This is a genomic window from Streptomyces sp. DH12, assembly GCF_020873895.1.
Lineage (GTDB): Bacteria > Actinomycetota > Actinomycetes > Streptomycetales > Streptomycetaceae > Streptomyces.
This window is the reverse complement of record NZ_JAHWGT010000020.1, coordinates 111,974-154,166: the sequence shown is the minus strand read 5'-3', so window position 1 is coordinate 154,166 and position 42,193 is coordinate 111,974. Positions and strand designations below refer to the sequence as shown.

Genomic DNA, 42,193 nt, shown 5'->3' with positions numbered 1-42,193 from the left:
GGGGCAGACGCTCCCCACCCCCCTGGGCAACCCGCTCCGCCGCCACACCCACGCCGGATGGCCCGTACCGCGGCCGGGCCCGGCCGGCGCGGTGCCGTCAGTCGCGCTGGTGGCGCAGCCGCGCGGAGACCCAGCGGGCCCGGCGGCGCAGGATGTGCGGGATGCCGAGACGGTCGTCCAGCTCCACGTCCCGGGGGCCGCCGGCCCTCTCGGGAGGCGGCGCGGTGGCCGAGCGGCGGTTGCGTGCGGCGTCAACATGGTCGTGCGTCCAGCCCATACCCCGACGTGTGCCCGGGCCCCATGGTCGGTAACCGCCTGGCGGACGGCCAATTGGCCTATGCGGCGGGCATTTGGCCGATCGTAGGACGACTGTTTCCGGGCACTCCCGTGGCTTCCGACGGGCGGACCGGCCCCCCGGCCCCCGGGCCTGCGGAGGTCAGCGGTCCGGTTCGGGGTCCTTCAGCCAGTTGACGAGTTCCGAGGAGAAGGCCAACGGGTCCTCCTCGTGCGGGAAATGGCCGAGACCGTCGAACAGCCGCCAGCGGTACGGGGCCTCGACGTACTCGCCCGACCCCGCCGCGCTGCGGGTGCGCATCACCGGGTCGGCGGAGCCGTGCAGGTGCAGCGTCGGCACCCGGACCGGGCGCTTCATGCGCCGGTTGAACTGCAGGCCGTCGGGGCGCGCCAGCGAGCGGACCATCCAGCGGTACGGCTCGATCGAGCAGTGCGCCGTCGACGGGATCGTCATCGCCCGCCGGTACACGTCGACCGCCTCGTCGTCCGGCAGCCGGGCGCCGGACCAGTCCCGGATCAGCTGCCCGACGAGCGCCGCGTCGTCCGCGACGAGCCGCCGCTCGGGCAGCCACGGCCGCTGGAAGCCCCACACGTACGAACCGGCGCGGGTCTGGGCGGGGTCGGCGAGCATCGCGGAGCGCCACCGCCGCGGGTGCGGCATCGACGAGACCACCAGGCGGCGTACCAGCTTGGGGCGCATCACCGCCGCTGTCCACGCCAGGTAGCCGCCCAGGTCGTGGCCGACCAGCGCCGCGTCGGGCTCGCCCAGGGACCGCACCACGCCCGTGATGTCGAGGGCGAGGTTCGCCGGATCGTAGCCGCGGGGCGTGCGGTCGCTGCCGCCGACGCCCCGCAGGTCCATGGCCACGGCCCGGAACCCGGCGTCGGCGAGCGCGGTCAGCTGGTGCCGCCACGTCCACCAGAACTGCGGGAAACCGTGCAGGAGCAGGACGAGCGGGCCGTCGCCCAGCTCCGCGATGTGGAAGCGAGCCCCGTTGGCGGCGACGTGACGGTGCGTCCAGGGGCCGTCGATCCGTACGGGACTGCCGGGGGTGCCGGGGGTGGCGCCGGCGGGGGTACCGCTGCTCTCGGGAACCGTCATGCGGACGAGCGTGCCACAGCCGCCGCCTTCTCCTGGACCGGCGGGAGGCCGGTCCGCGGGTGCGGCTTGACGTTCTGGAGCACGGCGGCGGTCCGCTTCACGGACGCGGCGGTCTTCTGCGGTCCCTTGCCGCGCTTGGCCTTCTTCGCGAACGTGGCGCCGACGAGCGCCAGCAGGCCGGCCACCACCACGTTCACGCCGAAGGACAGCAGGAAGCAGAGGGACAGGTGCCAGTCCGTCCAGGCGTGGAAGCCGTAGGCCAGCGCGAAGCTCAGCATCGGCAGCGAGAAGATCAGTACCAGCCCGGCCGCCGAGAAACCCAGGCCGCTGACGGCGCCCCGCTTGACGTCCTGCCGCAGCTGCGCCTTGGCCAGGGCGATCTCGTCGTGCACGAGCGCCGACATCTCGGCGGTCGCGGAGGCGACCAGCTGGCCGAGGCTGTGCTCTGCGCCGTTCCCGGCGATACCGGTCCTCCCGGCGGGGTCGCTCATCGTGTCGCTCCCTCTCTCCTGTACGGTCCGACCTCAGATCATGCCGGACGGTCGCCGTTCCCGCGCGCTGCCCCCGCTTCTTCGGCCCGGCGGCGGTGCTCGGCGGCCTTCCGCTCGTAGATGGCCGCGAGGCGCAGGTGGTGCTCCGGGTCGTCCACCTCGTACACGTCGGGAATGCCGTCGAGGTCCTCGTCGCGCTCCTCCTCCTCGACCAGGGCCCGGTAGCGGCGCACGCGGAGCTTCAGCAGGACGGTCGCGAGCACCGCGGCGATCAGGGAGCCGATGAGGACGGCGGCCTTCACCTCGTCGGTGAGCACGGCGTCGCCCTCGAACGCCAGCTCGCCGATGAGCAGCGACACGGTGAAGCCGATGCCGGCGAGGGCGGCGACGGCGAAGACATCGGCCCAGGCGAGGTCCTCGTTCAGCTCGGCGCGGGTGAAGCGGGCGGTCAGCCAGGTGCCGCCGAAGATACCGACCGTCTTGCCCACCACCAGGCCGAGGACGACGCCCAGCGTCTCGGGCCGGGTGAACACGTCGCCCAGGGCGCCGCCGGTGACCGCCACGCCGGCGGAGAACAGCGCGAACATCGGCACCGCGAAACCGGCCGACAGCGGACGCACCAGGTGCTCGATGTGCTCGCCGGGGGAGTGGTCCTCGCCCTCGCGGCGCGTGCAGCGCAGCATCAGGCCCATGGCGACGCCGGCGATGGTGGCGTGGACGCCGCTGTTGTACATGAGGGCCCAGATCACCAGGGCCAGCGGCACGTACACGTACCAGCCGCGGACGCCCGAGCGCAGCAGGAACCAGAAGAGGACGAGCCCGGCGACGGCGCCGCCCAGCGCCGCGAAGTCCAGGTCACTGGTGAAGAACACCGCGATGATCAGGATGGCGAAGAGGTCGTCGACGACGGCGAGGGTGAGGAGGAAGGCGCGCAGCGCGGACGGCAGCGAGGTGCCGATGACGGCCAGTACGGCGAGCGCGAAGGCGATGTCGGTGGCGGTGGGGACGGCCCAGCCGCCGAGCGAGCCGTCGCCCAGGACGTTGACCAGGACGTAGACGAGGGCCGGCGCGATCATGCCGCAGAGCGCGGCGACGACGGGGAGCGCCGCGGCCCGCGGGTCGCGCAGCTCGCCGGCGACGAGTTCGCGCTTGAGCTCGATGCCGGCGACGAAGAAGAAGATCGCCAGCAGTCCGTCGGCGGCCCAGTGCTGGAGGGAGAGGTCCAGCCCCAGCGAGCCGGGCCCTATGTGGAAGTCGCGGACGGCGTCGTAGCCGGCGCTGAGGGGGGAGTTCGCCCAGACGAGGGCGGCGATGGCGGCCACCAGGAGGAGGACGCCGCCGACGGTCTCGGCGCGCAGGGTGTCCGCGACGAACGTCCGCTCCGGGAGCGGCAGCCGGCCGAGGAACCGGCGGGTGGCGGCAGCGGTGGGGCTGCTGGTGTCGGTGGTGCCCTTGGGGTTGGGCTTCTCAGGCGCGGTCACGGTGCGGGGACCTCCGGGTGTAGGCGGACATGGCAAGCACGTGCCGACCAGACTTCCCGGCGCCCCATTCGATTCTTGTCGCATCTCTGATGCGACGGCCACCCTACAGGGAGGCTGCCAGGACTTATCCGATGATCCTCACTTTAAGCACAAAAAGGACACCCGGCGACGGTGTGCCGGGTGTCCTTCGGTGCCTTCGCTGCCCTCCGGTGTTCTCCCGGGGGACCCTCGCTCCCGTCCGGGTCAGTCCTCGCTCGGAGCGGCGGGCAGCTTCGCCTGGATCAGGTCCATGACGGACGAGTCGGTGAGCGTCGTGACGTCACCCAGTTGGCGGTTCTCCGCGACGTCACGCAGCAGCCGGCGCATGATCTTGCCGGAGCGGGTCTTGGGCAGCTCCGCCACCGGCAGGACGCGCTGGGGCTTGGCGATCGGGCCGAGCGTGGCGCCCACGTGGTTCCGCAGCTCCGCGACGAGGGCGTCGCCGCCCGTCTCCGCCTCGGCGGCCGCCGAGCCCCGCAGGATGACGAACGCGACGATGGCCTGCCCCGTCGTCTCGTCGGCCGCCCCGACGACGGCCGCCTCGGCGACCTTCGGGTGCGAGACGAGCGCCGACTCCACTTCGGTGGTGGAGATGTTGTGGCCGGACACCAGCATCACGTCGTCGACGCGGCCGAGCAGCCAGATGTCGCCGTCGTCGTCCTTCTTGGCGCCGTCCCCCGCGAAGTACCGTCCCTCGAAACGCGACCAGTACGTGTCGACGAACCGCTGGTCGTCGCCCCAGATGGTGCGCAGCATGGACGGCCACGGCTCGGTGAGGACCAGGTAGCCGCCACCGCCGTCCGGGACCTCGTTCGCCTCGTCGTCGACGACGGTCGCCGCGATGCCGGGCAGCGCGCGCTGCGCGGAGCCGGGCTTCGTCTCCGTCACGCCGGGGAGCGGGGAGATCATCATCGCGCCGGTCTCGGTCTGCCACCAGGTGTCGACGATCGGGCAGCGCCCGCCGCCGATGTGCTCCCGGTACCACATCCACGCCTCGGGGTTGATCGGCTCGCCGACCGAGCCCAGGATGCGCAGGCTGGACAGGTCGAACTTGGCGGGGATGTCGTCGCCCCACTTCATGAACGTGCGGATCGCGGTCGGCGCCGTGTAGAGGATCGTGACGCCGTACTTCTGCACGATCTCCCAGAAGCGCCCCTGGTGCGGGGTGTCCGGGGTGCCCTCGTACATGACCTGCGTCGCCCCGTTGGCGAGCGGGCCGTAGATGATGTAGGAGTGCCCGGTGACCCAGCCGATGTCGGCCGTGCACCAGTAGACGTCCGTCTCCGGCTTCAGGTCGAAGACCGCGTGGTGCGTGTAGGCCGCCTGGGTGAGGTAGCCGCCCGAGGTGTGCAGGATGCCCTTCGGCTTCCCCGTCGTGCCGGAGGTGTAGAGGATGAACAGCGGGTGCTCGGCCTCGAACGCCTCGGGGGTGTGCTCCGCGCTCTGCCGCGGGACGATCTCGTCCCACCAGACGTCACGCCCCTCCGTCCAGGCCACGTCCTGCCCGGTGCGGCGCACCACGAGGACGCGCTCGACGCCCTCGACCCGGCTCAGCGCCTCGTCGACGGCCGGCTTGAGCGCGGACGGCTTGCCACGCCGGTACCCGCCGTCGGCGGTGATGACCAGCTTGGCGTCCGCGTCCTGGATGCGGGCGGCGATGGCGTCCGCCGAGAACCCGCCGAACACCACGGAGTGCGCCGCCCCGATCCGGGCGCACGCCAGCATCGCGACGGCCGCCTCGGGGATCATCGGCATGTAGACGGCGACGCGGTCGCCCTTGCGGACGCCCAGCTCCGTCAGCGCGTGGGCGGCGCGGCTGACCTCGTCCTTGAGCTCCGCGTACGTGATCGCCCGGCTGTCCCCCGGCTCACCCTCGAAGTGCAGGGCGACACGGTCGCCGAGGCCCGCCTCCACATGGCGGTCGACGCAGTTGTACGCGACGTTGAGCGTGCCGTCGGCGAACCACTTGGCGAAGGGCGGGTTCGACCAGTCGAGCGTCTCGGTGGGCTCGGTGGCCCAGCTGAGCCGGCGCGCCTGCTCGGCCCAGAAGCCGAGCCGGTCGTCCGCCGCCCGCTCGTACGCCGCCGCCGTCACGTTGGCCTGCGCGGCCAGCTCGGCGGGCGGGGCGAACCTCCGCTCCTCCTTCAACAGGTTGGCCAGGCTCTCGTTGCTCACGACATCTCCCATTCCCAGGGCGTCCGATGTGTCCCGGCCCATAGCTCACCAGTCGGATGCCCGGGTGACAAGGGTTTCCCGGCGATTGGTTTAGACCTCTGCGTCGACGGGTGGGCAGGGGGCGGACGGACGGACTGTGCGGTCTTGTGACCCCTTCCCCGGAGGTCCCCGGACGCACCGGGAACGGGCACCGGGCGACGGGGCCACCCACCACCACGGCGCCGCACGCCGACCGGTTCACCGGCACAGGCGCCCGGGCCGGCGCACGGCGCCGTGCCACCGGTCGGATGCCCGCCCCTTCACCAGAGCCCGCTCCACCGCCGGGGTGCCCGCTCCACCGCCGAGGGCCCGCCCCATCGCCGGGCGTGCGGCCCCTGCGCCGGGCGCCGGCCACTCCGCCGGGCGCCGGCCGGCTCCTTCGCCGGAGCCGGCCCTCTCGCCGGGCGCCCCACCCCCCTTCCCCGGGAGCCCCGCGCTACGGTCGCGCTCTGACCTGTGTGCGCGTGGACCGCACGCCGCCGGGCGCTTCGCCGACCGGCCCGCTCCCGACCGGCTCCCTCCCATCGGGCCCTCTGCCGTCCGGCTCCCGCCGGTCGGCCTCCCGCCCCTCCGGCTCCCGCCCCTCCGGCTCCCGCCCGTCGGGCTGGCTCCCATCGAGCTCTCCGCCGTCGGGTGTCCTGCCGTCCAGGGGCGACACGGGGTGGAAGACGTCCTCCGCCCCCTCCCGCCTGAGCAGGTACGCCTGTGCTTCCCCGACGTGGAAGTACATGCCCTGGAGCTGCAACGACCCGTCGGCGAGACGCCGGGCCACCGCGTCGTGCCGCTTCAGGTGCTCCAGCTGCTGCACCACGTTCGTCAGGCACAGCTGCTCCACCGCGTCGGCCGGCGACCGCCCCGACAAGCGAGGCCGCGCCCGCCCCCCGCGCCGCCCCCGCTCCAGGCTCGGCTGCCCGTGGCGGAGCCACCGCCCCAGCGGCGTCTGTGGTACCCGGGTACCCGACGGGGTACTGGCCGTGGCGTCCGGGACACCGCTCAGCAGGGCCTGCATGGCGCCGCAGCCCGAGTGCCCGCACACGGTGACCGACCGCACCCGCAGCACGTCCACGGCGTACTCGATCGCGGCGGCGACCGAGTCGTCGCCGCTGCCCTTGCCGGGCAGCGGGACGAGGTTGCCGACGTTGCGCACGGTGAAGAGGTCGCCCGGGCCGCTCGCGGTGATCATGCTGGTCACCAGGCGCGAGTCCGCGCAGGTGAGGAAGAGCTGGGAGGGGCTCTGCCCCTCGCGGGCCAGTCGCGCGAGTTCGTCCCGTACGTGGGGCGCGGTGTCGCGCTGGAACGAGCTGAGTCCGCGCGCCAACTGGTGCCGCGTCGTCCGGCCGCGCTCCGCCGGGTGCCGGCCGCAGTGGTGGTTGCGCCAGGCGGTCCACGGTCGGCAGCACGTGTGCGTCCCCGCCGCCGGCTCCGCGATGCGTGCGCCCGAGCGGCCCGTCACCTCCACCTCCCCGCCGTGCGAGAGGTGCGACATCTGCCAGTCGTGGAGCGTCTCGTAGGCGGCGTGGTCCATGAACGACCCGTCCAGCTCGATGACGACCCGGGCATCACCCGGGATCTGGTGCAGCGTGCGGCTCAGCCGGGGCACCGCCAGGAAGGTCAGCTGCCCGCGTACCCGGACGTGCTCGGTACCGTCCCGCTGCTCGCGGGTGATCCGCGTCCTCGCCAGCCGGTGGAGGGCCACCCCGGTCGCCACGAGGATGCCGAGGGCGACGCCCTGGAGGATCCCGATGAGGACCACTCCGGTCACGGTCACCGCGTACACCAGGACCTCACGGTGCCGGGTGACGCTGCGGATGTGGGTGATGCTGACCATCTGGATGCCGACCACCATGACCAGCGCGGCCAGCGCCGGAAGGGGGATCAGGTCGAGGACCGGTACGAGCAGGAACGCGGCGAGCAGCACCCACACGCCGTGCATCACCGTGGAGTTGCGGCTGACGGCGCCCGCCGTCACGTTCGCCACACTCCGTACCGCCACGCCCGCCACGGGCAGACCGCCCAGGGCGCCGGAGACGATGTTGGCCGCGCCCTGTCCCGCCAGTTCGCGGTCGAGGTCCGAGCGGGGGACCCGGGCCGTGGGGTTCTTGCGGGCCGCGACCAGCTTGTCGATCGCCACGGCCGACAGCAGCGACTGCACGCTCGTCACCAGGGTGATCGTCAGCACGCCTGCCAGGACACCGAGGACGGGGCCCTCCGGGAGGCCCGGAAGGGCGTGGCTGCTCCACGACGGCAGGTCCACCCGGGGCACGCCGAGCCCGGCGACCAGGGCCAGCACGGTGGCCGCGGCGACCGAGGCCAGCGCGGCGGGCACCTTGCGGGCGATCCGGCCGCCCCGCCCGGGCAGTCGTGGCCACAGCAGCAGGATGACGATCGTGAGGGCGCTCACCGACAGGGCGGCGAGGTGCGGGTCGGCGAGCTGCCCCGGCAACCCGAGGACGTTGTCCACGGCTGAACTCTGCGGTGTGCCCCCGAGGACGATGTGCAGTTGGGCCAGGGCGATCGTCACGCCGATGCCGGCGAGCATCCCGTGCACGATGGCGGGGGAGACGGCGAGCGCCGACCGCGCCACGCGCAGGGTGGACAGGGCGAGTTGGGTGAGGCCCGCGAGGGCGGTGATGGCGCAGGTGGTCCGCCACCCGTAACGCTGGATCAGCTCGGCCGTCACCACGGTCAGTCCGGCGGCGGGCCCGCTCACCTGCAAGGGAGCGCCGCCGAAGAGCCCGACGACGATGCCGCCGACGGCTGCCGCCACCAGGCCCGCCTGCAGGGGCGCGCCCGTGGCCAGGGCGATGCCGAGCGAGAGCGGCAGCGCGATCAGGAAGACGGCGATCGAGGCGGACAGGTCGCAGCCCGCGACCCGGAACCGCGGCCGGCCCGGTGGGGGGCTGTGCTCCCGGGGGAAGCGTCGGGTCCCGTCGGCGGGGCCGGGGTCGTCCGTGCGCTGGGGCGTGCAAGAGCTCAAGATCCCGCCTCCTCAGAAGTGTGCGGTCGCTGGGTCACAGTGGGTGACGGCGGCTTCGCCCGGGCACCGGGGACGGTGGCGGTCCGACCGTCGGGAGTGCCGACAAGCGAGGGCCGAATCGAGAGAGTGCCAACTCTCAGTAAACGGATCGTAATGCAGGGTAAAGATTGAGGCATTACTTTCCGGGCAAATGGGGCAGGTAATCACCCGTAGAGGTGATTAGTCGTTCTATCGCGGCTCGTCGTGCCGCCCGCTTACCGACGGTGATGCGACCTTGACGGCGCTCGCACACAACCCGGAAGCACAGAAGGGTGGGCCGATGACGGCTGTCAGGAAGAGGATCACCGTCGGTGCCGTCGCGGCGGCGCTGGTCGCCGGGCTGGCGGGATGCGGGGGCTCCGGAGAACCCGCCCCCGGCTCCGGAGCCGGGGGGCCCGAGAAGGCCGGCGGCCCCCCGAAGAGCACCGTCCGGCTGATCGGCGACGGTTCCACGGCGTACACCGGCGCCCAGCCCGGGCTCGCCAAGCCGCAGCGGCTCCAGCCCGGCAGCCGGCCCCCGCAGTTCGTCGTGTTCTCCTGGGACGGCGCCGGCGAGGACAGCCAGAAGCTGTTCTCCCACTTCCGCCGCGTCGGCAAGGAGCACGGCGCGACGATGACCTACTTCCTCAGCGGGGTCTACCTGCTGCCGGAGCAGAAGTCGGCGCTCTACAACCCGCCGGGCCACGCCCCCGGCCGCTCGGACATCGGCTTCAACGACACCGAGGGCATCCGCGACACCGTCCGCGAGCTGCGCGCCGCCTGGCTGGAGGGCAACGAGGTCGGCACCCACTTCAACGGCCACTTCTGCGGCCCCGAGAGCGGCGTCGGCACCTGGTCCGTGGCGGACTGGAAGAGCGAGATCCAGCAGGCCAAGTCCTTCGTGAAGAACTGGCGCACCAACGCCGGACTGGCCGGCGAGAAGCCGCTGCCCTTCGACTACGACAAGGAACTCATCGGCGCCCGCACCCCCTGCCTCGAAGGCCGGGAGAACTTCAGGAAGGCGGCGAGCGAACTCGGCTGGCGCTACGACACCAGCGGCGTCAACGACCAGGTGTGGCCCGGGAAGACCGGGAAGCTGTGGGACCTGTCGCTGCAGCTCGTGCCCGTCCCCGGGCGGGACTTCGAGACGCTCTCCATGGACTACAACTTCATGGTCAACCAGTCCGGGACCAGCAAGGGCGACCCCTCCATGCACCGCTACTGGGGCAACCAGATGCGGGACGGGCTGATCCAGGCCTTCAACCGCTCGTACCAGGGCAACCGGGCGCCGCTGATCATCGGCAACCACTTCGAGTCCTGGAACGGCGGCACCTACATGCGCGCCATTGAAGAAACGATTGCTCACGTCTGCACGAAGCCCGAGGTGCGCTGTGTGTCGTTCCGTCAGCTCGCCGACTGGCTGGACGTCCAGGACCCGGCCGTGCTCGCCAAGCTGCGGACGCTCAAGGTCGGGCAGGCCCCGGCCGGAGGCTGGGCCCGCTTCCTGACCGCCCGCCCCGCGAGCGCGTCCCCGACACCGGCGCCCGCCCGCGCCGGATCCGTGGCCGGCGCGGCGGCCGGTTCCTCGTCGGCGTCCGGAACGCGTCGCGACGGCTAGGCCCGCCTCTCGGATCCCTGCCGGGTCGGGCCCCGAACGTCCCCATCGGGTCGGGCTTCAGACGGACTGGGGCAGCGCCACACGGCGGAACGCCGCCTCCGACAGGACGAAGTCCGGGTCGACCTGCGCCGCGAGGTCGGCTCCGGTCCTGGCGTTGCCCCAGCTCTCCGCGTTCCTGAGGTGGAAGTGCACCATCTGGCGGGTGTACCGGTCCCAGTCGCGGCGGGCGTACGTGGCGTCGGCGGCCTCCCGCAGGGCGCGCAGGGCGGCCCGGTTCTCCGGCTCCAACTCCCGGAAGGGCCCGGTCCGCCCCTTCTCCATGGCGCGCACCCAGTCGGAGTGCCCCACCGTCACCAGCAGGTCGTCACCGACCTCGTCGCGCAGGAAGTCGACGTCGTCCCTGCCCTGCACCTTGTTGCCGACGACCCGCAATGTGACCCCGAAGTCCCGGGCGTACTCCTTGTACTGGCGGTAGACGGAGACACCCCGGCGGGTCGGCTCGGCCACCAGGAACGTCATGTCGAAGCGGGTGAACAGGCCCGAGGCGAACGAGTCGGACCCCGCCGTCATGTCGACCACCACGTACTCGTCCGGCCCGTCGACGAGGTGGTTGAGGTACAGCTCCACCGCCCCGACCTTCGAGTGGTAGCAGGCCACCCCGAGGTCGGTCTCGGTGAACGCCCCCGTCACCATGAGCCGCACCTCGCCGCCGTCCAGCCGCAGTGGACGCGCGCACGTCGTGTGGACGGGATCGTCGTCGCGGAGGCGTAGCAGCCGGGAGCCCTCCCCGGGCGGAGTCGTTTTGATCATCGCGTCGACGGAGGTGATCCGCGGGTTGGCGCCGCGCAGGTACTGCTTGATCAGCGGCAGGTGCGCCCCCATCGAGGGGAGGGCGGCGGCAGCGTCCTCGTCGAGGCCGAGCGCGGCGCCCAAGTGCTGGTTGATGTCGGCGTCCACGGCCACCACGGGGGCCGCGGCGTTCGCCAGGTAGCGGATGAACAGGGAGGACAGCGTCGTCTTGCCACTGCCGCCCTTGCCAACGAAAGCGATCTTCATGTTCACCTAGGGTAGTGGGTCGATCGCATCACGTGGGTGATCCGTATGAGTAACGCCACTTCGAGTGGGGCGGTGGCGCGGGTGCGCGTTAGCCTCGCTGCTTATGAGTACGCATGCCGCCGACCCCCTGGCCGCCCTCGCCGCCCTGCCGGGCGTCCCGGAGGCGGTGGACTCCGTGCGCCAGGCCGTCGACCGGGTCTACGGGCACCGTGTGATGCGGCGCCGCAGCAACGAGATCTCCTCCGAGGCGGCGCTGCGCGGCGCGCGCGGTTCGGCGGCGCTCGCGGGCGCCGACTGGGCACTGGAGGAGGTCCGCAGGCGCAGCGACTTCAGCGCGGACCCCGAGGCCCGGACGGTCGGGGCGGCCCTGCGGCTCGGTGTCGAAGTCGGGCAGCTGCTCTCCATCTGGCGGCAGTCACCCCTGCGCGTGCTGGCGCGGCTGCACCTGGTGGCGGCGGGCGAGTCCGCCGACTCCGTGGGGCGCCCCAGGCAGCGGGGCGAGGCGGTGGACGAGCCGCTGATCGAGGCGCCGCTGCCGGACGCGGACGAGGTCGCCGCCCGGCTGGAGGGCCTCTCCGACCTGGTCGTCGCCGGCAGTGCCGCGCCCGCCCTGGTCACGGCGTCGGTCGTGCACGGGGAGCTGTTGGCCCTGCGGCCCTTCACCACCCACAGCGGCCTGGTGGCCCGGGCGGCCGAGCGCCTCGTGCTCGTCGGCAGCGGCCTCGACCCGAAGGCGATCTGCCCGGCCGAGGTGGGCCACGCCGAGCAGGGGCGCGCCGCGTACGTCGCCGCCTTCGAGGGCTACCTGTCCGGGACGCCGGAGGGCATGGGGCGCTGGATCTCCCACTGCGGGCGGGCGGTCGAACTCGGCGTCCGCGAGTCGACGGCGGTCTGCGAGGCCCTCCAGCGCGGCGCCGCCTGATCCGCGTCTTCTGCCCGGTCGCGTACGGAAGCCGCGTCAGCTGACGAGCCGCCGGACATCGGGTCCTGGCCGAGGCTGCGGCCGGGCCCGGTGTCGGGCCGGGTGCGGTCCTGGCGCCAGGTGTGATCCGCAGCCCGGGCGAGTTCTTGATCCGGGTCCCCATGAGGCCGTTTGGGGCCCCCGTACAGGGTTGCGGCGGTACCGGATCCGGTACCGCCGCTGGCACTTCCGCCGAGTTACCAAGCGTCCTCGAAATGTGCCCATCAGGCGGGGAACTCTGCCCTGCGCCTGGTGCGGCTGGCCCGTAATCGACGGGTCGACGTCGCGTGGGTGCTCGACTTCGGTGCGTTCGGTCCGTGGGGCCTTCTTGCTCAACAGGTGATCCTCTCGGATGCCTTGGTCTCGCGGGCCGTAACTCCTTTGTACTCCCGGGGAGTGAGATGCGAAAGCCCCGGCCGGCATTCTTTACTTTTGCCCTCAAATACGGGCAAGCCCGGTCGGTGTGGCCGTGATGGCCGCCGCTCTCGCCGACGCCGCCGAGGCCGGCCGCGGGATCGCCACCTGACGGCGCCGGCTCGCGTACCAGACGAGCCCGGCCGTCGCCGCGGCCGCGCCGATCGCCGCGGCCGCCACGAGAGCGGGGCGCGGCGGCATCCGGAAGGTCGGCAGCCGCTGCTTCAGGCGCACCGGACGGTTGAAGACGAGAACCGGCCATTCCCGCGCCACGGCCTCCCGGCGCAGCGCCCGGTCCGGGTTGACCGCGTGGGGGTGCCCCACGGCCTCCAGCATCGGCAAATCCGTCGCCGAGTCGCTGTACGCGTAGCACCGGGACAGGTCGTACCCCTCCGAGGCGGCCAGGTCCCGGACGGCCTCGGCCTTGGTGGGCCCGTACGCGTAGTACTCCACCTCTCCGGTGAAGCAGCCGTCCTCGCCGACGACCATCCGCGTGGCGACGACGCGGTCCGCGCCGAGCATCTCGCCGATCGGCTCCACCACCTCGGCGCCGGAGGTCGAGACGATCACCACGTCCCGGCCGGCGGCATGGTGCTCCTCGATGAGGGAAGCGGCCTCGTCGTAGATGATCGGGTCGATCAGCTCGTGCAGCGTCTCCGCCACCAGCTCCTTGACCTGCTGGACGTTCCATCCCTTGCAGAGCCTGGAGAGGTAGGAGCGCATGCGCTCCATCTGGTCGTGGTCGGCGCCGCCCGCGAGGAAGACGAACTGCGTGTACGCGGTGCGCAGCGCGGCACGGCGGTTGATCAGTCCGCCTTGGTAGAAGGACCTGCTGAAGGTCAGCGTCGACGACTTGGCAATGACCGTCTTGTCCAGGTCGAAGAAGGCTGCGGTGCGGGGCAAGGAGTGGTTTTCCACGAGCCCGAGCATAGGTGCCCGCCATTCGGCGTACGCTCGGGCGTGTGGGTTTGCCTGAGAAGGCTCTCGGGTACACCATGGAAGTCACGGATCGTTCGCGACCGTGCTACCCCGGTCCGGCTCCTCCCCCCCCGAGTCGGCCGGAGAAGACGACCCCCGCTCTCCCCCCCGGCGGGGGTCGTCGCATGTCCGGAGGGGTTTTCGCGCGTCGTCCCCTCGCGCCTGCGTCCATCTTCGCTCCCTTCGCCGTGCGGCACCGCCGCACCGAGCCGAGCCCTGTCCGTCACTCAGAGTAGTCGAATCGCTGCTCAGGGGAAGTCGCTGGTATGGGCTACCGGGATATTCACAAGCGGGGGCTTGTCCACAGTTTTCGAGCAAGATCCACATTATTTCCCGAAGCGCGCCACGGTGAATCCGACCGCGAAGCCGTGCCGGGTAATCAGCGATCTCCCGGCACGTTGGGCGCGGCATGCGAGCCGGCGCCGACGCGCGCCGGCCGACACCGCGGGCGAACGCGTGCGGGGCACGCCGGGACGCGGCGAGGACACGGCGCCGGACCGGCGCGGGCGAGAAACAGGGGGCGAAGAACATGACGGGACCCACGACACCCGATCAGGCGGCGACCGCCGCGGGGCGCCGGGCAGAGCCGCTGATCGTGACCGAGGACGCCGAACTCCTCGACGACCTGCTGAGACTGTGCGCCGCGGCCGGCGCCCAGGCGGAGGTGCACCACGGGCCGCCGGAACACAGAGCGGCGTGGGACGCCGCGCCCCTGGTCCTCGTCGGCGACGACGCGGCGGCACGCTGCCGGGGCACCGCTCGCCGGCGGGGAGTGCTCCTCGTCGGCCGGGACCAGGACGACCCGGACGTGTGGCGGAGGGCCGTGGAGATCGGGGCCGACTGCGTCCTGCGGCTGCCGGACGCGGAGGGCTGGCTCGTCGACCGGATCGCCGACGTCGTCGAGGGTGTCGGACGGCAGGCCCTGACCGTCGGAGTCATCGGCGGCCGGGGCGGCGCGGGGGCCTCCACACTGGCGTGCGCGCTGGCCGTCGCGGCGGCCCGGGGCGGGCACCGGACGATGCTCGTCGACGGCGACCCACTCGGCGGTGGGCTCGACGTCCTCCTCGGCGGCGAGCGCGAGGGCGGACTGCGATGGCCTGATTTCGCCGCCTCTCAAGGACGGGTCGCCGGAGCCGCGCTGGAGGAGTCGCTGCCGTCGCTGCACGGTCTGAGACTCCTCAGCTGGGACCGCGGGGACACCGTCGCGGTCCCTCCCGAAGCCATGCGCTCCGTCCTCGCGGCGGCGCGCCGACGCGGCGGTGTCGTGGTGGTCGATCTGCCCCGCCGGGTCGACGACGCCACGGTCGAGGCGCTCGCGCAGCTCGACATGGGCCTGCTCGTCGTCCCCGGTGAGCTGCGGGCCGTCGCCGCGGCCAAGCGGGTGGCGTCCATGGCCGGCATGGTCCTGGACGACCTGAGGCTGGTCGTGCGGGGCCCGTACGCCGCCGGGGTCGACGAGGCGTGGATCGCCCGCGTCCTCGGCCTGCCGCTCGCCGGTGAGCTGCCCGTCGAACCGCGCCTCCACACCTCACTGGACGACGGCGCCCCACCCGGTGACAGCGCTTCCGGCCCGCTTGGCCGGTTCTGCGCCGCCTTCTGGGAGCGTGCGCTCGCCACGGAGGCCAGGTCGTGACGGCGGGACTGCTGGACGCGGTGCGGCAGCGGTTGGCCACGAGCGGCACCGAACCCACACCGGCCGGGGTGGCGGCGGCGCTGCGGGCACAGGGCAGGCTCCTCGGCGACGCCCAGGTGCTGGGAGCCGCCGAGGAACTGCGCTGCGAACTGGTGGGCACGGGACCGCTCGAACCCCTGCTCGCCGACCCCGCCGTGACCGACGTGCTCGTATCCGCCCCGGACCGGGTGTGGGTGGACCGAGGCGACGGACTGGAACTCTCCGAGGTCTCCTTCTCCGACGCGGCCGCCGTGCGCCGGCTCGCCCAGCGTCTCGCGGCCGTCGCCGGACGACGGCTCGACGACGCCCGGCCCTGGGTCGACGCCCGGTTGCCGGACGGCACCCGCATGCACGCCGTGCTGCCGCCGGTCGCCGTCGGCTCCACCTGTCTGTCACTGCGCGCCGTACGGCCGCGCGCCTTCTCCCTCGCCGAGCTCACCCGCGCCGGGACGGTCCCGCCGGGCGGTGACCACCTGCTGCGGGCGCTGGTGGAGAACCGCGTGTCCTACCTCGTGAGCGGCGGGACGGGCACCGGCAACCCAGAGTCCGTGTAAGGACGCCTCTGCCCGTCGATCACCCGCAGTAGCCCAGGATGGCGCTCGCGCCATCCCCCTGTATGGCCCTGACCTGCACCGTTACCCGACTCGGAGTCCTGCTGTGGCGCACGGGAACGCCCGCCTTGGATTCCAAGGCGGGCGCTGCAAGTCGGCCAAACCCGTCACCGGGGCAGGCCGGGACGGGCGGCGATCATCTCGCGGGCTCGCGCGTCGGCGCGGGCTCGATGATTCGCTCGGGGCGGCGCAGCCATACCCGCTGGCCGCGGGCCGTCACCGTCAGCCCGAAGTCGCGGGCCTCGGGCGAGCCGAGGGCGACGTACTCCTCGTGCACGCGCTGGACCTCCTGCCACAGGCTCCGCACGCCGTACTCGTAGGCGTCTTCGCCGGTGACAGCAGTCGCCGCGCAGCCGGCCTCGTCCTGCAGCCATACCTGGGCGGCGTCACCGTCTCGGTTGGCGTGGACCATGCGTACACGCGGGAGCCGGGTGCCGGCATACAGGGCGAACCCGAGCGTCAGCAGTTCACGCGGGTCGACGGCCGCCGTGGTGGTCCGGCACGTCGTCGTGTCCACTGGCCTCGGGGCGGGCGCCCGGTGGGAGCGCATCGGCATGTACGAGGCGCCGCCCTGGAACCGGCCCGCCGCCGTGCCGGTGCCGTCCGCGACAAGCTGGACGACGGCGCCGCTCCAGAAGTCGCGGGCCATGGGGGCGACCAGGATTCCGGACGGGTGGAGCTGCTGCACCAGGGCGTGCGGGATGGTTCGCAGCGCGCACGTGGCGAGGATGCGGTCGAACGGGGCCTGGTCCGGCCAGCCCCATTCGCCGTCCGAGCATGCCAGGTTGGGCTGATAGCCCCGCGAACGGAGGACGGCGGCCGCGTGGTGAGCGAGGCCGGGGTCAACCTCGACGCTGTACACCGCGGAGTCGCCCAGGCGGTGGGAGAGCAGCGCGGCGACGTACCCGGACGCGGTGCCGATCTCCAGCACGCGGTTCCCGTCCTGGACGGACAGCAGTCGCAGCATGCGGGCGACCATGCTCGGCTGCGAGTTGGACGAGGTGGCGATGCCCGGGCCGTTCGGCTCGCCGTCGTCGAGCTGGATCACGACCGGCTCATCGGCGTGGATCAGGGCGAGCCGGTCGGCTTCGGCGGTGAGCGGCGTGCACGCGGTCGGGGTCTGCCGCCAGGCCAGGCGGGGGATGAACGGTGCGCGGGGGACGGCGTCCCAGACGGTGCGCCATGTCTCGTCGAGCAGGCCGCGCTCGTAGAGGTTCTCTACGAGCGCGGCGTGCCCGCCCAGGTGGGCGGCGCTCACATCAGCTCCCGTCGGTCTCGGTGTACTTCTGCGGGCCGGAGCCGTCGGGGGACGGCGGGGCCGGCGGATTCCACGGCTTGTCGGACGGCTCGCCGCCGTGCTTGCCGCCGTCGGCGTTCGTGGTGTCGCTCATCTGCATGCCTCCTGGATAGGTGGTGCCGGATGGGTGGCGGGGTGGTGGTGCCCGCCTGCTGCCGTCCCCGCCATGGTCGTGGGCAGCGGGCGGAGTTCAGCGGGTACGCCAGCGCTGGTTCTGGTGGGTGGCGAGGTCGTCATCGACGCGCGCGGCTGGTCCGGCCCTTGTGGCAGTGGCAGGTGCACGTGATGGTGAGCACCGGCCCGTACCGCTTCCCTCCAGGGCGCTGCACGTACACGTCCTGCGGGTGGCAGAACTCGTGCCCGCCCTCGCAGCAGTACGCCGACCGGCCGGTGTCCCGCTCCGCCGCGGGCGCGGTCACCGAGCGGCCTCGGCCGGCGCGGAGCTGCAGCAGCGGGGGCAGGTGCACGGCGGGAAGCCGGCGGTTGCCGGGACGCTGTCGGCGGGTGGCACCGCCTGCTCATTGCGGAGCGTGCGGCGGGTGCCGTCCGATGCAACGCGGTACACCTTGATCGTCATCACGGGAGGCTCCCGGTTCGGTCAGGCGGTAGGTACACAGACCGTAGGAAGGGCTTGTGCACGCACTCCAGCGATGTGCAGATCTGTGCGCAAGCTATGGCTCGCCCGGGTGGCGCCCTCGTTACCCTCTTGACCGCCGCACCGTATGGGTCGACGGTGGTGCACACATCTGCACAGCCCGAGGATGGAGCTTGGCATGCCACTAGAGTTCATCGGGATCGACCCCACGACCGGTCAGAGCGAGTCGCCCACCGCCTGGGTGGACACCGAGACCGCCGACATCGTGCTCCAGAGCTACACGGCAGACGAGGAGACCCGCGCCCTGTGCATCGAGAACACGGCGCCGGGCCACGACAAGCACATCCCGGATCACGAGACGGTGGTCCGCGTCCCCGCCCACATGGTGCCGATCTTGAGGGAGGCGTGTGATGCAGCCGAGCGAGCTCAGCTTCGCTGACCAACTTCGGGCCGCGCGGTGGTCCGCGGTCCACCTGGAGATGCGTGACCACTACAGCGTGAGCAACGAGGTCGACGACTTCCGCGCCTGGCAGCAGACCGGACGCCGTGACACCAGCACCGACTCCGCCTACTGGGCCTCGTGGGTGCAGCTCGTTCGAGACGCTGCCGCCCGCGGCGTAAGCGTCCGCCGCGCGCGGATCATCTCCGAGCCGGTGACGGAGTACATCCGGTACGAACACGCTGGGACTGTCGTCAACTTGCTGGCCGGCGAGCAGGTCCGGTGGCTCCCTCGCCGTCTCGCGTCGGATATCGCGCTACCAGGCAACGACTTCTGGCTCTTCGACGACCGCGTCGTCCGCTGGAATCATTTCACCGGAGACGGAGCATCCGCCGGCCAGGAGGTGTCCGAGGATCCCGCCGCGGCGAAGCTGTGCGCCGCTGCGTTCGAGGCTGTGTGGGCTCGCGGGGTGCCGCACGGCCAGTACGAGATCCGCTGACAGGTACACCAGGTAGGCCAGCTCATGCCCATCTCCCCGTCGTCCTCCGCCCAGGCGGCCCGTGAAGTCGTTGCCCGGCGGCTACGCGACCTCCGTAGGGAAGCGGGGCTGACGGTCACTGAGCTGGCCGAACGGTGCCACTGGCATCACGCCAAGACGTCGCGCATCGAGAACGCGCGGACGGCCCCATCAGCCGGAGACATTCGGCGCTGGTGCGAAGCGTGCCAGGTCCCCAGCCAGGCCGAAGGACTCATCGTTCAGTCCCTCAACGCCGAGTCGATGTACACCGAGTGGCGGCATCAGGTCCGCAACGGGCTCAAGCAACTACAGGACAGCCTGGTTGGCTTCTTCCGTCAGACCGAGTTGTTCCGTGTGTACTCGTCCACCCTGGTGCCCGGGTTGCTCCAGACGGAGGGCTATGCGGCCGCGCTGCTGCGCACGGTGGCTGATCTGCGGGAAGTGCCCGAGGACGACAGTGCCGATGCTGCCCGCGCCAGGGTCGAGCGCTCACGCATCATCCACGAACCGGGGCATCGGTTCGTGCTCCTCATCGAGGAAACGGTGCTCTACCACCAGGTCGCCGACGGCGACGCGATGGCGGCTCAGCTGGGATTTCTCCTGGCTGCCGGCGCGCTTCCGGCGGTCTCGCTCGGGATCATCCCGATGGCCACCCGAGCCCGCAGGCAGTGGCCGCGCGAGACGTTCCACGTGTATGACGACGCGCTGGTGTCCGTCGAGCTGGTATCGGCGCAGGTGAAGATCACCCAACCCGGCGAGATCGCTCTATACCTCCAGGTGTTCGAGCAGCTACGGAGTATGGCGGTGTACGGCGCCGAGGCACGAGCGCTCATCGTCAAGGCCATCGACGCGCTGGGCTGAAGAACGAGGAAGGCGCCCCCTGCCCGGCCCGTAGGCCAGACAGGGGGCGCGCTCGTCACACTCCAGTTCGGTTGTACTCGTCCACGCGGTCAGGTGGCGCCGGCGGCTCCAGCCCGTGCGTCCGCATCTGCCCCGTCAGCTCCGACACGTACCCGGCGAACGAGCGGACGAGCAAGGTGAGGCTGTCCACCCGCCGCTCCGACCGCTCCACCCGCCGCTCCAGTCCTTCCCGGATCTCCTTGAACGCGGCGAGGTCTGCCTGCCGCTGCGCTGGCTCCGCCGCCACCTGGGCCTGATACCGCTGCGCCTCTGCCGTCGTCCGCGCCGCGGTACGCGTCGCCCGCGCCGCGAACAGCCCGCTCGCCACCAGGGCCACGGCGCCGAGCACCGACCCGGCGATGGCTGCCACCACCCCCCACGCACCGCTCATGTGCCACGCTCCTTGCGAGGGTGGGGCACCGAGTGCTCCGGCACCGTGCTCGCCCACAGGATCATCCCGACGTGGCTCGTGGCGAACCAGCCGAAGAGGGCCAGGCCGCGCGGGTAGTCGCCGACGAAGGCGCCCCACAGGAACGCGGATCCCCACACGAACGGCGGGACGAGCCCGGCGATGAATCCCCATCTGTCCTGCCCGATCCGCACCCACGCCGAGACGAACGTGATCGAGCCGCAGACGATCCACAGCACTGCCCAGCAGCGGATGTCCGCCCACTGGGTGAGCAGGCCGAGACCGCTGGGATCCGGCTCGGGGTGGGTGACGTACCCGAGCCCGAAGAAGACCTTGCCGGCGCCGAGGAGGGCGAGCGGCCTGCCGCGGCGGCCCAGCCGCTTGCCGAGCCACCGGGCCGCCCGGCACCGCATCAGACCCCAGACAGCGGTGTACGGCCGGTGGGGGTCTCCGTGACGCCGGGCCCGGACGGGCCGACACCGGCGGTCGCCACGGCGGTCAGCAGCGCGAGGACCGCGGCCAGCCCGCCGACGCCCGCCGCCTGGCCCCAGTCCACATCGAGGATGCCGAGCTGGTCCGCGCCGACGGCGCCGAGCACGGCCTGCGCGAAGGTGCGCACCATCCGCTCCGCGGTGGCCTTCCAGAAAGCTGAGGTGGTCATGTGGTTCTCCGATCAGGTGAGAGGGTCACTCGGCGAGACGCGCGGCGAGCTTCTCCGCGACCAGCTCGGCGATTCGATTGGCGAGGGACGGCGAGCTGGCCACCTTGTCGGCCAGCGCCGCGACGTGGGCGTCCGTCAGCTCCGGCGTGGAAACCTCGGCGATGCGGGCCTTCAGCTCCTGCACCCCGGCGACCGCTGCGGCGGCCCCGGTCGCGGCGTCCCGCAGCACCTGCCACGCGTCACCGCGCTCCAGCTGCCCGGCGTACTGCCACGGCGCGACGCGCCGGTCCCGGTGCAGCTCGGCGAGCATGCGGGCCTGCTCAGGGGTCATGTCGTCCTCCTCGGTGGACGTGGTGGCGCCGGCGCGGCGCACGATCTCGGGGAACAGCTCCGTACGGAACTGCTGAATGCGGGCCGCACCCGGGCAGGCGGTCCCGCCCACCGACCACGCCGCGTGCAGGGAGTGGTAGCCGAACCCGGGGTCGGACGCGCTCCGGCAGATCCGCAGCGGGATCGCGTGCCGCTGGTGCAGCCACACGCCCAGGCGGGCGAGCTGCTCGAGCTGGGCGTCCCTCCACGAGTCGGTGTGCTTGAGGTTCGACGCCGTCTCGATCGACACCGCCCCGGTGCCGTCCGGCCGCCGGTTTGCCTGGTAGTTCGCGTCGGCGCGGGTCTCAGTGCCGATGTACTGGGCCAGATCGCCCTCGTACCCGAGGCCGAAATGGCTGTCCAGGCTCGAATCGTCGCGCCAGTACTCGTACATCCGCCGCGCCGTCCACGGCGCGGCGATGCTGTGCAGGATGAACTGCGTCGGCCGGATCGCCGGCTGCGCGTCCGACTCCGGCTGCAACTCCATCCGGGTCGCGCCCGGGTACCAAGCCATCACGCCTCCATCAGGGGTTCTTGACGATCCACACGGGCCCCCCGGACTCCACCGCAGCGAACTCGCCGGGGACGGAGTGGTAGCCGATCGCGTACCGGCCGCGTTCCGGCGCCCAGGCGCGGTATGCCTGCGCCGCGCAGCGCGCCATCCGCAGCGCCTGGGCCCGGATGTCGGCCGCGACGACGTACTCGACGGCGCCGGGCGCGGTCGGGCCCTGCGCCCGGCGCACCGCCCACCGGGCATCAGTGAGGGTGCCGTCTAGGACCAGGCCGCGCAGCGCCCGCCCGAGCGCGGCGTGGTTCGGGTCGCTGTCGCCCCACCAGGTCGTATAGAAGCCGGCGTCCGGGTACAGCGCGTGGTACCAGAGGATCAGCTCCCGGGCCCGCTCCTCGCTGATCTCGGTCTGGCGCCACTCGGCGGTGAGGTGGATGTCGTCGGGGTGGACGCCGAGGGCGACGCAGCTGTCGACGAACTCCGCGTCCCGGCCGGCGACGAAGTCCTCCGTGGTGAGCGGTGCGTACCGCTCGTGGCCGGGGGCCGGGTAGTGCCAGGACGCCGGCCACCAGCCGTTGGCGCGGGTTCCGTTCAGGGCCGCGTGGACGGTGCTGCTGGCGCCGTCGCTGGCCAGCACGGCCACGACGTGGCGGCCGGCGAGAACGTGGTGGGCGATGATCAGCCACATCCACAGGAGTTCGTCGTCGGCGTGGGGGATGAGGAAGACGACCGGGCGGCCGGTCGGGGCCGCCGGTATCGGGGAGGTCGCCGGTACGGGGGTGCTCAACAGGGTGCTCCAGGGCATGGAGAAGCCCCGGGCCGGACGGCGCGGGGCAGGGGCGTGGGGCAGGTCTAGGGCTGCTCGGAGACGATGATCAGTAGCGAGGTGAACACCTGGAAGGTGCCGGACCCCGAGGCCGCGCTGAGGGCGCCTTGCAGCTTGATCGTGTGCGACCCGGCCGCGGCGAGCGTTCCCTTGGCCAGGGCCGCGACGGTGTCGCGGTCGAGCGCGTTCATCTGGTGGATGGCCAGGTCCTCTTCGGCGACGCCGTCGGTGACGATCCGGCCTAGCATCCTGTTGGATGCCGCTGTTGTGCCGACGGCGCAGTCGAACGTGGCGAACACGCCGTACTCGGCGCCCGCCGCGGTGGTGGTGAACGTGTAGCTGGCGCCGAGGATGTCCTCGTAGACGGTGTCGGTCTTGGTGCGGGCCGTGGTCGCCCTCGCGAAGTACATCTGCGGCCGCAGCCGGGCCAGCTCGTCCGCGGTGACCTTCCGGCCGGCCAGGATCGGCATGGGGGAGTCCTCTCTACGGGATGGGGCGCAGCGCCCGGTCGAGCACCACGGCGGTGCCGGCCGCGTGTGCCTTGGTCAGGCCGTTGACGCCGCGGACCACGGTGAACGTCTGGCTGGACGTGGTGCCGGTGCAGGCGGTGACCTGCATGACCTCTCCGCCCGCGCGGATCAGGAAAGGGAAGTCGCCCGGGTAGGTCGCGCTGTCGATCCAGCGGCGGTTGCCGGTCGTGGTCACCGGTACCGACGTGGCGGACGCGGTGATGGCGCCGGACAGCTGCGAGCCGCCGGTGTCGGCCCGCCCGGCGTCGGCGTCCCCGACCACGCCCACCTGCCACGGCCCGGCGGGGGCGCAGGTCATCTCCAGGTCCCAGGTGTACCGGCCGATCGTCTCGGTGTAGCCGTAGGCGAGCAGGTCGATCGTGTCCGGCGGCAGCCAGGGGGGCGGGTGGGAGATGGTCAGCCGCCCGCCGACGTCGAGGGCGGCGGCCTGGTCGATGAGGTGCGGCGCGCCGTGGAGGGCGACCCGCACGGTCGGATAGCGGGCCTCGTCCCACGTGCCCAGGTGCAGGCGCCATTCGGCGAGCCGCTGGGCCTGCGCGTCGTTGGCCAAGCTGAGCTCGATCTCCTCGTCGTACAGGCCCACTCCGCCTTGCTCGGGCGGCAGCGTGGACAGGGGGCCGGCCTCGAGGACCGCTTGCCCCCAGGACCCGCCGCGGCGCTTCACCACAATGTCGTTGCGGATCTTCTGGTCGTCCTCCGTCGGCTCCAGGGGCGGGGCGACTTCGCGGCCGGCGGCGTAGTCCAGGGCGAGGGCGACGCGTTGGTTGTAGAAGCTGCTGCGGTCGCGGTAGACCAGGCCCAGCCGTGAGCGGTCTTCGTAGAGCAGGCCGCCGTCGGTGGCCGCGGCGTCGTCGAGGAGGTCCAGCAGGGTGTCCGGCCGCTGGGGGCCCATCGCTTCGGCGGCGCGCGTGGAGTCCCCTTTGACCCAGCGCAAGGTGACCGTGCCGGACTCCTCGGTGGTCAGCCGGGCGAGCCGGCTGATCGCGGTCTCCCCGGTGAAACCGTGGTCGGCGCTGTTGAAGGCGGTCGTGTTGGCTGTCGGGAAGACCGCGATGTGGCCGATCCCCATGCCGTCGGCGCCGGCCGCGTAAGCGTCGGGCGGGCCCACCACGTCGGTGAGGCGGCCGACGCTGCCCGCGTAGCTACTGCTGATCGAACCGCCCGTCGAACCGACCCTGATCCACCGGCTCCGCCAGTCGACGTTGGCCCCGTTCTGCTCGGCGTAGAGCTGCCAGCGCACCCAGCCGCCGAACACGTCGCTGCCCAAGGCGACATTCAGGTTGATGAGGAGGGTCCCGTCGATCGCGTAGCCCTCGATCGTCGCCTGGCCGCTCTGGAGGTACAGGTACCAGCGGCGGACCGTGCCGGTGCCCCAGGCGCCCAGGATGCACGTCCGGGATGCCGGCGCGGAGGGCAGCCGGTAGACGAATTCGAGGTGCCACTGCGCACTGGTCGCGTCCGGCGCCCGCACGCTGCCGTTGAGGCGCGTGCCGGCGGACACCGTGGGCAGGGCCTCGGATCCGGGCAAGGAATCCTCGGACGCGAAGTCCATGCCCAGCGTGTACAGCGGGGCGCCGCCGGTGAGGGCGGACGCCGCGGTGGTGGCGCCGTCGGCGTCCTCCAGCGGCCAGTACGCCAGCGGGTTGTAGGCGGGGATCCGGCGGCGGAGCGTGGAGGAGAGGGCTTTGCGGCCCTGCCCGAGGCGCCGCAGGACGCCGGCCGCTTCGATGGAGACGTACACGTCCTGTCCGGAGGTGTCCCAGCGGGTCGGCCAGGCCGCTATCTCGCCCACGAAGCGGACGTGCTGGTTGGTGATCGACCCGCCGCCGCCCACGGTCCACGTCCGTCCGGCCCCGTCGGCGAACGAGGTGGTGCCCGGGGCCTGGACGGTGAAATCCGGGCTGGCCACGGCCGCGCCGTCGATCCCTGAGCGGACCTCGGCGGCGTGGATCTTCCGGCCGATCAGGTCGAAGTTCACCCCGGCCATGTCGCCGACCTCCAGCGGCGCCGTCGAGGCGTACAGGCTGATCGTGCCGCTGCGGGTCTCGCTGTCCAGCAGCGTCCACGGGCCGGCGATGGTGTCGGCGGTGTACCAGGTGACGGTGTGCCCGCCGGCGCCGTTGTCGACGTCGAGGGTCACGCGGATTGCGCCCCGCTGGGTGCCGATGAACGGCACGGGGTCCGACTGCCAGAAGTGGAAGTCGGACCCGGTGGTGGAGTGGGTGAACTCGATCCGCCCGTCGTTGACCAGCAGCACGCGCCACGAGCGCTGGTTGCCGGCCGTGGCGTACTTGCCGATGAGCTCCATCGCGGCGTTGGCCCACGGGCCGCCCGCCCATGTCTCCGGGGTGAGCTCGATGCGCACGTCCAGGTCCCCGACGATGTCGAGGGAGGCGTGGTCGGGGGTGGAGGCTCGGCCGGTCGTGCCGGGCGGGACGTCGAGCCAGCTGCTCGGCCCGCCGACCGTGATCCGGATCGGCGTGTTGCGGCCGATCTTCCCGTAGTACGGGGAGCGGGGGTTGCGCGGGCTGTACCGGCCCAACCGGTTGTTCAGCGTGAGCGAGGCTTTGCCGGCGTCGACCCGGACCCCCTCGTCCCCGCGCCCGCGCGTGATGGTGATCGGATCCCGCTCGTAGGCGTCGCTGGTGATGTCCGTCCAGCCGTCGCCGACCACGTAGATCCAGGTACGACGGTCCAGGGGGAAAACCACGAGCCTGCCTCCTTACCGGCCTGCCTGGCCGAACGCGGTCTGCACGGACCCGCGGCCATCGACGCGGACGATGTTCTGGATCGCCTTCTTGAACGCCGCGTCGGCGCGGCCCCAGTCGAACCACACCCGCACCTCCCCGCGGACCTCTCCGGCGGGGATGGGGCGGGTGACGCCGGGGACGTCGACCAGGTGGCGCATCGTGGCGTCGACCTCGGCCCGCCCGCTCTCCACGCCCTGGGCGATGCCGGCGGGGATCCACCGGCCGACTTCGCGCGCCATCACCCGCGACGGGGACGCGATGCCCAGGGCCCGCTTGATGGCGGTCTGCATGCTCTTGGCGATGGCCAGCATCTGCTTTTCGATGGCTTTCTGCTGCGAGGCCAGGCCACTGACCAGGCCGCGCGCCGCCTCGATGCCGGCCCCGTACATCGCTTCCCCGGCCACCCCGCCGGCCCGCCCGGCCGCCGTGACGAGCTGCGACTGGGCGGAGTTGATGGCGGTGATCTGGCTCTTGGACGCGGCCGCCAGCGCGGCCGCCGCGGAGGAGCCCTGCTCGACACCGGCCTGGGCGATCTGCGCGATCAGGTCCGCCCGGACGCCGCGCTTGCGCAGCGCCGCCAAGTCGGAGGCGAATTTGCGGGCCTGCTCCAGCTTCTGCAGGAGCCCGGAGAGGATGCCGCTGGCGGTGACCGGCCCGCCGTCGGCCTGCGCGGTGATGTTCGCCGCGTCGAGGATGCCCTTGCGGATCGTCGCGGCCAGCTCATCGCGCGCCTTGATCTGGTCGGCCAGCGACTTGGTCGCGGCCTTCATCCGCGCGGCCAGGCCCTCCTCCCGCGCGGCCAGGCGCAGGAGTTCGCGGGTGCCAGCGCCGACGGTGGCCAGCGCCCGGGTGCGCTTCTTGCCCGGGGCGAGGGCGTCGCGGACGATGTCGGCGAGCCGGGTGGCCGCCGTCTTCACCTGCTTCGACGAACCGGTCAGGCCCTCCATCAGGCCGCGGGCGATCCACCGGCCCTGTGCCGCGGTAACGCGGGAGGGCGAGTGGATGCCCAGCGCGCTGGCGATCGGCCCGGGAACGACGCTCTTGGCCCAGCTGGAGATGTTGCTGCGCAGCCAGCCGCCCATGCCCTGGATGCCGCGCCACAGGCCCATGACGACGTCCCGGCCCGCGTTGTAGAGCAAGCTGCCGAGGTTGCCGATCGCCGAGCGGATCCGGCCCGGCAGGCCCCGCACGAACCCGACGAACTGGGCGGCCTTCTGCGCCACGCCCGTCTTCATCCGGTCCCAGTGCTGCAGCATCCAGCGGACGAGCGGGAGGCTCTTGATGTAGCCGAGGATCAGCGCGCCGATGGCGCGGATCTTCGCCCACATCGCCCCCCACGCCTCCGACGTGAACCTCTTGATCTTGTCCCAGTTGAGGACGATGAACGCGACGAGGCCGATGACCGCGGCGATGACCCAGCCGATCGGGCCCATCGCGATGAACCACTGGGCGGCCATGATGGCGGCCCAGGCGATGGCTCGCGCCGCCATGAGAGCAAACTGGGCGACGGAGACGGCGGCCGCGCGGACGACGTTGGCGATCCACGTCCCGATCGAGACGAGCGCGCTGCCCGTCCAGGCGAGCGCGGTGCGCGCGGCGGAGGCCATCGCGGCCGCGGCGATACGGGCGTAGGCCATCAGGCCCACGCCCATCATCCGCAGCCAGCCCCCGATGGCCTTCCCCACCGACGAGTCCATGAAGTCATGGGCGCCCTTCACGATCGCGGCGCCGGCGGCGTAGGCCATCATCGCGCCCTTCACCGCGGCGAGCGTGGTGATCAGCGCGGTGAGCACGGGGGTGGGAGTGCTGCTGATGACCCGCCCGAGTCCTTCGGCCAGCAGGATCGTGGCGCCGAGCAGAGGCGCGATGGCCTTGATGACGGCGAGCACCGCGCTCGCGAGGACTCCGAGGGTTTCGGCGCCGTCGCGTGCTGAGTTCAGGAACCGCGTGAACCCCTCCGAGCCCTTGAGGCTGGTCGCCCAGTCGGCGAACGCCCCGGTCATCTTCACCAGGCCGCCGGTCATGCCGGACGAGGCGGGGGTGAACGCGGCCAGTAGGCCGCCGAAGCCCACCGCGAGGTTCTTGATGACGGTCAGGAAGCGTTCCAGCGCGGGGCCGGACGCGGCCGCCATGTCCGCCGCCCACTGCTTGAACTTCGCTCCCTCCACGCCCTTGGCGACCTTGTCGAGGAACCCCCCGAACGCCTCGGCCGCGGCCTTCACGAAGGGCGTGAGCATCGGCAACAGCTTGCGGAGGATCCCGATGCCCTTGGTGAACACCGGCATCGTGCTGCTGGCCAGCGAGTCGGACCACGCGGAGTGGTCGTCCTTCAGGCCGGCCAGGGCCTTGGACATCTCCCGGGTCGCCGGGGGCATCCCGGACAGCTGCTCCTTGTAGAGGCTGTCGGCCTCGGTGGCGCGCTTGGTCGCCGCCTCCGCCTCGCGCAGCGCGGCCTTGTAGGCGTCGCCGCCCTGGGCGGCGAGCTTCTGTGCGGCCGCCTTCTTCCGGGTCGCCTCCGCGTGCGCGTCCTCGGCCTTCTCGGCGGCCGCGCTGGCCTCGGTGACGGCCTCCATCTGCGGTCCGGCGGCGAGCTGGAAGGCTTTCGCGGCGATACCGGCGGACGCGAAGGCGGCCGCCAGGCCCATCACACCGGCCGTGACACCGGCGACGACGGGCGCCCCGACACCGAGCCCGGCCACCGCCTTGCCCAGACTGGTCAGCGTCGCCTTGGCCTTCTCCGCCCCGGCCTGCAGCCGGTCGGTGTCGATGCCCAGACGGACCGACATGGACGCCAGGGTGCTCACGGCTCACCCCCGATCGTCGTGGTGTTAGGTGGACGGCGTGCGGACGGTGCCGCCCATCGCGACGTTGGCCGCCATGGCCGCCTGGAACAGCTGCTCAGGGGTCTTCGGCGCTCGGTCCCAGCGCGGTAGGAAGTCGCTGATGGGCAGCGGCCGCTTGCGCTGCATGTTGACGACGGCGGCCGCGATGATCGCGGCGTGGACGTCGCCGCGGCGCGGCCCGAGCGGGCCGGCCAGCTTCTCGTAGGCGGCCCACTCGGTGAGTTCGCGGGAGGTGGTGCGGGCGAGTAGCTCGCTCACGGGCATGCCGAGGTGCCCGGCCAGACGGAAGTAGAAGGCTCGTTCTGGCCGGGCCCTCAGTTTCCCGTGATCTCCTCGATGTCCTTGTCGGACAGCCCGGACAGGCGCATGGCCACGTCGCAGACCCGCTCCAGCGCGGCCGCCGACTTCTCGCCCAGCCGCCTGGTCTCGGCGTCGGAGCGGAACATGCGCTTGCCGTCGGGGCCGACGATGGACGCGGCGGCCATGCGGGCCCGGAAGCCCGCGAGCTTGTCGGCGGACACCGACGTGCCGTTCATCATCGACGCCTCGATGCGGTCCCGCTCGGTGCCCGACAGGGCGCGCACCCGCACGGTGCCGCCCCACTCGGGGACCGGTACGTCCTCGGCCGTCAGGTCGTCCGCGCCGAGGATCTGCTCGGCGGACAGGTAGGTCGTCGTCATCGTGGTCCTCTCAGGCGCCGGTGGTGATGGTGGGCTTGCCCGACACCTTGAAGGTCAGGGACGCGGCCAGCTTGTCGTCGTGCGGGGCCTCGGGCGCGAAGCCCGTCAGGATCGCGGCGAACGCCCAGCTGCCCAGGCTGCCGGGCCACACGACCTTGTAGTTGCGCGGCTCGGTGTCGTTGAAGTCGCCGACCAGGACGTCGTGTTCGCGGGGGTCGTAGTTGATGTCGATGGAGACCTCGCCGCCGTCCTTCAGCCCGCCGATGTACTCCATCCACCCGTCCGGCGAGTCGTGGGCGGTGACGTCGTGGGTGTTGCGCTCCAGCGCCGGCGGGGTGATGTCGGTGACGGAAGCGATGGCGGTGAACACCTCGCTCCCGCCGCCGTCTCCACGCTGCAGCTGCGTGCCGAATGCGTCCAGTCCAGCCATGGCCGGTCCTCCTGTGTCAGTGCTTGGTGAGCCAGACCCGGTACGACACGTTGATGTGGCGGATCTCGGGGTCGGGGTCGCGGATCAGTAGGTGCTCGCTGTGGGCGATCGACACGTCGCGGAAGCCGGCCACGGTCAGGGGCTGGCGGTCCAGGGCGTCATCGAGGGCGGCGAGGATCTGCGCGGCCTGCTTGAAGCCGCGGTACTTCGACCAGACGTGCAGCACCAGCCGGGCCTCCAGGCCGCGCTGGTTGTGCGCGTCGTCCGCCGTCTCGGTGATCGAGCCGATCGTGACGTAGGGGTGGGCGGCCGCTTCCGGCACGTGGTCGTACACGCCGGTGACCAGCGCCATCAGCGGGGCGTGCGCGGTGAGCTTGGCGTACACGGCCTGCTGCAGCGGCCACAGCGCGGCCGTCATCCGCCGCCGCCCAGGCGCCGGCGGACCGCGGCCCGGTAGGTGCGGGTCACCTGCGGCCGCGCCTCGTCGAAGGCGGGGATGAGGTAGGGCTGGTCGGACATGGAGGAGGTGCCCTTCTCCACGTGCAGGGAGTACTCCAGCTGGTCGTCCTGCCACACACCGACCTCCGCGCGCCCGTAGGTGTCGTTCACGCGCTGCTCGATCGCGTCGTGCAGCTGCCCGGTGTCGCGCGGCACGCGCGCCTTGGCGCCCTCCTCGACTGCGCCGGCCCACTCCTGCAGCGTCTCGGTGCGGGCTTCGCGCATCGCCTGGGGGATACGGCCGACCGCGCGCAGGGCCCGGTCCAGGCCCTCAAGCCGTGCTCGCTGTGCCACGGGTCCTCCTTCGGTCAGGGCAGCTGCAGGACCGCGACGGTGACGGAGGTGACGCCGTCGTAGGAGATCGCGGCGCGGCCGTCCGGCCCGCGGTAGACGGACCGCAGGGGGATGAACGCTTCGTCGCCGGCGTCGATGACCTGGGAGGCGTCGGCGACGGCCAGGCCGCCGACGGTGCCGGGCGTGGCGATGGTGACGGTGTGCGGCGACGCGTCGCCGTTCTTGACGTGGAGCACGATGTCGTTGCCGATGGGTGCGGTGTCGCCGCCGCCGGCGGCCGCGGCGTAGGTGGGCTGCAGCCCGCCCAGGGTCATGCGCTGTGCGGACAGATCCGCCATGGTCGTCTCCTAGGTGTGGGGTTGGCGGAGGGTGCAGTCCGCGCGCAGGTAGGTGCCGGGCTCCGACGGCTCGAACGTCGCGGTCACCTCCAGCACGCGGCCGGGCGGGCGCAGCTCGTCGCCGCGCCGCACGTCGGTGCCGGGCGCGAAGTACCAGGTCTCATCGAGCTGGGCGCCGGACTGGTCGGCGGCCTGCCGCTCGCGCGCGGACGGCTGGGAGCGGCGCCCGCGCGGGGTGGCGACCTGGGCCCAGATGGACTCCTGGCCGCCGCCGCCGTCATCGACCGTGGACAGCCGCCACACCGGCACGGCCGTGTTGAGGAGCCGGCCGACGCGGCTCATCGGGACCTCACCATGGCGATGCCGCCGCCGAAGCGGGCGCGCAGCTGCTCGCGCAGGTACTGCGGCAGCTCCATCTCCGTGATGCGGCCGTCGTCGCCGTACTGCACGGAGTAGTCCCCGATCCGCTCGGAGCGGATGTCCTTGGCGGCCAGGCCCTCCCCGCCGGGGGAGGAGCGGTAGGCCACCAGGGTGGTGACGGCGATCCGGCACACGAGGTCGACGATGTCGTCGGGGACCGCCGGCAGGCCGTGCGTGTAGGTGACGGCCACCTCGGCGGGCTCACCCCGGTACGACCAGCCGCGCCCCAGCCACAACCTGCCCGCGCGCAGCTTGTAGTCGGTGGCGTCCAGGGCGTCGCCGTCCACGGTGACCGCCTGCACCGACTGCACGGGTGGTCCCGGCAGGGTCAGCCAGGGCGACGGCTCACCGTCCAGGACGACGGTGGAGGTCGTCTGGCTGATCGGGACGCCGGCCGCGGTCCGGACGGCGGCGGAGGCGACGCGCAGGAAGGTGACCACGACGGTGGTCTCCGCCTCGTCGACGGTGACGCCGCGGTCCGTCAGGTCGGCCACCGTCGCCAGGGGGGTCAGTGCCACGGTGGCCTCCCCTCACTGGTCCTGGTCGGCGCCGTCGTCGCGGGCCGCGCCGTCGTGGGCGTCGGAGTTCTCGGTGGGCCGGGGGTCGTTGACCTTCGCCTCCACCCCGTCGGGGCGGGGGCCGCCGTCGTCCGCCCATTCCACGCGCGGGCGCGGGCCGCTGGCGCCGTCGCTCTTCTCCCGGCCGCCCTCGGTCGCCGTGCCCTCGGTGGTCTCGTTCGGGTCGGTGTTCTCAGTCGCCATGACCGTCGTCTCCGTCCTGTTCCGTGGTGGTGTCCGCGGTGGTCTCGGCCTGGGGGGCCGTCGCTTCGACGAGCTGCTGCTTCGTCATCGACTCCGCCGCCTCCCGCTCCATGCCGTGCTGGCTCACCGCGTAGGTGACCCAGTCGGCCTTCGGCGCGTTCTGCGCCGGCCGCTTGGGGGTGGTGTCCGTCTCGCCGGTGCTGGGCGCCTCGGCGTCCAGGGGCGTCCACTCGCCGGACTTGATCCGGGCGGTGATGGTCCGCTCGTCGAACGCGGGCCCGACCGTCACCACGAACGGCGCGCCGGCGGGGCCCTGGAACCTGAGCACGTCACCCGGGCGCATCAGATGATCACGTCCGCTGCGGCGATGCCGGTGGACCGGATGACCTTGGCGCCGTACAGGTGCAGGCCCTTCACGATGTCCGCGAAGCCCTTCTCCTTGCGGGTCGCCTCGGTCTTGTTGATCTGCTCGGCGTAGGTGACCGCGCCGTTGTACCCGGCGATCACGAGCTTGCCGGCGCCGGCGCCGGGCCCGTTGGGGGCGTTGTTGCTCTTGTGGATGGTGAATCCGGCGGCCTCGCCGACCCGGCCGTTGGCGCGGGTGGCGGCCGCGGCCGCGTCGCCGGTGCTGACGAACCGGTCGTCCTTCAGCAGCAGGCCGTAGAACGCCGGCGTGACCACGGCCCAGCGGCGCTCCTCGGGCACGTTGTCCTCGTCGAGGACGACGCCGAGGTCGACCAGCAGGTCGTAGGCGTCGGCCGGCGCGGCGAGGGTCTGCTCGGCGATGAGGTTCCCCGCGTCGACGCCGGCGGCCATGAGCCCGGCCACGTACTGGTCGGCGACGTCGCGCAGCTTGTACGCGGCCTTGCGGGCCTGCTCGGTGAGGACGGCGCCGCCGTTCATGGCCTGGCGCTTCTCGACGTCGTCGACCTCGAAGGCGAAGTACTTCGCCTGGTCGATGACGAGGGTGGAGTCGGTGTCGTCGACGTCCTCGATGACGATGTCGACGTGCGGGGTGTAGTTGCCGATCGTCGGGTCGGCCAGGCCCACGATGTGGACGGTGTCGCCGTACTGGGCGATGTCGCCCTCGTATTCGCGGTTCACGACGCCGGGCGCCGCGTAGACGAGGGACTTCTCCAGGGCGACCAGGAGGTCGGCGTTCCAGACTTCCGGCTTGAAGGCGCTGATGGCCATGGGTGTCTCCGTTCAGGGTTACGGGGAGGCGAGGTAGTCCGCCAGGCGGCCCTCTTCGCGGGCCTTGAGGATCTCGGCGTTCTTGCCCTCCGCGGCCAGGCGCTTGACGTCGGCCTCGGTGAGCTGGGCGGGCCGGCCAGTCCCCTTGCGGGCGCCGGAGTCTGCGGTCCCGTGGAACCGCGGGGTCTTGCCGCTTTGCGCGGCGAGGTAGGGCTTGGTCTTCAGCAGGTCGTCGATCGCGTCGGCGACCTCCTCGGCGTCGAGCTGGCCGTCGGCGTCCACCTCGAACTGGGACAGGTCCAGGAAGCGCAGGGCGTCGGCGGCGTCGGCCAGCTTCCCGGCGGCCGCCGCCTTCACCTCGGCGCGGACGATGCGTTCGTTGGCCTTGGCCATGGCGGCCTGCTCTGCCTGCCTCACAATCGCCTCGGGGTCGGGCTGGTCGCCGTCGGCGGGCTTGTCCCGCTCGGCCAGCTGCCGCTCCAGCTCCCGGCGTCGCTCCCGCTCGGCCTTCCACCTGTCCTTCATGGAGTCCAGGGCCTTCTTGCCCGGGTCGCCGAGCTGGTCGGCGCCCTCGGGGTCGTCGCCCTCGTCCGGCTCGCCGGCGTCGGGCGCCGTGCCGGCGGGCTCCAGGACGTCGTCGTCCGGCTCGTCGACGGCGGGGCCGTTGTCCACGGGGGCGTCGGGCGTGGGTGTGCTCATGGTGGTGTCTCCCGTTGCGGGTGAGAGGGGCCGCGCGTTGCGCGCGGTCAGACGATGTAGCCGTTGCGCTTCAGCAGCCGGATGGCGTGGTCGCGGTCGCCGTCGGCGAGCCGGTAGATCTCCTCCGGCATCAGCCGCACGGCCGAGGCGCGGGCGCGGGCCCCGGTGCCCTGGCCGAAGCGGACGCCGGCGGCCTTCTCGAACTTCGCCCGCTGCTGCCCGTACAGGCCCCGGCGGGTGGTGCCCTCGCTGGTGGCGCGCACCTCACGCCGGTAGCGGGTGGTCGTCGTCATGCCGCGCCGCGCGTTGACGACCTGCGCGATGTCGGCGCCGTCCCGGATCGCGGACGCCGCGGCGTCGCCGAACGCGCGCCGCTGCTGGGCCGCGGTCATCTGCTCGTACAGCGACCTCGGGGAGGCCAGCTCCCAGGTGTCCCCGGGCCGGCGCGGCGCCAGGGTGCAGTTGCACCGTGGGTGCCGCAGGAACCCTTCGCTGAGGCTGTACTCGGCGCCCGCCAGGATGATGCAGCGGGAGCAGGCGGGCAGCTCGACCACGCGCACGTAGGTGACGACGCGTGGGCGGGCGATCATCCCGGCCAGGTCGGCGATCCGACCGGCGTCCGCGATCAGGGAGCGGGTGACCATCTCCAGGAAGTACGCGCCGGACAGGATCGACATGGCGGTGGTGAAGCCGCGCCGCAGCCGGTTCAGGGCGATGGCCAGGGGATAGATCAGCGGCACCCCGATGTCCCCGGCCGCCTCCACGGCCGTCTCGGGGTTCACGGCGCCCTCCCCGGGGCCGGTCTCCTGCGTCAGCCACGGCTCCGCGGTGGACGCGGCCGCCATCTGCCCGGTCCGGATGAGCCCGGCGACCAGCGCCACGCGCGCCAGCCACGACTCCTCCACGCGGTCGGTGTCGACGGTGGACCACACCTGCCGCACGGCGGCCGCCGTGGTGGCGGCCTGCGCCGCCCGCTCCTGCTGGTGGTCCCGCGCGGTGGGCGGGGCGCTCACGCCGCTTCCTCGGCCGGATCGCCCTCGATGACGTCCGGCTCGTCGGCCGGCGCCGGGCGCTGGGCCATGAGCGCGGCCGCCGCGCCGAGCGGGTCGAGCTGGTTCTCCCGCTCGATCATCGCCAGCATGTCGACGACCTCGGCCGGGGTGAGCCCGTAGCGCAGGGCGAGGAACTCGAAGGGGAAGCCGATCTGCTTCAGCTTCAGCAGCGCGTCGGCCAGCTGCGCCTGGGAGCGGGACTCCGCATCCGCCCACAGTACGTACCCGGACCGCAGATCACGCGCCTTGTCGTCCTCGCCGCGGGCCAGGGCGATGAGCGCGAACACCTCTCGGATCGCCTGCCCGTACCAGAGCTGCTTCTCCTCGCACCGCTTGACCAGGCCGGTCTCGGCGGCCAGCAACGCATCAGCGCTGAGGTTGGCCATCTTGCCGATCAGGTAGTGCTGGGGGGTGCGGGTCTGGGCGGCGATGTGCCCGACGGCGACCTCGATCACCTTCGTGTACGCCTCCAGGTTGGCGGCCGTCCACTCGGCGACCTTGGCGTCCTTGCCGGTGATCCAGGCGATGCGGTCGGCGGCCAGCTTCTCCAGGTCCAGCGGCCTGTCCCCGATGACCTCGCCGGCCGCGTTGAGGACCGGGATCATCGGCCGCTCGGCCCCCAGCACGACGCGCTGGGGGAAGGCGGCGTAGTCGGACGCGGTGAACAGCTGCGCCCACAGCAGGTTCACCGCGTCCTGCATCGCCACCACGCCGGCCACGTCGGAGATCGGGTCGTCGACCAGCAACGGCCGGTTGACCAGCTCGACGACGGGGACCACGCCCATCGGGTTGGGCTGGGGGTTCGGCTCGTGGCGCATCTCGCGCGGCCGCCACGCGGCCAGCTGCGTGTCGACGGACGCCATGTCCTCGGTCTTCTGCGGGGCCTTCGCCACCGGCCGCACCGGCCGCTCGAACTTCCACACGGCATCCGGCAGGTACAGGACGGCCATGTACGTGTCGCCGTCCTGCCACCGGCGCAGTGCGGCGCGCCTGCGGCGGCGGGAGCCTGGCTCGTAGGCGACGATGCAGCTGGTGGCGTCCTCGAACGTCACCACCGGGGTCTCGTCGTCGTCCGGGTCGCCCCACACCAGCGCGAAGGAGCGGGCGGCCATCACCGCGCCGAGGAACCCCAGCTGGGAGTCGGCGTCGAGGCCGTTGACCTGCCAGACCCGCATCGACTCGGCGTCCGCCTTGTCAGCGCCATACGGCTTGATGCCGGTCACCGTCAGCCGCTCCACCGGCGAGTCGGACACGACCTGCACCCAGTTATCGGAGAAGTCGCGGTAGCGGTCGCCGTGGTAGTGGCGGAACTCGTCCGACGCGAACTTCAGGGCCTGGCGGCCGCGGTAGTACGCCTGGTAGGTCTCGATCGGACCGCACCGCCGGTCGAGCTCCCGCTCCAGTGTCTCGACCAGGGCCTTCGCCCTGTGGAGGTCCTCATCCTCGGCCACGCCAGACCCCCTCTCATGCGCCGTAGTAGTAGCTCTTGCGGGTGGTGGCCAGGCCGGCCGCGATCGCGTCGCCAGCCGCTTCGTGCGCGAGGACGGAGGTGACACAGGCGTCGATCTTCTGCGCCTCGGACGCCTTGGTCAGGACGTACCGGCCCTGCGGCCGCGCGGCTGCGCGGGTGTTTGCGACGTGCTCGGCGGTGATCGGGCACCCGTCGTGCGTGAAGCTCGTGTCCTGTTTCGTCACGTCGGTCTTCAGCCGCTCGCACGCCGCGTGCATCTGCACCACGCGCCGCGTGTACCAGCGGACCACCGTGCGCTCGCCGTACTTCTCCGCCCAGGCGTCCACCTCCGACTCCCAGTACGGCGGGTCGGCGTACAGCAGGACCACGTCGTAGGTGGCCATCACCTCGTCCATGGCGGCCTGGACCTCCAGGCGCGGGACTTGGCCGCCGTAGTCGGCCGGGTTCCACACGGTGGGCAGCCGGTCCGGCCCGTAGGCGGGGGTGAACTGGTGCCCGTCCAGCGTCTCCAGCCGGATCGCGGTGTGGTCGTCGATGTCCGACCCGTCGAAGCCGCCCACAACCCGCGTGCGCCGCTTCACCGGGCGCGGTGCGGCCACCGCCCGCGCATCCCACGCCGCGGCGTCCAGCCACGCCTCCGTCCCCGAGACGACGCGGTTGCCGAAGAAGCGCTCCGCCTGCGCGGGGTCGTGCTCCATCATCTCGGCGGCCTCGGCCTCGATCGCGTCCAGGTCGACGTGCGCCGACCCGGCGTAGACGATGCTGTGGATCTTCCGGCGCTGCCGCTTGTCCTTGTACGACAGGGACTTCGGGGCCTGCGGGTGGTAGCGGAAGATGTCCCGGCGCTTCGACGCCGCGGTGGTCTGCGCTACCGAATTCTCCGACGGGTCCCAGGTGTTCGTCGTCTCCATCGACCGGCCGCCCATGCCGGCGAGGCCGCGGCGCTGGGTCTCCGCCACCCGGCGCAGCTTGTTCGCCGCCGTCCACGTCCCCGTCTCGTCCTGCAGCGCGAAGTTGATGGGGTTGCCCAGCCGGGACAGTGCCGACGACGTCACGACGTCGATCCGGCCCGCGTCGCCTACGCGGACGAACTCCTCCCCGACCCGCAGCTGCTCAGCGAGCGGCCCCAGCCGCACCATGCTGCGCAGCGGCCGGTAGACGTTGGCGACCTGGTCCTCGCTGGACGCGGTGAGCTGGATCAGCGGCGTCGGCCACGGCTTCCCCATGGGGTCGCCCGGCTGGTACTCGTACCACCAGCCGCACGGGCAGCCGTGGTCCGCGCACCGGTAGCGCTCGCCGCCCCGGGCCCACCCGGCGAAGACGACCGGACCGACCGCCTCGGCCAGCACGATCGTCGCCGACCACGGGCCCTTGCCGGTCTTCTGCGGGGCCACGATCTGCGAGCGGCGGTAGTGGAATGCCGGCGCCAGCTGGCCCACGGTCGCCTCGGGGCGGACCCGGTAGTGGTTGACCGTGCACCACAGCTGCCACGGGTACAGCTCCATGCGGTCTCCCGCACGGAAGCCGTCCGGGATCGGGCAGTGCTCTTCGATCCAGTCCGGCACGACCCACAGGGTGGGGAAGTCGACGAGGAACCCGGCGTCAGGCGCCTTCGCCACTGGGCACGACCCTCAGCCGGTCGCGCGCGCTCGGGCGCCGTGCGGGCGCGGCTGCGGGCGCGGTCTGCTCTGCCACCTCGGCGGCCGGGGCGACCTTCCACCGGTTGCGCAGCATGCCCGCCACGCTGAGCCCGAGACTGTCGAGGTAGCTGCGGACCATCTTCTTGACGTCAACCCGGCAGTCCGGCCGCTCGGCCTCCGCCAGGGTCCGGCAGAACAGAGCGACCTCGAGAACCTGCTCCAGCGCCTCCCAAGCGACGGCCTGCGGCTTGGCCCACAGGTCTTCCCACAGCGCGGCCTCGCGGTCGGTCTGCTCGGACAGCGGCCACTCGGGCGCCGGTCCGGTCCGGCCCTCCGCCGGCAGCGTCGTCCACCCGCCAGCCTGCACCGACTTGGCAGACCTCAGAGAGTTCGGGTCCGGCGGCGGGCCGGATGCGGCGTGTCCCCCTCGGGGCATGTCGATCACTCCTCCACGCTGCATTGCGCAGCACGAGAGCCGCCACCTTGCGTGACAGCCGACGAGTCCTGCTATTGCTCGGTGCCGAGCTCCAGCCGCAGCCGCCCCAGCAGGGCCTGCGAGAGGCACAAGTGACGCCCGGTCTTGGTCGCCTGCTGAACGGCCGGGTCAGGCGACTGGTAGGCGGCAACCAGCAGGCGCAGCCAGTCGCTGTCGACCCACACGGTGCTGCCGTGGACGCACCGGAGCTTGGTCGGCTGGTGACGGCTTGGCGGACAGCCGAGCTCGACCAGCGGAGACGAGTAGCGGCCGATCATGAGGTGACAGTTCGGATGCTCGGAGAGCCCTTCAGCAATGGCTTCCTCGGCGGCCTCTGGCGTTCTGTACTCGCCCGCCTCGGTGGCGGGGTCGTGGGAGAGGCAGAGGATGCGGTAGGTGCTGCTCACGTCGACTCCGATAGGTGACTGATGGTGGCGGCCGGCGGACCCTCTGACCCGGCGGACCAGGCAGAGCCCTCCCCGGCGTTCCGGCACCCCTACCGGGAAGGGGTCACCCCCCAGGGCCCCGGTCACCATGCGTGACGCCTGGGCGTCCGCCCGAGGCTGCTGTCACTGCTCCCGGTCGTTCCAGCCCCCGGGCTGGTGCCGCGCGGTCTCTCGGGAGTGGTGGGCCTTGGTCATGGCCTGGAGGTTGGCCCAGTCGTGGCCGCGCGGGCCAAGGGGGCCGAGGCCGTCGCGGTGGTTGACCTCGGTAGCGCGGGGGCGCAGCAGGGCGGGCAGGGCCGCGCACTCGTCGCACTCGCAGTAGGGGTGCGCGCGGAGGTAGGCGGCGCGGGTGCGGAACCAGGCGGCGTCGTAGCCCTTGGTGGCGGCGGTGGGGCGTGCTCGGCGCGCCTTGGCCTGGCACGCGTCGCAGCGGCCGGCGCGGGTGAGGGCGGGGCACCCGGGAGTGGGGCAGACCTGCAGCGCTCTACGTGTCACGGTGGGCAGGGTGTCGGGCAGCGCTCCGCAGGGCCGCAGCGCGGTCGACGAACCCGGAGCTGCTGCCACAGGTGCAGACGAAGCAGAGTCGGCCGGTGGCTTCACCGCAGGCCCAGCCGTCCGCGGGCGGCAGGGGGCGTAGTTCAGCAACGAGGTGAAATCTGTGCACGTTGCCTCCAGGTACGACGAAGGCCCCGCGGGTGGGCGGGGCCGTGAGGTTCGTGGCGCCAGTTGAGGGCACAGTTGTACACCGCGATCGTCACACAGTGGCTGACCTGCGGTCAAGCGGTGGCACGGGCTTGGCGTTGTGCGAGGACGGCGGCGACGTCTTCGGCGCGGTACCAAGGGTGGCGCTCGGTGCCTCCGGCACGCTTGAGGCGGCCTCGGTAGACGAGGTTGCGGACGCCGCCGGGGCTGGTTCCCAGGGCACGGGCGACGTCGTGGGTGCCGTAGTAGCCGGGCGGGATGTACTCGGTGTCCATGCCCTCATGATGCGGCAGGCCCCGCCGCGTCGGGGGGACGCGCGGCGGGGCCGGTCTCGGGGTGGCAGGTGGTCAGTGGCCGCAGCGCGGTCGCGTCCACCAGCCGCAGTGGGCGCAGTAGTCGAGGCGAAGGGCGGTGAGGAGGCGGGTCATCGGGTCACCCCCTTCGCGAGGGTGTGGTGTCGGACGGCGTCGGCGGGGTCGTGGACGACCCGGCCTGCGGCGCCGATGTGCTCTACACGGAACCCCTCTCCGGGGGTGTCGGTCGGGGCGTTGTTGGCGTTGGCGTTGGCGTCTGACCTGCAACAACAACGCCCCTCCTGGGGCTCCTCGCCCTCGGGGGGAGCGGGCGGGATGTCGTCCCGGTGGACACCCGGCCCGTTCGCGGTGGGCCCGCGGACTCCCTTGTGCGGGATGCCGGCCTGGTCCAGGAGCCGCTTCACCTCCTTGGTGCCGGCGGGGCTGTCGGGCAGGCCGAGGTGCTCGCGGAGGCGGGTGAGGAGGACGCCGCTGCCGCCCTCCGCGGCCAGCGTCCGAAGCGCCTCGGCGACGTTCGGGGCGGTCTCCTCCACGGGCTCCCCCGCGGGCTCCTCCCCCTCGGCGGTGGTCTCGCGGCGGCGGTCGTGCCAGGCGCGGCCGCGCTGCCAGCCGTGGGTGAGCATCGCGCCGAGCACGACGTAGGCCGTCTCGGGGGCGGTGTGGACGACCAGGGCGGCTCCCCCGACGCCGATGGCGCCGATGACGCAGCCTCCGGCGGCCCGCGCAGCCGCACTCGGCTCCTCCAGGTGCTCGGCGGCCGGCTCGACGGAGGTCATCCGACGGCCCCGTACAGCGCCCCACCGGCCCAGTTGACGGTCTCGGCGAGGGGGACGGCGGCGGCCCCGGCGATGCCGGCGGAGCTGCCGAGGCAGAACCCGCACCAGGCGCCGGCCTTGATGTCGCCGCCGCGGCTGGACTTCTTGGCGGCGACGAGAACGACAGCGGTGAGGATCACCATGAGGGCGGCGCCGGTGCGGGTGAGGGGCTGGTAGGCGGTGCGGCCGGCGGGTCCGGTGTCGCCTCCGACGCCCCAGACGATGGCGACGTCGCCGAGCCAGGAGGAGATCCAGACGGCGGTGTCGGCGATCCAGCCGACGAGGCCGCCGAGGCTGAGGATGGCGAGGGCGCCGTAGGCCCAGGCGAGGAGGAACGGCAGGAGTCGGGAGACGGCGCCGAGGGGGTCGTGCTGGAGGGGCTTGAGGCCGGGCCACCAGCGGATAAGGGTGGCGGCGAGGATGGCCAGTCCGACGGTGACGCCGCCGAGGGTGACGATGGTCATGGGTGCCTCAGTGGAGGAGGGCCGCGCCGAGCACGGCGAGGACGACGAGGACGGTGGGGAGGAGCGCGGGCGCGGCGGGCCGGGTGCGGCAGGCGTAGAGGCCGAGTGCGGCGGCGACCGCGCAGAGCGGGAAGAGCGCGGCCATCAGTTGTAGCCGCCGCCGCCGCGGCCGACGCCGTCGCCGGCCGGGGGCTCGGGGAGGGGCGGCTGCTCCGGGGGCTTGGCCTTGCCGTCGAGGTAGCGGCGGACGGTCTCCAGCCGGACGGGGCGCCCCATCATCCGGGTCACCTCGCGGTGCACGTCGACCTCGTCGTAGAAGCCGCGACCGACGGCCAGGCGGGTGGCGTCCAGCACGTTAGCCGGGGTCCGGATCGGGTCCGGATCGCGGTCCGGGCTGGTCAGCGGCGCCGCCGGGGCTGGGGCGGGTGACGGGCCGGGACGCTCGATCCGGACCTGGGGCGGCTCGTGGCCGAGGACGAGCGCGACCTGGACGGCGGACACCGGTACCCCGTAGGAGGTGAGTTCGGCGGCGAGTTCGGCGGGCGGCGTGTTGGGCTTCGCGGAGTGTGCGAAGCGGATGGCGTCGACCGGGTCCATATCGGTGAAGTGGTCGCGGAGCGCGGCGGTGGCGCTGCGGGGCCGGTCGGGACGGGGGCCGGATTCGGTCCGGACCGGGTCCGTGCTGGTCACGTGAGCGACGGCGCGCGCCTTGGTCGCCTTCCACGCCTGCTCGCTCGCGAGGATCCAGCCCCACGCTCCGTACCGGGGCAGGGTGACGGCACGCTCGCCGGCGGCGGCGCGGCGCCGGGCGCGGGTGGCCGCCCAAGCGAGGTCGGCCACGATAAGCAGCGCGACGGTCGGCGCGGCGAACAGCAGCAGGGCGACCACGCCGCCGTCGATGTGGTCGGCGTGCTTGGCGTTGAGGATGAC

Annotated in this window: 48 protein-coding genes and 1 pseudogene (1 of these 49 only partly in view); 7 read left to right on the top strand and 42 right to left on the bottom strand. The window is 72.5% G+C overall.

Features of this window, described 5'->3' with window-relative positions:
* Positions 1–97: 97 nt before the first annotated feature.
* From LPA54_RS20185 to LPA54_RS20160, 6 genes are all read right to left on the bottom strand, one after another.
* On the bottom strand, positions 98–277 hold the full coding sequence (locus LPA54_RS20185) for a hypothetical protein (protein ID WP_228979773.1): 180 nt from the start codon (positions 275–277) through the stop codon (positions 98–100).
* A gap of 159 nt (positions 278–436) precedes the next feature.
* Positions 437–1,396 carry an alpha/beta fold hydrolase gene (locus LPA54_RS20180; protein ID WP_228979771.1) on the bottom strand — a complete coding sequence of 320 codons (960 nt, stop codon included), beginning with the start codon at positions 1,394–1,396 and terminating at the stop codon, positions 437–439.
* The gene (locus LPA54_RS20175) at positions 1,393–1,887 is read right to left on the bottom strand and encodes a phage holin family protein (protein WP_228979769.1); all 495 of its coding nucleotides are present in this window, start codon (positions 1,885–1,887) and stop codon (positions 1,393–1,395) included. The genes LPA54_RS20180 and LPA54_RS20175 overlap by 4 nt, the downstream gene beginning before the upstream one ends.
* Before the next feature lie 38 nt (positions 1,888–1,925).
* Positions 1,926–3,281, bottom strand: coding sequence for a Na+/H+ antiporter NhaA (gene nhaA / locus LPA54_RS20170; protein ID WP_228979786.1), 1,356 nt, complete (start codon positions 3,279–3,281; stop codon positions 1,926–1,928).
* A gap of 330 nt (positions 3,282–3,611) precedes the next feature.
* Positions 3,612–5,624: an acetate--CoA ligase gene (gene acs, locus LPA54_RS20165; protein ID WP_228979767.1), complete on the bottom strand. Its 2,013-nt coding sequence runs from the start codon at positions 5,622–5,624 to the stop codon at positions 3,612–3,614.
* A 433-nt stretch (positions 5,625–6,057) separates the two neighbouring features.
* Positions 6,058–8,598 carry a bifunctional SulP family inorganic anion transporter/carbonic anhydrase gene (locus tag LPA54_RS20160; protein WP_228979763.1) on the bottom strand — a complete coding sequence of 847 codons (2,541 nt, stop codon included), beginning with the start codon at positions 8,596–8,598 and terminating at the stop codon, positions 6,058–6,060.
* Positions 8,599–8,917: 319 nt separating this feature from the next.
* Between LPA54_RS20160 and LPA54_RS20155 the strand changes: the two genes are divergently transcribed.
* Positions 8,918–10,234, top strand: a complete 1,317-nt coding sequence (locus tag LPA54_RS20155) for a hypothetical protein (RefSeq protein WP_228979762.1) — start codon at positions 8,918–8,920, stop codon at positions 10,232–10,234.
* Positions 10,235–10,291: 57 nt separating this feature from the next.
* Here LPA54_RS20155 and LPA54_RS20150 read toward each other — a convergent pair whose 3' ends face one another.
* Positions 10,292–11,290 (bottom strand): ATP-binding protein, encoded by a 999-nt coding sequence (locus LPA54_RS20150; RefSeq protein ID WP_228979760.1) that lies wholly within the window; start codon positions 11,288–11,290, stop codon positions 10,292–10,294.
* Positions 11,291–11,393: 103 nt separating this feature from the next.
* Between LPA54_RS20150 and LPA54_RS20145 the strand changes: the two genes are divergently transcribed.
* Positions 11,394–12,212 carry an oxidoreductase gene (locus LPA54_RS20145; protein WP_228979758.1) on the top strand — a complete coding sequence of 273 codons (819 nt, stop codon included), beginning with the start codon at positions 11,394–11,396 and terminating at the stop codon, positions 12,210–12,212.
* A 477-nt stretch (positions 12,213–12,689) separates the two neighbouring features.
* On the opposite strand, the gene LPA54_RS20140 is transcribed toward LPA54_RS20145, so the two are convergent.
* Positions 12,690–13,595 carry an HAD family phosphatase gene (locus LPA54_RS20140; protein ID WP_228979755.1) on the bottom strand — a complete coding sequence of 302 codons (906 nt, stop codon included), beginning with the start codon at positions 13,593–13,595 and terminating at the stop codon, positions 12,690–12,692.
* A 577-nt stretch (positions 13,596–14,172) separates the two neighbouring features.
* Between LPA54_RS20140 and ssd the strand changes: the two genes are divergently transcribed.
* Both ssd and LPA54_RS20130 read left to right on the top strand, forming a co-directional pair.
* Positions 14,173–15,276: a septum site-determining protein Ssd gene (gene ssd / locus LPA54_RS20135; protein ID WP_228979752.1), complete on the top strand. Its 1,104-nt coding sequence runs from the start codon at positions 14,173–14,175 to the stop codon at positions 15,274–15,276.
* Positions 15,273–15,845 (top strand): annotated as a pseudogene (locus tag LPA54_RS20130) (ATPase, T2SS/T4P/T4SS family); the annotation flags it as partial. The gene ssd and the pseudogene LPA54_RS20130, both read left to right, overlap by 4 nt.
* A gap of 217 nt (positions 15,846–16,062) precedes the next feature.
* Here the strand turns inward: LPA54_RS20130 and LPA54_RS20125 are convergent.
* The 3 genes from LPA54_RS20125 to LPA54_RS20120 form a co-directional block, all read right to left on the bottom strand.
* Positions 16,063–17,184, bottom strand: a complete 1,122-nt coding sequence (locus LPA54_RS20125; protein ID WP_228979749.1) for a methyltransferase — start codon at positions 17,182–17,184, stop codon at positions 16,063–16,065.
* A gap of 1 nt (position 17,185) precedes the next feature.
* A complete protein-coding gene (locus tag LPA54_RS42365) occupies positions 17,186–17,317 on the bottom strand; it encodes a hypothetical protein (RefSeq protein ID WP_267487361.1) in 132 nt (43 codons plus the stop codon).
* Between the two features lie 139 nt (positions 17,318–17,456).
* A complete protein-coding gene (locus tag LPA54_RS20120; RefSeq protein ID WP_228979747.1) occupies positions 17,457–17,690 on the bottom strand; it encodes a hypothetical protein in 234 nt (77 codons plus the stop codon).
* A gap of 306 nt (positions 17,691–17,996) precedes the next feature.
* Here LPA54_RS20120 and LPA54_RS20115 point away from each other — a divergent pair, with 306 nt between their 5' ends.
* Genes LPA54_RS20115 through LPA54_RS20105 form a run of 3 tightly spaced genes read left to right on the top strand, consistent with a single transcriptional unit; the run spans position 17,997 to position 19,635 of the window.
* A complete protein-coding gene (locus LPA54_RS20115) occupies positions 17,997–18,257 on the top strand; it encodes a hypothetical protein (RefSeq protein WP_228979745.1) in 261 nt (86 codons plus the stop codon).
* Positions 18,229–18,756: a DUF6879 family protein gene (locus tag LPA54_RS20110; RefSeq protein WP_228979743.1), complete on the top strand. Its 528-nt coding sequence runs from the start codon at positions 18,229–18,231 to the stop codon at positions 18,754–18,756. Before LPA54_RS20115 ends, LPA54_RS20110 begins: the two co-directional genes overlap by 29 nt.
* Before the next feature lie 24 nt (positions 18,757–18,780).
* The gene (locus LPA54_RS20105) at positions 18,781–19,635 is read left to right on the top strand and encodes a helix-turn-helix transcriptional regulator (protein WP_228979741.1); all 855 of its coding nucleotides are present in this window, start codon (positions 18,781–18,783) and stop codon (positions 19,633–19,635) included.
* Between the two features lie 55 nt (positions 19,636–19,690).
* On the opposite strand, the gene LPA54_RS20100 is transcribed toward LPA54_RS20105, so the two are convergent.
* The 31 genes from LPA54_RS20100 to LPA54_RS19950 form a co-directional block, all read right to left on the bottom strand.
* Positions 19,691–20,065, bottom strand: a complete 375-nt coding sequence (locus LPA54_RS20100; protein WP_228979739.1) for a hypothetical protein — start codon at positions 20,063–20,065, stop codon at positions 19,691–19,693.
* A complete protein-coding gene (locus tag LPA54_RS20095; RefSeq protein ID WP_228979737.1) occupies positions 20,062–20,496 on the bottom strand; it encodes a hypothetical protein in 435 nt (144 codons plus the stop codon). Before LPA54_RS20095 ends, LPA54_RS20100 begins: the two co-directional genes overlap by 4 nt.
* Positions 20,496–20,744 carry a holin gene (locus LPA54_RS20090; protein WP_228979735.1) on the bottom strand — a complete coding sequence of 83 codons (249 nt, stop codon included), beginning with the start codon at positions 20,742–20,744 and terminating at the stop codon, positions 20,496–20,498. The genes LPA54_RS20095 and LPA54_RS20090 overlap by 1 nt, the downstream gene beginning before the upstream one ends.
* 25 nt (positions 20,745–20,769) lie before the next feature.
* Positions 20,770–21,627, bottom strand: a complete 858-nt coding sequence (locus tag LPA54_RS20085) for an N-acetylmuramoyl-L-alanine amidase (protein ID WP_228979732.1) — start codon at positions 21,625–21,627, stop codon at positions 20,770–20,772.
* Between the two features lie 10 nt (positions 21,628–21,637).
* A complete protein-coding gene (locus LPA54_RS20080) occupies positions 21,638–22,408 on the bottom strand; it encodes a PIG-L family deacetylase (protein ID WP_228979729.1) in 771 nt (256 codons plus the stop codon).
* Between the two features lie 65 nt (positions 22,409–22,473).
* Positions 22,474–22,917, bottom strand: a complete 444-nt coding sequence (locus tag LPA54_RS20075) for a hypothetical protein (protein ID WP_228979727.1) — start codon at positions 22,915–22,917, stop codon at positions 22,474–22,476.
* A 13-nt stretch (positions 22,918–22,930) separates the two neighbouring features.
* Positions 22,931–25,687 (bottom strand): hypothetical protein, encoded by a 2,757-nt coding sequence (locus tag LPA54_RS20070; protein WP_228979725.1) that lies wholly within the window; start codon positions 25,685–25,687, stop codon positions 22,931–22,933.
* Between the two features lie 12 nt (positions 25,688–25,699).
* Positions 25,700–28,513, bottom strand: a complete 2,814-nt coding sequence (locus tag LPA54_RS20065) for a hypothetical protein (protein WP_228979723.1) — start codon at positions 28,511–28,513, stop codon at positions 25,700–25,702.
* 42 nt (positions 28,514–28,555) lie between these two features.
* Positions 28,556–28,828: a hypothetical protein gene (locus LPA54_RS20060; RefSeq protein WP_228979721.1), complete on the bottom strand. Its 273-nt coding sequence runs from the start codon at positions 28,826–28,828 to the stop codon at positions 28,556–28,558.
* Positions 28,829–28,884: 56 nt separating this feature from the next.
* Complete coding sequence (locus LPA54_RS20055) at positions 28,885–29,250, bottom strand: hypothetical protein (RefSeq protein ID WP_228979720.1); 366 nt, start codon at positions 29,248–29,250, stop codon at positions 28,885–28,887.
* Between the two features lie 10 nt (positions 29,251–29,260).
* On the bottom strand, positions 29,261–29,680 hold the full coding sequence (locus LPA54_RS20050; protein ID WP_228979719.1) for a phage tail tube protein: 420 nt from the start codon (positions 29,678–29,680) through the stop codon (positions 29,261–29,263).
* A 16-nt stretch (positions 29,681–29,696) separates the two neighbouring features.
* Positions 29,697–30,098, bottom strand: a complete 402-nt coding sequence (locus LPA54_RS20045) for a DUF3168 domain-containing protein (protein ID WP_228979718.1) — start codon at positions 30,096–30,098, stop codon at positions 29,697–29,699.
* Positions 30,095–30,472, bottom strand: coding sequence for an HK97-gp10 family putative phage morphogenesis protein (locus LPA54_RS20040; RefSeq protein WP_228979717.1), 378 nt, complete (start codon positions 30,470–30,472; stop codon positions 30,095–30,097). The genes LPA54_RS20045 and LPA54_RS20040 overlap by 4 nt, the downstream gene beginning before the upstream one ends.
* Before the next feature lie 14 nt (positions 30,473–30,486).
* Positions 30,487–30,810, bottom strand: a complete 324-nt coding sequence (locus tag LPA54_RS20035) for a hypothetical protein (RefSeq protein WP_228979716.1) — start codon at positions 30,808–30,810, stop codon at positions 30,487–30,489.
* A gap of 9 nt (positions 30,811–30,819) precedes the next feature.
* Positions 30,820–31,152, bottom strand: coding sequence for a head-tail adaptor protein (locus tag LPA54_RS20030; protein ID WP_228979715.1), 333 nt, complete (start codon positions 31,150–31,152; stop codon positions 30,820–30,822).
* The gene (locus LPA54_RS20025; protein WP_228979713.1) at positions 31,149–31,748 is read right to left on the bottom strand and encodes a hypothetical protein; all 600 of its coding nucleotides are present in this window, start codon (positions 31,746–31,748) and stop codon (positions 31,149–31,151) included. Before LPA54_RS20025 ends, LPA54_RS20030 begins: the two co-directional genes overlap by 4 nt.
* A 12-nt stretch (positions 31,749–31,760) precedes the next feature.
* Entirely contained in the window at positions 31,761–31,991 is a 231-nt protein-coding gene (locus LPA54_RS20020; RefSeq protein WP_228979706.1) for a hypothetical protein, read from the bottom strand.
* Positions 31,981–32,334, bottom strand: a complete 354-nt coding sequence (locus LPA54_RS20015) for a hypothetical protein (protein ID WP_228979704.1) — start codon at positions 32,332–32,334, stop codon at positions 31,981–31,983. Before LPA54_RS20015 ends, LPA54_RS20020 begins: the two co-directional genes overlap by 11 nt.
* Complete coding sequence (locus LPA54_RS20010) at positions 32,334–33,185, bottom strand: N4-gp56 family major capsid protein (protein WP_228979702.1); 852 nt, start codon at positions 33,183–33,185, stop codon at positions 32,334–32,336. The genes LPA54_RS20015 and LPA54_RS20010 overlap by 1 nt, the downstream gene beginning before the upstream one ends.
* A gap of 18 nt (positions 33,186–33,203) precedes the next feature.
* Positions 33,204–33,884 (bottom strand): hypothetical protein, encoded by a 681-nt coding sequence (locus LPA54_RS20005; RefSeq protein ID WP_228979700.1) that lies wholly within the window; start codon positions 33,882–33,884, stop codon positions 33,204–33,206.
* A 47-nt stretch (positions 33,885–33,931) separates the two neighbouring features.
* The gene (locus LPA54_RS20000) at positions 33,932–34,897 is read right to left on the bottom strand and encodes a hypothetical protein (RefSeq protein WP_228979698.1); all 966 of its coding nucleotides are present in this window, start codon (positions 34,895–34,897) and stop codon (positions 33,932–33,934) included.
* The gene (locus LPA54_RS19995) at positions 34,894–36,387 is read right to left on the bottom strand and encodes a phage portal protein (RefSeq protein ID WP_228979696.1); all 1,494 of its coding nucleotides are present in this window, start codon (positions 36,385–36,387) and stop codon (positions 34,894–34,896) included. The genes LPA54_RS20000 and LPA54_RS19995 overlap by 4 nt, the downstream gene beginning before the upstream one ends.
* A gap of 13 nt (positions 36,388–36,400) precedes the next feature.
* Positions 36,401–38,026 carry a hypothetical protein gene (locus LPA54_RS19990; protein ID WP_228979694.1) on the bottom strand — a complete coding sequence of 542 codons (1,626 nt, stop codon included), beginning with the start codon at positions 38,024–38,026 and terminating at the stop codon, positions 36,401–36,403.
* Complete coding sequence (locus LPA54_RS19985; RefSeq protein WP_228979783.1) at positions 38,010–38,483, bottom strand: hypothetical protein; 474 nt, start codon at positions 38,481–38,483, stop codon at positions 38,010–38,012. The genes LPA54_RS19990 and LPA54_RS19985 overlap by 17 nt, the downstream gene beginning before the upstream one ends.
* Before the next feature lie 71 nt (positions 38,484–38,554).
* On the bottom strand, positions 38,555–38,929 hold the full coding sequence (locus tag LPA54_RS19980; protein ID WP_228979692.1) for a hypothetical protein: 375 nt from the start codon (positions 38,927–38,929) through the stop codon (positions 38,555–38,557).
* A gap of 162 nt (positions 38,930–39,091) precedes the next feature.
* Positions 39,092–39,463 (bottom strand): HNH endonuclease, encoded by a 372-nt coding sequence (locus LPA54_RS19975; protein WP_228979787.1) that lies wholly within the window; start codon positions 39,461–39,463, stop codon positions 39,092–39,094.
* A 281-nt stretch (positions 39,464–39,744) separates the two neighbouring features.
* The gene (locus tag LPA54_RS19970; RefSeq protein ID WP_228979690.1) at positions 39,745–39,945 is read right to left on the bottom strand and encodes a helix-turn-helix domain-containing protein; all 201 of its coding nucleotides are present in this window, start codon (positions 39,943–39,945) and stop codon (positions 39,745–39,747) included.
* Positions 39,946–40,094: 149 nt separating this feature from the next.
* The gene (locus tag LPA54_RS19965; protein WP_228979689.1) at positions 40,095–40,760 is read right to left on the bottom strand and encodes a hypothetical protein; all 666 of its coding nucleotides are present in this window, start codon (positions 40,758–40,760) and stop codon (positions 40,095–40,097) included.
* On the bottom strand, positions 40,757–41,263 hold the full coding sequence (locus LPA54_RS19960; protein ID WP_228979688.1) for a hypothetical protein: 507 nt from the start codon (positions 41,261–41,263) through the stop codon (positions 40,757–40,759). Before LPA54_RS19960 ends, LPA54_RS19965 begins: the two co-directional genes overlap by 4 nt.
* Before the next feature lie 7 nt (positions 41,264–41,270).
* Positions 41,271–41,408: a hypothetical protein gene (locus LPA54_RS19955; RefSeq protein ID WP_228979686.1), complete on the bottom strand. Its 138-nt coding sequence runs from the start codon at positions 41,406–41,408 to the stop codon at positions 41,271–41,273.
* Positions 41,408–42,193, bottom strand: the 3' portion of a protein-coding gene (locus tag LPA54_RS19950) for a DUF2637 domain-containing protein (RefSeq protein ID WP_228979685.1). 246 nt of this gene lie beyond the right edge of the window; only the last 786 of its 1,032 coding nucleotides appear in the window; the start codon falls outside the window, past its right edge; the stop codon is at positions 41,408–41,410. Before LPA54_RS19950 ends, LPA54_RS19955 begins: the two co-directional genes overlap by 1 nt.

Excerpts from the sequence above, each read along its gene's own strand:
- LPA54_RS20185 (WP_228979773.1), bottom strand. The coding sequence starts at position 277 with ATGGGCTGGACGCACGACCATGTTGACGCCGCACGCAACCGCCGCTCG.
- LPA54_RS20180 (WP_228979771.1), bottom strand. The coding sequence starts at position 1,396 with ATGACGGTTCCCGAGAGCAGCGGTACCCCCGCCGGCGCCACCCCCGGC.
- LPA54_RS20175 (WP_228979769.1), bottom strand. The coding sequence starts at position 1,887 with ATGAGCGACCCCGCCGGGAGGACCGGTATCGCCGGGAACGGCGCAGAG.
- acs (WP_228979767.1), bottom strand. The coding sequence starts at position 5,624 with ATGGGCCGGGACACATCGGACGCCCTGGGAATGGGAGATGTCGTGAGC.
- LPA54_RS20155 (WP_228979762.1), top strand. The coding sequence starts at position 8,918 with ATGACGGCTGTCAGGAAGAGGATCACCGTCGGTGCCGTCGCGGCGGCG.
- LPA54_RS20150 (WP_228979760.1), bottom strand. The coding sequence starts at position 11,290 with ATGAAGATCGCTTTCGTTGGCAAGGGCGGCAGTGGCAAGACGACGCTG.
- LPA54_RS20145 (WP_228979758.1), top strand. The coding sequence starts at position 11,394 with ATGAGTACGCATGCCGCCGACCCCCTGGCCGCCCTCGCCGCCCTGCCG.
- LPA54_RS20140 (WP_228979755.1), bottom strand. The coding sequence starts at position 13,595 with ATGCTCGGGCTCGTGGAAAACCACTCCTTGCCCCGCACCGCAGCCTTC.
- ssd (WP_228979752.1), top strand. The coding sequence starts at position 14,173 with ATGACGGGACCCACGACACCCGATCAGGCGGCGACCGCCGCGGGGCGC.
- LPA54_RS42365 (WP_267487361.1), bottom strand. The coding sequence starts at position 17,317 with ATGAGCGACACCACGAACGCCGACGGCGGCAAGCACGGCGGCGAGCCG.
- LPA54_RS20115 (WP_228979745.1), top strand. The coding sequence starts at position 17,997 with ATGCCACTAGAGTTCATCGGGATCGACCCCACGACCGGTCAGAGCGAG.
- LPA54_RS20110 (WP_228979743.1), top strand. The coding sequence starts at position 18,229 with ATGCAGCCGAGCGAGCTCAGCTTCGCTGACCAACTTCGGGCCGCGCGG.
- LPA54_RS20105 (WP_228979741.1), top strand. The coding sequence starts at position 18,781 with ATGCCCATCTCCCCGTCGTCCTCCGCCCAGGCGGCCCGTGAAGTCGTT.
- LPA54_RS20100 (WP_228979739.1), bottom strand. The coding sequence starts at position 20,065 with ATGAGCGGTGCGTGGGGGGTGGTGGCAGCCATCGCCGGGTCGGTGCTC.
- LPA54_RS20095 (WP_228979737.1), bottom strand. The coding sequence starts at position 20,496 with ATGCGGTGCCGGGCGGCCCGGTGGCTCGGCAAGCGGCTGGGCCGCCGC.
- LPA54_RS20090 (WP_228979735.1), bottom strand. The coding sequence starts at position 20,744 with ATGACCACCTCAGCTTTCTGGAAGGCCACCGCGGAGCGGATGGTGCGC.
- LPA54_RS20085 (WP_228979732.1), bottom strand. The coding sequence starts at position 21,627 with ATGGCTTGGTACCCGGGCGCGACCCGGATGGAGTTGCAGCCGGAGTCG.
- LPA54_RS20075 (WP_228979727.1), bottom strand. The coding sequence starts at position 22,917 with ATGCCGATCCTGGCCGGCCGGAAGGTCACCGCGGACGAGCTGGCCCGG.
- LPA54_RS20065 (WP_228979723.1), bottom strand. The coding sequence starts at position 28,513 with ATGTCGGTCCGTCTGGGCATCGACACCGACCGGCTGCAGGCCGGGGCG.
- LPA54_RS20055 (WP_228979720.1), bottom strand. The coding sequence starts at position 29,250 with ATGACGACGACCTACCTGTCCGCCGAGCAGATCCTCGGCGCGGACGAC.
- LPA54_RS20050 (WP_228979719.1), bottom strand. The coding sequence starts at position 29,680 with ATGGCTGGACTGGACGCATTCGGCACGCAGCTGCAGCGTGGAGACGGC.
- LPA54_RS20045 (WP_228979718.1), bottom strand. The coding sequence starts at position 30,098 with ATGACGGCCGCGCTGTGGCCGCTGCAGCAGGCCGTGTACGCCAAGCTC.
- LPA54_RS20035 (WP_228979716.1), bottom strand. The coding sequence starts at position 30,810 with ATGGCGGATCTGTCCGCACAGCGCATGACCCTGGGCGGGCTGCAGCCC.
- LPA54_RS20030 (WP_228979715.1), bottom strand. The coding sequence starts at position 31,152 with ATGAGCCGCGTCGGCCGGCTCCTCAACACGGCCGTGCCGGTGTGGCGG.
- LPA54_RS20020 (WP_228979706.1), bottom strand. The coding sequence starts at position 31,991 with ATGGCGACTGAGAACACCGACCCGAACGAGACCACCGAGGGCACGGCG.
- LPA54_RS20015 (WP_228979704.1), bottom strand. The coding sequence starts at position 32,334 with ATGCGCCCGGGTGACGTGCTCAGGTTCCAGGGCCCCGCCGGCGCGCCG.
- LPA54_RS20010 (WP_228979702.1), bottom strand. The coding sequence starts at position 33,185 with ATGGCCATCAGCGCCTTCAAGCCGGAAGTCTGGAACGCCGACCTCCTG.
- LPA54_RS20005 (WP_228979700.1), bottom strand. The coding sequence starts at position 33,884 with ATGAGCACACCCACGCCCGACGCCCCCGTGGACAACGGCCCCGCCGTC.
- LPA54_RS19985 (WP_228979783.1), bottom strand. The coding sequence starts at position 38,483 with ATGCCCCGAGGGGGACACGCCGCATCCGGCCCGCCGCCGGACCCGAAC.
- LPA54_RS19970 (WP_228979690.1), bottom strand. The coding sequence starts at position 39,945 with ATGGACACCGAGTACATCCCGCCCGGCTACTACGGCACCCACGACGTC.
- LPA54_RS19965 (WP_228979689.1), bottom strand. The coding sequence starts at position 40,760 with ATGACCTCCGTCGAGCCGGCCGCCGAGCACCTGGAGGAGCCGAGTGCG.
- LPA54_RS19960 (WP_228979688.1), bottom strand. The coding sequence starts at position 41,263 with ATGACCATCGTCACCCTCGGCGGCGTCACCGTCGGACTGGCCATCCTC.
- LPA54_RS19955 (WP_228979686.1), bottom strand. The coding sequence starts at position 41,408 with ATGGCCGCGCTCTTCCCGCTCTGCGCGGTCGCCGCCGCACTCGGCCTC.